This is a genomic window from Mesobacillus sp., assembly GCF_047739415.1.
Lineage (GTDB): Bacteria > Bacillota > Bacilli > Bacillales > Cytobacillaceae > Mesobacillus.
In genome coordinates, this window is the sequence record NZ_JBIQOE010000298.1 from 1 (window position 1) to 57,671 (window position 57,671).

Annotated in this window: 53 protein-coding genes and 2 other annotated features (1 of these 55 running past the window's edge); of the genes, 44 read left to right on the forward strand and 9 right to left on the reverse strand. The window is 43.1% G+C overall.

All coding sequences use genetic code 11. The annotated features are described in order from the left end of the window. Positions 1-337 precede the first annotated feature (337 nt). Positions 338-835 (forward strand): preQ(1) synthase, encoded by a 498-nt coding sequence (queF, locus tag ACH0QE_RS24090; RefSeq protein WP_167832694.1) that lies wholly within the window; start codon positions 338-340, stop codon positions 833-835. Between the two features lie 310 nt (positions 836-1,145). Here the strand turns inward: queF and ACH0QE_RS24095 are convergent, their stop codons facing one another. Further along, positions 1,146-2,243 (reverse strand): M24 family metallopeptidase, encoded by a 1,098-nt coding sequence (locus ACH0QE_RS24095; RefSeq protein WP_415802993.1) that lies wholly within the window; start codon positions 2,241-2,243, stop codon positions 1,146-1,148. Positions 2,244-2,406: 163 nt separating this feature from the next. Between ACH0QE_RS24095 and ACH0QE_RS24100 the strand changes: the two genes are divergently transcribed. The 3 genes from ACH0QE_RS24100 (at position 2,407) to ACH0QE_RS24110 (ending at position 4,897) form a co-directional block, all read left to right on the forward strand. After that, positions 2,407-3,087: a metal-dependent hydrolase gene (locus ACH0QE_RS24100; RefSeq protein WP_415802994.1), complete on the forward strand. Its 681-nt coding sequence runs from the start codon at positions 2,407-2,409 to the stop codon at positions 3,085-3,087. Between the two features lie 106 nt (positions 3,088-3,193). Beyond that, entirely contained in the window at positions 3,194-3,442 is a 249-nt protein-coding gene (locus ACH0QE_RS24105) for a hypothetical protein (RefSeq protein WP_415802995.1), read from the forward strand. Positions 3,443-3,577: 135 nt separating this feature from the next. After that, positions 3,578-4,897 carry a DRTGG domain-containing protein gene (locus ACH0QE_RS24110; RefSeq protein WP_415802996.1) on the forward strand — a complete coding sequence of 440 codons (1,320 nt, stop codon included), beginning with the start codon at positions 3,578-3,580 and terminating at the stop codon, positions 4,895-4,897. A 43-nt stretch (positions 4,898-4,940) separates the two neighbouring features. Here the strand turns inward: ACH0QE_RS24110 and ACH0QE_RS24115 are convergent, their stop codons facing one another. Further along, positions 4,941-5,237, reverse strand: a complete 297-nt coding sequence (locus ACH0QE_RS24115) for a YtpI family protein (protein WP_415802997.1) — start codon at positions 5,235-5,237, stop codon at positions 4,941-4,943. A 397-nt stretch (positions 5,238-5,634) separates the two neighbouring features. Here ACH0QE_RS24115 and ACH0QE_RS24120 point away from each other — a divergent pair, with 397 nt between their 5' ends. Next, positions 5,635-6,570 carry a DHH family phosphoesterase gene (locus ACH0QE_RS24120; RefSeq protein ID WP_415802998.1) on the forward strand — a complete coding sequence of 312 codons (936 nt, stop codon included), beginning with the start codon at positions 5,635-5,637 and terminating at the stop codon, positions 6,568-6,570. 56 nt (positions 6,571-6,626) lie between these two features. Here the strand turns inward: ACH0QE_RS24120 and ACH0QE_RS24125 are convergent, their stop codons facing one another. From ACH0QE_RS24125 to ACH0QE_RS24135, 3 genes are all read right to left on the reverse strand, one after another. Then, positions 6,627-6,950 (reverse strand): hypothetical protein, encoded by a 324-nt coding sequence (locus tag ACH0QE_RS24125; protein ID WP_415802999.1) that lies wholly within the window; start codon positions 6,948-6,950, stop codon positions 6,627-6,629. Between the two features lie 554 nt (positions 6,951-7,504). Continuing rightward, positions 7,505-8,008 carry a sporulation membrane protein YtrI gene (gene ytrI, locus ACH0QE_RS24130; RefSeq protein WP_415803000.1) on the reverse strand — a complete coding sequence of 168 codons (504 nt, stop codon included), beginning with the start codon at positions 8,006-8,008 and terminating at the stop codon, positions 7,505-7,507. After that, positions 8,009-8,386, reverse strand: a complete 378-nt coding sequence (locus tag ACH0QE_RS24135) for a YtrH family sporulation protein (RefSeq protein WP_051391376.1) — start codon at positions 8,384-8,386, stop codon at positions 8,009-8,011. A 116-nt stretch (positions 8,387-8,502) separates the two neighbouring features. Between ACH0QE_RS24135 and dnaE the strand changes: the two genes are divergently transcribed. From dnaE to ACH0QE_RS24175, 8 genes are all read left to right on the forward strand, one after another. Continuing rightward, on the forward strand, positions 8,503-11,853 hold the full coding sequence (gene dnaE, locus ACH0QE_RS24140) for a DNA polymerase III subunit alpha (protein WP_415803001.1): 3,351 nt from the start codon (positions 8,503-8,505) through the stop codon (positions 11,851-11,853). A gap of 236 nt (positions 11,854-12,089) precedes the next feature. Further along, complete coding sequence (locus tag ACH0QE_RS24145; RefSeq protein ID WP_415803002.1) at positions 12,090-13,328, forward strand: NAD(P)-dependent malic enzyme; 1,239 nt, start codon at positions 12,090-12,092, stop codon at positions 13,326-13,328. Positions 13,329-13,395: 67 nt separating this feature from the next. Next, complete coding sequence (locus tag ACH0QE_RS24150; protein WP_415803050.1) at positions 13,396-13,959, forward strand: FadR/GntR family transcriptional regulator; 564 nt, start codon at positions 13,396-13,398, stop codon at positions 13,957-13,959. Between the two features lie 174 nt (positions 13,960-14,133). Further along, positions 14,134-15,012, forward strand: a complete 879-nt coding sequence (gene accD, locus ACH0QE_RS24155; RefSeq protein ID WP_415803003.1) for an acetyl-CoA carboxylase, carboxyltransferase subunit beta — start codon at positions 14,134-14,136, stop codon at positions 15,010-15,012. Then, on the forward strand, positions 14,997-15,974 hold the full coding sequence (gene accA / locus ACH0QE_RS24160) for an acetyl-CoA carboxylase carboxyl transferase subunit alpha (RefSeq protein WP_415803004.1): 978 nt from the start codon (positions 14,997-14,999) through the stop codon (positions 15,972-15,974). The genes accD and accA overlap by 16 nt, the downstream gene beginning before the upstream one ends. 351 nt (positions 15,975-16,325) lie before the next feature. Continuing rightward, on the forward strand, positions 16,326-17,285 hold the full coding sequence (gene pfkA / locus ACH0QE_RS24165) for a 6-phosphofructokinase (RefSeq protein WP_415803005.1): 960 nt from the start codon (positions 16,326-16,328) through the stop codon (positions 17,283-17,285). Between the two features lie 32 nt (positions 17,286-17,317). After that, positions 17,318-19,078: a pyruvate kinase gene (gene pyk, locus ACH0QE_RS24170; RefSeq protein WP_415803006.1), complete on the forward strand. Its 1,761-nt coding sequence runs from the start codon at positions 17,318-17,320 to the stop codon at positions 19,076-19,078. 515 nt (positions 19,079-19,593) lie between these two features. Beyond that, complete coding sequence (locus ACH0QE_RS24175) at positions 19,594-19,980, forward strand: FxsA family protein (RefSeq protein ID WP_415803007.1); 387 nt, start codon at positions 19,594-19,596, stop codon at positions 19,978-19,980. A gap of 91 nt (positions 19,981-20,071) precedes the next feature. On the opposite strand, the gene ytvI is transcribed toward ACH0QE_RS24175, so the two are convergent. Then, entirely contained in the window at positions 20,072-21,199 is a 1,128-nt protein-coding gene (gene ytvI, locus ACH0QE_RS24180) for a sporulation integral membrane protein YtvI (protein ID WP_415803008.1), read from the reverse strand. A 434-nt stretch (positions 21,200-21,633) separates the two neighbouring features. Here ytvI and ACH0QE_RS24185 point away from each other — a divergent pair, with 434 nt between their 5' ends. The 26 genes from ACH0QE_RS24185 (at position 21,634) to ACH0QE_RS24310 (ending at position 49,014) form a co-directional block, all read left to right on the forward strand. After that, positions 21,634-22,092 (forward strand): DUF441 domain-containing protein, encoded by a 459-nt coding sequence (locus ACH0QE_RS24185; RefSeq protein WP_415803010.1) that lies wholly within the window; start codon positions 21,634-21,636, stop codon positions 22,090-22,092. A 368-nt stretch (positions 22,093-22,460) separates the two neighbouring features. Continuing rightward, positions 22,461-23,576 (forward strand): citrate synthase, encoded by a 1,116-nt coding sequence (citZ, locus tag ACH0QE_RS24190; protein ID WP_041966467.1) that lies wholly within the window; start codon positions 22,461-22,463, stop codon positions 23,574-23,576. Between the two features lie 196 nt (positions 23,577-23,772). Next, positions 23,773-25,041 carry an NADP-dependent isocitrate dehydrogenase gene (gene icd / locus ACH0QE_RS24195; protein ID WP_415803011.1) on the forward strand — a complete coding sequence of 423 codons (1,269 nt, stop codon included), beginning with the start codon at positions 23,773-23,775 and terminating at the stop codon, positions 25,039-25,041. Between the two features lie 90 nt (positions 25,042-25,131). Continuing rightward, positions 25,132-26,070 (forward strand): malate dehydrogenase, encoded by a 939-nt coding sequence (mdh, locus tag ACH0QE_RS24200; RefSeq protein WP_102263835.1) that lies wholly within the window; start codon positions 25,132-25,134, stop codon positions 26,068-26,070. Positions 26,071-26,206: 136 nt separating this feature from the next. Beyond that, positions 26,207-26,683: a MaoC/PaaZ C-terminal domain-containing protein gene (locus tag ACH0QE_RS24205; protein WP_102263834.1), complete on the forward strand. Its 477-nt coding sequence runs from the start codon at positions 26,207-26,209 to the stop codon at positions 26,681-26,683. Positions 26,684-27,003: 320 nt separating this feature from the next. Beyond that, on the forward strand, positions 27,004-27,720 hold the full coding sequence (locus ACH0QE_RS24210; protein WP_415803012.1) for a winged helix-turn-helix domain-containing protein: 717 nt from the start codon (positions 27,004-27,006) through the stop codon (positions 27,718-27,720). Continuing rightward, positions 27,717-29,483, forward strand: coding sequence for a two-component system histidine kinase PnpS (pnpS, locus tag ACH0QE_RS24215; RefSeq protein WP_415803013.1), 1,767 nt, complete (start codon positions 27,717-27,719; stop codon positions 29,481-29,483). Before ACH0QE_RS24210 ends, pnpS begins: the two co-directional genes overlap by 4 nt. A gap of 514 nt (positions 29,484-29,997) precedes the next feature. Continuing rightward, positions 29,998-30,966, forward strand: coding sequence for an FtsH protease activity modulator HflK (hflK, locus tag ACH0QE_RS24220; protein ID WP_415803014.1), 969 nt, complete (start codon positions 29,998-30,000; stop codon positions 30,964-30,966). Next, positions 30,959-31,888, forward strand: a complete 930-nt coding sequence (gene hflC / locus ACH0QE_RS24225; protein WP_415803051.1) for a protease modulator HflC — start codon at positions 30,959-30,961, stop codon at positions 31,886-31,888. The genes hflK and hflC overlap by 8 nt, the downstream gene beginning before the upstream one ends. Positions 31,889-32,039: 151 nt before the next feature. Further along, positions 32,040-34,670 carry a DNA polymerase I gene (polA, locus tag ACH0QE_RS24230; protein ID WP_415803015.1) on the forward strand — a complete coding sequence of 877 codons (2,631 nt, stop codon included), beginning with the start codon at positions 32,040-32,042 and terminating at the stop codon, positions 34,668-34,670. A 39-nt stretch (positions 34,671-34,709) separates the two neighbouring features. Next, entirely contained in the window at positions 34,710-35,540 is an 831-nt protein-coding gene (gene mutM, locus ACH0QE_RS24235) for a DNA-formamidopyrimidine glycosylase (RefSeq protein ID WP_415803016.1), read from the forward strand. A 73-nt stretch (positions 35,541-35,613) separates the two neighbouring features. Next, positions 35,614-36,246 carry a sporulation membrane protein YtaF gene (gene ytaF, locus ACH0QE_RS24240; RefSeq protein WP_415803017.1) on the forward strand — a complete coding sequence of 211 codons (633 nt, stop codon included), beginning with the start codon at positions 35,614-35,616 and terminating at the stop codon, positions 36,244-36,246. Between the two features lie 26 nt (positions 36,247-36,272). Further along, positions 36,273-36,881 carry a dephospho-CoA kinase gene (gene coaE / locus ACH0QE_RS24245; RefSeq protein ID WP_415803018.1) on the forward strand — a complete coding sequence of 203 codons (609 nt, stop codon included), beginning with the start codon at positions 36,273-36,275 and terminating at the stop codon, positions 36,879-36,881. Between the two features lie 309 nt (positions 36,882-37,190). Next, positions 37,191-38,222 (forward strand): glyceraldehyde-3-phosphate dehydrogenase, encoded by a 1,032-nt coding sequence (locus tag ACH0QE_RS24250; RefSeq protein ID WP_415803019.1) that lies wholly within the window; start codon positions 37,191-37,193, stop codon positions 38,220-38,222. Between the two features lie 399 nt (positions 38,223-38,621). Then, positions 38,622-39,002, forward strand: coding sequence for an adenosylmethionine decarboxylase (gene speD / locus ACH0QE_RS24255; RefSeq protein ID WP_041967626.1), 381 nt, complete (start codon positions 38,622-38,624; stop codon positions 39,000-39,002). 104 nt (positions 39,003-39,106) lie between these two features. Beyond that, positions 39,107-39,511: a hypothetical protein gene (locus tag ACH0QE_RS24260; protein WP_415803020.1), complete on the forward strand. Its 405-nt coding sequence runs from the start codon at positions 39,107-39,109 to the stop codon at positions 39,509-39,511. Positions 39,512-39,620: 109 nt separating this feature from the next. Next, positions 39,621-40,082: a transcriptional regulator NrdR gene (gene nrdR, locus ACH0QE_RS24265; protein WP_041967634.1), complete on the forward strand. Its 462-nt coding sequence runs from the start codon at positions 39,621-39,623 to the stop codon at positions 40,080-40,082. Positions 40,083-40,239: 157 nt separating this feature from the next. Beyond that, complete coding sequence (locus ACH0QE_RS24270) at positions 40,240-41,655, forward strand: replication initiation and membrane attachment family protein (protein WP_415803021.1); 1,416 nt, start codon at positions 40,240-40,242, stop codon at positions 41,653-41,655. A gap of 5 nt (positions 41,656-41,660) precedes the next feature. After that, complete coding sequence (gene dnaI, locus ACH0QE_RS24275) at positions 41,661-42,593, forward strand: primosomal protein DnaI (RefSeq protein WP_415803022.1); 933 nt, start codon at positions 41,661-41,663, stop codon at positions 42,591-42,593. Between the two features lie 134 nt (positions 42,594-42,727). Then, complete coding sequence (ytxC, locus tag ACH0QE_RS24280) at positions 42,728-43,603, forward strand: putative sporulation protein YtxC (RefSeq protein WP_415803023.1); 876 nt, start codon at positions 42,728-42,730, stop codon at positions 43,601-43,603. Positions 43,604-43,965: 362 nt separating this feature from the next. Continuing rightward, a complete protein-coding gene (thrS, locus tag ACH0QE_RS24285) occupies positions 43,966-45,897 on the forward strand; it encodes a threonine--tRNA ligase (protein WP_415803024.1) in 1,932 nt (643 codons plus the stop codon). A gap of 740 nt (positions 45,898-46,637) precedes the next feature. Then, positions 46,638-46,764 (forward strand) — a sequence feature (ribosomal protein L20 leader region). Positions 46,765-46,894: 130 nt separating this feature from the next. After that, a complete protein-coding gene (gene infC, locus ACH0QE_RS24290; protein WP_158651580.1) occupies positions 46,895-47,398 on the forward strand; it encodes a translation initiation factor IF-3 in 504 nt (167 codons plus the stop codon). Between the two features lie 16 nt (positions 47,399-47,414). Further along, positions 47,415-47,615, forward strand: a complete 201-nt coding sequence (gene rpmI / locus ACH0QE_RS24295; protein ID WP_023627047.1) for a 50S ribosomal protein L35 — start codon at positions 47,415-47,417, stop codon at positions 47,613-47,615. Positions 47,616-47,652: 37 nt separating this feature from the next. Next, positions 47,653-48,012: a 50S ribosomal protein L20 gene (gene rplT / locus ACH0QE_RS24300; RefSeq protein WP_102263819.1), complete on the forward strand. Its 360-nt coding sequence runs from the start codon at positions 47,653-47,655 to the stop codon at positions 48,010-48,012. A gap of 95 nt (positions 48,013-48,107) precedes the next feature. Continuing rightward, complete coding sequence (locus ACH0QE_RS24305; RefSeq protein ID WP_415803025.1) at positions 48,108-48,383, forward strand: DUF1294 domain-containing protein; 276 nt, start codon at positions 48,108-48,110, stop codon at positions 48,381-48,383. Between the two features lie 58 nt (positions 48,384-48,441). After that, positions 48,442-49,014 carry a TVP38/TMEM64 family protein gene (locus tag ACH0QE_RS24310; protein WP_415803026.1) on the forward strand — a complete coding sequence of 191 codons (573 nt, stop codon included), beginning with the start codon at positions 48,442-48,444 and terminating at the stop codon, positions 49,012-49,014. Between the two features lie 37 nt (positions 49,015-49,051). Here the strand turns inward: ACH0QE_RS24310 and ACH0QE_RS24315 are convergent, their stop codons facing one another. Further along, on the reverse strand, positions 49,052-49,453 hold the full coding sequence (locus ACH0QE_RS24315; protein WP_415803027.1) for a sigma-w pathway protein ysdB: 402 nt from the start codon (positions 49,451-49,453) through the stop codon (positions 49,052-49,054). Positions 49,454-50,260: 807 nt separating this feature from the next. Between ACH0QE_RS24315 and ACH0QE_RS24320 the strand changes: the two genes are divergently transcribed. Continuing rightward, entirely contained in the window at positions 50,261-50,752 is a 492-nt protein-coding gene (locus ACH0QE_RS24320) for a dUTP diphosphatase (protein WP_415803028.1), read from the forward strand. Positions 50,753-50,827: 75 nt separating this feature from the next. Further along, on the forward strand, positions 50,828-51,913 hold the full coding sequence (locus ACH0QE_RS24325) for a M42 family metallopeptidase (protein WP_415803029.1): 1,086 nt from the start codon (positions 50,828-50,830) through the stop codon (positions 51,911-51,913). Positions 51,914-52,205: 292 nt separating this feature from the next. Here the strand turns inward: ACH0QE_RS24325 and sspI are convergent, their stop codons facing one another. After that, entirely contained in the window at positions 52,206-52,421 is a 216-nt protein-coding gene (gene sspI / locus ACH0QE_RS24330) for a small acid-soluble spore protein SspI (RefSeq protein ID WP_167832737.1), read from the reverse strand. Between the two features lie 124 nt (positions 52,422-52,545). Here sspI and ACH0QE_RS24335 point away from each other — a divergent pair, with 124 nt between their 5' ends. The 3 genes from ACH0QE_RS24335 to pheT all read left to right on the forward strand — a co-directional run bounded on the left by ACH0QE_RS24335 (position 52,546) and on the right by pheT (position 57,137). Further along, positions 52,546-53,301, forward strand: a complete 756-nt coding sequence (locus ACH0QE_RS24335) for a TrmH family RNA methyltransferase (protein WP_415803030.1) — start codon at positions 52,546-52,548, stop codon at positions 53,299-53,301. 61 nt (positions 53,302-53,362) lie between these two features. Then, positions 53,363-53,609 (forward strand) — a binding site (T-box leader). A gap of 56 nt (positions 53,610-53,665) precedes the next feature. Further along, a complete protein-coding gene (gene pheS, locus ACH0QE_RS24340) occupies positions 53,666-54,703 on the forward strand; it encodes a phenylalanine--tRNA ligase subunit alpha (RefSeq protein WP_415803031.1) in 1,038 nt (345 codons plus the stop codon). Between the two features lie 19 nt (positions 54,704-54,722). Then, on the forward strand, positions 54,723-57,137 hold the full coding sequence (gene pheT / locus ACH0QE_RS24345; RefSeq protein ID WP_415803032.1) for a phenylalanine--tRNA ligase subunit beta: 2,415 nt from the start codon (positions 54,723-54,725) through the stop codon (positions 57,135-57,137). Positions 57,138-57,421: 284 nt separating this feature from the next. Here the strand turns inward: pheT and rnhC are convergent, their stop codons facing one another. Continuing rightward, positions 57,422-57,671, reverse strand: partial view of a ribonuclease HIII gene (gene rnhC, locus ACH0QE_RS24350; protein WP_415803033.1) — the final stretch only. It continues 674 nt past the right edge of the window; 250 of the gene's 924 nt are visible here — the last part of the coding sequence; its start codon lies beyond the right edge, outside the window; its stop codon occupies positions 57,422-57,424.

Consider the following 57,671-nt stretch of genomic DNA (forward strand, 5'->3'; position numbering starts at 1 on the left):
ATATATTATGTGTTACTTACATGAATAATATATCAGGTAGGTGAACATATGTAAATAACCTCATGAACATATGTAAAAATAAAATATGGAAATACATGAATTTGTCATATTTCTTATCAAAATTTTCTTTTGACTTTGAAATGGTATTTCATTATAGTTGCTATATAAAAATGAATAATTCATCCTGCATTCGCGGGAGAGGTTCATAGCGGACACCCTCTATAAAAAACTATGGCTTTGATTAATTCAACCATATCTCAGAGGATATGGTTTTTTATTTGAAAAGCAGGGTTCCTGGCCTCAAATAGCGGCTGCAGATATATAGGAGGCATTTAAAATGGCTGGAAGAAAAGATGAGGAAATGAAAGATTTGACATTGCTTGGCAATCAAGGAACAAAATACTTGTTTGAGTACAGCCCTGAAATCCTTGAAACTTTTGAAAACAAGCATCCGTACAGGGATTATTTTGTAAAATTCAACACACCGGAATTCACGAGTCTTTGCCCGATCACAGGCCAGCCTGATTTTGCTTCGATTTACATCAGCTACATTCCTGATAAATTAATGGTCGAAAGCAAAGCGCTGAAATTATATTTATTCAGCTTCAGGAACCACGGTGATTTTCACGAAGATTGCATGAACATCATCATGAATGACCTGATCAAGCTGATGGATCCAAGGTATATTGAGGTTTGGGGCAAATTTACGCCAAGAGGCGGTATCTCGATCGATCCTTACACCAACTACGGCAAGCCCGGAACGAAGTATGAAGAAATGGCAAACTACCGGATGATGAATCACGATATGTATCCTGAAAAAGTGGATAATCGCTAAATATAAAAAGAGCAGACGCAGGTGCTGCTCTTTTTTAACTGGAAAAAATCATGGATATTTTCCATTTCGCTATAAAAATCGGGATATCGCTATAAAAAAGAAAAAGTCGCTATAAAAAATTAGAAGTCGCTATAAAAAGCAAAAACTCGCTATAAAAAAGTGAAACTCGCTATATAAAGTATAAAAACTCGCTATATAAAAATAAAAGTCGCTATAAAAATATTGAAACGTTATTTGCGCTATGGAAATTAGCCTTTTCAGCCGAAAATAAACCGCCTGATCACGTAATTCAGGCGGTTTTGGTTTCATTTTACGATACAAATACCAATTCTTTAGGGAATTTCGTTAAAATTTCGATTCCGTCCTCTGTAATGACGACATCGTCTTCGATTCTCACGCCGGCTACGCCCGGTACATAAATTCCTGGCTCAGCAGTGAACACCATTCCTTTTTCCATTAATAAAGGATTCGTGCTTGTTAATGAAGGATACTCGTGGACACTGACTCCGAGTCCGTGTCCGAGGCGGTGAGGGAAGTAGTCCCCGTATCCAGCTTCTTCAATCACATTGCGTGCTGCAAGGTCGACCTCTGAGCAGGCAACACCAGCTCGTGCAGTATCCAGGGCTTTCAGCTGTGCTTTTAAAACGGTGTTATAAATTTCTTCCTGCTTTTTGTTGATCTCACCGTAAGCAACGGTCCTTGTGATATCAGAACAATAGCCATCCATCACAACGCCAAGATCGAACAAGACGAGGTCGCCTTTCTTGATCTTTGTAAGCCCAGGTGTACCATGTGGAGCTGCTGCATTTTTACCAGTAAGGACCATCGTTGAAAACGACATTTCCGTTACGCCTTTTTTCTTCAATTCATATTCAATCGCTGCAAGGACGTCTAGCTCGGTTTTGCCTTCCTGGATTTCATTTACTCCTGTTTGGATGGCAAAATCAGCTAGCTCACACGCTACTCTCAGCTTTTGCAATTCTTCTTCCGTTTTGATCATTCGCATCTGGCGAAGTTTTTCTTCCGCCGAAACGAATTCAGAACCGCCAAAAAGGCCAGCCATTTTTTCATAGCGCTCTACATTAAGTTGTTCCTTCTCGATAGCGGTTTTCTTGATAGAAGGGACGCGCTTTTTAATGGCGGTGTAAGCTAGCTCCATTGAATCATCCGTATCGCTGTAGCCAATGATTTCAAGTTCCCATCCCGCGTTTTTCGCATTTTCCTTATCCATCGCCGGACATATCATGAAGGGCTCAGCATCCTGGAAAACAGCAACCGCCAGCAGTCTTTCGTGAGGATCGCTTAAAAATCCGCTCAAGTAAAATACATTGTCAGGGGAAGTAACAAAAGTAACATCGACACCATTGTCCTTCATCCATCCTGATAATGCAGCCAATCTTTCAGTCATAGAAATTCCTCCTCTTATATGTACATCACACTATGAGAGTAGCAATTCACAGTTGAAAAGTAAAACTTTTATAGTAGAGACTTAGTGGGTATATAGAAAAAGGAAGCAGGAGATAGGGAAGTAACGTTGAAATATCTAATGAATGATTGAAAGGAGCGATAATATGAAAGTATCTTATCACGGCCATTCTGTTGTTAAAATCGAAACAAATGGGAAGAACATCCTGATTGACCCATTCATCACCGGCAATGACCTTACTGATTTGAGGGTGGAGGATGTGAAGCCGGATGTCATCATCTTGACCCATGCGCACGGAGACCATCTGGGAGATACAGTGGAACTGGCTAAAAAACATGAATCACTTGTAATCGCCAACTTCGAAGTTGCTACATACTTAAGCTGGAAAGGCCTGAACACACACGGCATGTCTATTGGCGGCGCTTATGAATTTGATTTTGGCAAAGTGAAAATGACACCGGCATTCCATGGTACTGGTATGATTACTGAAAACAATGAAATCATTTATGGTGGAATGCCAGCCGGAATCCTGTTCATGGCAGAAGGAAAGACCGTTTTCCATGCGGGCGATACTGGATTGTTCTCTGATATGAAGCTGATTGGTGAAAGGCATCCAATCGACCTTGCATTCCTGCCAATTGGCGATAATTTTACGATGGGACCGGAAGACGCCGCATTGGCAGCAGAATTCCTGAATGCAAAGGAAGTCGTGCCGATTCACTTTAATACATTCCCGCCAATCAAGCAGAATCCACATGCTTTTGTAAAAATGCTTAAGAAAAATAAAGGCCGCGTACTCGAAGCAGGAGAGACAATTGAATTATAGAAGTAATTAAGCTGCACAAAAAGTTGTGCAGCTTTTTCTATTTCACATGCTTTTTTTAGCTATGGAAGCATAGATATAAAATAAGACAACCTATAGGAGGGGGAAAATGAAGAAAAACCGCTACTTGCTATACTTGTTGTTATGCGGCGTGATGCTTTACATAGCGATGCCAGAGCTTAACTTCCAGGTCGGGGGCAAAGAAGCTTTGTTCGCCGGTTCATGGTTATTCCTCGCATTGCTCGTCTTTGCAGGAAATCTGGCAGCCTTTTTATACACTCCAAAAAAGCGCGCCCGGACAGCCAGCAGAAAAATGGAAGCCAACCCGAAAAGAAAATCACGCGTATATACTGGCTGAGAGGATCAGCCAGTTTTTCTTTTTGCGATAAAAAACTCCCACACCCTAATTAAATTGAATCCAACCCTTTAAAACCTTATAATGGTAATGGATAGAACTACTTTGTACGGAAAATTATTAAAAAGGGTGAAAGTCTTGGCAACTAAGCATGAACAAATACTTCAATATATAGATGAATTGCCAATAGGAGAAAAGATATCGGTACGCCAAATCGCCAAGGCGCTGAACGTAAGCGAAGGAACTGCATATAGAGCCATCAAGGATGCTGAGAATAAAGGGTATGTCAGCACGATTGAACGTGTAGGCACCATCAGGATTGAACGGAAAAAGAAAGAAAACATTGAAAAACTTACTTTTGCCGAAGTTGTCAATATCGTCGATGGACAGGTACTGGGCGGCCGCGCCGGACTTCATAAAACATTGAATAAATTCGTCATCGGTGCAATGAAGCTTGAAGCGATGATGCGGTATACAGGGGCGGGCAACCTGCTAATTGTCGGGAACCGCGACAAAGCGCATGAGCAAGCGCTTAGGGCAGGGGCAGCTGTTTTAGTGACGGGTGGCTTCGATGCCGAAGACCATGTAAAAAAGCTGGCAGATGAACTGCAGCTGCCGATCATTTCAAGCAGTTATGATACTTTTACAGTAGCGACAATGATCAACCGTGCGATATACGACCAATTGATCAAAAAAGAAATCATCCTTGTCGAGGATATCCTGACGACGGTTTCTGAAACCATTTTTCTCAAAGCGGATGACCGTGTATCTGATTGGTACCGGCACAAGGATGAATCACTGCACAGCCGCTTCCCGGTAGTGGACCAGAATATGAAAGTAATCGGGATGATCACATCAAAGGACGTTATGGGTCATGAACAGGATACATTGATCGAGAAAATCATGACAAAGAATCCAATGACCGTAAGCGGTTCAACGAGTGTCGCTTCATCTGCCCACATGATGGTGTGGGAAGGCATTGAAGTCCTCCCGGTTGTGGATGATGCCAACAGGCTTCAGGGCATAGTCAGCAGGCAGGATGTATTGAAGGCTCTTCAAATGATCCAGCGCCAGCCGCAGGTAGGGGAGACGCTGGATGATACGGTAACAAACCAGCTTGTCCTGGCAAAAGGGAAAACAAAGGATGAAGACATTTTCCGCTGCCAGGTGACTCCGCAGATGACGAACCATCTTGGGACGATTTCATATGGCGTGTTTACGACAATCGTCACAGAAGCCGCGAACCGTGTGCTGCGAGGATATAAAAAAGGCGATCTGGTTGTCGAGAATATGACGATCTATTTTATGAAGCCAGTGCAGATTGACAGTGTAATAGAAATTTACCCAAAAGTTCTCGAGGTAGGAAGAAAGTTCGGTAAGGTCGATATCGAAGCCTTCAATGATGGAGTCCTCGTCGGGAAAGCCATGATGATGTGCCAGCTTATTGACAGGCACTAAAATAAATAAAGCCGATCCTTAACCGGATCGGCTTTATTGTGCTTTAATTTTCCTGGGCTTCCTTGGCAGCATGCGGAAGGTAGAATTTATACGCTTTAATCCCGCCCCAGACGCTCAATGAACCAATGATAATGAATATAGCACCCACAATGTATGTGACAGTAGTCTGGAAAAGGAACAGTTGATTGATACCAAATAGTGCGACGAACAATCCCAGGGCGATGCTGGACTTGGCTGAAAGCCATTTTCGCTCAGCGGGCCGTTTGCTGCGGACATATTTGACTTTGTAAAAGATATAAAAGACGAATGAAAGAACAATTAATAGTACAAAAATAGGCATTACATTTCCTCCACATTCAGAATCACTCCTATTTTACCGTTAATTTTAAAAGAATGCCATACAGTTTGCGTTGCATTGGTCCAATACATTGGTTGAAATGCTAAGAAGGAAAGTGTGGATGGAGTTTATTCGCAATCATTTATTGTTTATTCGTGAAAAAGTAAATTCATTTTCAAAAATAATAATTTTATTCGCAAAAAAATAGATTTATTCGCAAAAAAATAGTTTTATTCGCAAAACCATAAGTTTTATTCGCAAAATTCACCCGTTTATTCGCAAACTGGAAAAAAACGCGCTTTTTTTCCAGATAAACACTCCCCGCAAAATGTCTTCCTGCTTTTCTTTTCCAAAAAATATGTTCATAATTAAGATATGAAAAAGGTGAAGGAGCATTTTAATGAAAGAGCAAATACTTGAAGCTATAGAAAATTATGAAACGATCATTATCCATCGCCATGTGAGACCGGATCCTGATGCTTACGGTTCACAGGGAGGGCTGGCTGAAATCCTGAAGGCTTCGTTTCCTGAAAAGAATATTTACACTGTCGGCGCAGAGGAGCCATCGCTTAATTACCTGAGAAGGTTAGATTCAATCTCTGACGATACTTTTAAAGGGGCGTTGGTCATTGTATGTGACACAGCGAATGCTGAGCGGATTTGTGATGAGCGTTATCGTTTAGGGGAGCAGCTGGTGAAAATTGACCATCACCCGAATGAAGATCCTTATGGAGACCTGCAATGGGTAGATACTTCTGCGAGCTCTACCAGTGAAATGGTCTATGAGTTTTACCTTACCTTCAAGGAAAAGGGCCTGCGGATCTCTGACGAGGCAGCCAGATTGCTGTACGCCGGAATTGTGGGCGATACTGGCCGATTCCTGTATCCAAGCACGACCAATAAAACATTTGCCTATGCGGGGGAATTGATCCACTATAACTTCTCGCGTACCGAGCTTTATGACAGAATGTATGAACTGGCACCGAATGTGGTGAAGTTGAACGGGTACATTCTCCAGAACTTCGAACTGCTGGAAAATGGTGCGGCCAAGGTCGTGATGAAGAGGGAACTGCTTGATCAGTATTCAGTCAAGCCTTCTGAAGCATCCTTGCTTGTGAGTGAATTGGGGAATGTCAAAGGAATCAAGGCGTGGGTGTTCTTCATTGAGGAAGAAGATCAAATCCGGGTACGCCTCCGTTCCAAAGGACCTGTAATCAACACGATCGCCAGGAATTACAATGGAGGAGGCCATCCACTGGCCGCGGGTGCATCCATCTATTCATGGGATGATGTCGACAAAGTTCTTGCTGACCTCATTCGAGCCTGCAAGGAATAGCTCGAAAGACAGAGCAAGGTGCGTTTCCTAGTTGGAACGCACCTTGCTACTATCATTTATCTATTATTAAAATACACTTGTAATGCATCTGCGATTTCTTTATCCGAACCATCTGTCTTGACCTTGTAGTGGTCACCATCAAGGGATGCTGTAAAATCACTGATTCCTTGCTGTTTTAAGAAGTCATCAATGTCAGAAAGATTCTCACCTTGATTTTTAAGGCTTTTTTGACCAACAAAATCACCATTCACAAATACATCATACTGGTCCTCATTTAATTTCACCTGGTTTTCCTGGTCACGGTTATTCATGGCGTACGCAGGGAATACACCTCCGCCAACACCACTGCCGCTATTGCCAGCTCCGTTGTTAAAACTCATCTTACATCCCTCCAGTCTATATCTTCGAATTTCTTTTTATATTTCCCGGTTTTATCAGGCGTGACACAAACTGATAACAACTGGAGGGAATTACCTTTATTTACTGGCCGGATCAGGACAGCTCCTTTGAGATAACTCTAAAGCTGTAAAAATAAAGCGAGAATCGTGACAGCTTTCGTGCTGAATCCATCAAAGCTGTCAAAATAAAGCCGGAATCGTGACAGCTTTTATGTGGCATGCCTCAAAGCTGTCAAGAAAACGCAGTTATTGTGACAGGTTACAGGGGTAAGAGCCCAAAGCTGTCAAGAAAACATGGTTATTGTGACAGGTTACAGGGGTGAGAGCCCAAAGCTGTCAAGAAAATGCAGTTATTGTGACAGGTTACAGGGTTAAGAGCCCAAAGCTGTCAAGAAAACGCAGTTATTGTGACAGGTTACAGGGGTAAGAGCCCAAAGCTGTCAAGAAAATCCGGAATCATGACAGCTTTCATGCAAAAGCCTCTGAAGCTGTCAAAAAGAAGCTGTACTCGCAAGGATTCCGATTCTCTCTCCGGTTCAATCAAGGCTAATCTCCACCTGGATGCTGACGGAAGTATATATGACCATTGATTTGATTTTCAGTTTATAACGCTTGTCATTCACTTTGATGGATTTGTTTTCAATCACTCTGGTGATCAAATCCCTGCTTTTAAAAACCGAATCCAGATCCTTGGCAAGGAGCATGTTCAACTGTCCCTTGGTCTCCTCCTCGATCTCGTAGATGCTTAGCGTATCAAGCTGTTTATATTTTTTATCGTTGACGATCTTCACCTTGATCTCCTGGACAGTCAAGTTCTCCTGGTTCTTTTTGTTTAATTCTTCATAATCCTCCATCCAGATTTTGATATCGCTTTGCAGGTCGGCGATCTCATCTTTCTGTTGCTCAATTTTTTTCGCGTGTTTTTCCATCCATGCACCATTAAAGTATAAAAATAATACCCAGCTAACTATGGCACCAACTGCTACACCTGAAAAAAATCTCTGCCATTCAGGCCTGCGATAATAAGGGGGGATTCTCATTTATACATGCTCCTGCGTAAGCCAGTTGATCAGAAGTGCACCAGTCTGCGCACCACCCATGGCTGTTAGGATCAAAAGGAATTGCTTGAAGATATCCTTTGTTTCACCGTTCAAAAGCCCCCGTTCAAAGCTGTAGACAGTATCAAAGGTACCGCCGATCGCAGCAATGATAGCCCATATCCGGATGGAACTTGAGAACCGGGCAATTTCCGTCATTAAAGGCTGTCCTGTCAAAAAAGCGGCCAATCCGCCAATCAACGAGCCGCCAAGCAATACACCAAGCGCGATAAAATAGGCTTCGAATAGATGGGAAGCAAATGGCTGATTCAAATAAAACACCCTCTGTAAATGGTAGATTTTTTCCTCGTAATTCATCATATGGACAATCTGCATTTAATATGTTTAAACTTCCTTGAACAAATGAGAACATATTTTCTTTTTTTTCCTTAAAAGCCTATAATGAAAGAAGATGAACCATTAAGGGTGTGAGAGAAATGCCATTTATTCACCTTCATGTCTATAGTGCATACAGCCTGCTCACGAGTACGGCGACAGTAGAGCAGCTAGTCCGCGATGCCAGGGCAAAAGGATTTTCCGCACTCGCACTGACGGATCGCAATGTAATGTACGGAAGTGTCGCATTTTATAAAGAATGCCTAAGGAACTCGGTCAAACCATTGCTCGGCCTGACTGTTGACGTAGTCAGCCCCACTCTGGAACATGAATCCTTCCCGCTTGTGCTACTCGCCAAAAATAATGAAGGATTCCAGAACCTGATTAAGATTTCCAGTGCTGTACAGACGAAATCACCTGAGGGAATACCGGTGAAATGGCTGAAACATTACGCTTCTGGCCTATTTGCCATAACTCCGGGAACCCTGGGAGAAATAGAATATTATTTAACAAACGGTGAAAGAGAGCAAGCACTAAAGACAGTGGATCTATACAAGCAGATCTTTGGCAGGGATAACTTTTACCTATCTTTACAGGACCAGGGCCTACCCGGGCAAAAGGAATTAGTTGGACAGCTGGCAAGTTTGGGCAGTGAAACCAACACTCCGCTGACTGCTTCCAACCAGGTGCATTATCTGGAAAAAGAAGATTCATTTTCTCAGGAGTGCCTGCTGGCGATCAAGAATGGTGAGAAACTCCAGGATGAAGCCCGTGAAAAGCTAGGCAGCAGCGAATTTTACTTAAAGCCAGCAAAAGAAATGGGCGAGCTGTTCTCAGAGTATCCTGAAGCATTGGAGAATACCCTGAAGATAGCGGAGAACTGCAATGTCATGCTTGACTTTGAAACAAGGCATCTGCCAAAGTTCCCTGTCGATCCGGGAAAAAATGCAGATGAAATGCTCGAAGAAATGTGCTTTCAGGGACTTGAAGAACGATACGGAAATCCCTCCCAAAAGCATATAGACAGACTGAAATATGAGTTATCAATCATTAAAAAAATGAACTTCAGCGATTACTTCTTGATTGTTTGGGATTTCATAAAATACTCGAGGGAAAAAGGAATCCTCATCGGACCCGGACGTGGTTCGGCGGCTGGCTCAATTGTGTCTTATGTATTGTACATTACCGATGCCGACCCGATTGAACATAATCTACTGTTTGAAAGGTTCTTGAATCCAGAACGAATTTCAATGCCTGATATCGATATCGACTTCCCTGATAATCGCAGGGATGAGGTGATCGAATATGTCGCCTCCAAATATGGAGAGCTTCATGTAGCACAGATTGCCACTTTTGGGACGCTCGCTGCGAAGGCAGCAGTAAGGGATGTTGGCCGCGTTTTCGGCTTGAACGCAAAGGAGCTCGACCGACTGTCAAGGCTTGTGCCATCGAGACTTGGCATCACCCTAAAAGACGCCATCAAGGAATCTGCCGGGTTAAGAGATTTTATTGAAGAAACCTCTAAGAATAAGAGAATCCTTGAAACGGCAATCAAGCTTGAAGGTTTGCCGCGGCATACTTCGACTCACGCTGCGGGAGTCGTGATCAGCGAACAGCCACTTACAAATGTGGTGCCGATTCAATCCGGTCAGTCCAAGGTTTTCCTTACCCAATATTCTATGGACCACCTTGAGGAAATAGGTCTATTGAAGATGGATTTCCTAGGATTAAGGAATCTGACTTTAATAGATTCAATCCTTCACTCCATCCAGCAAAAAACAAGGCGCAAGCTGGACACTCATGATATACCGGTTGAAGATAAAGAAACATTCGAGATGCTTGGTAGGGGAGAGACGACAGGTATTTTCCAGCTGGAATCCGATGGGATGAGAAAAGTACTGATGAAGCTGGAACCAACAAGGTTTGAAGATATTGTCGCAGTCAATGCCCTTTATCGTCCAGGTCCGATGGAAAATATCCCGTTGTTCATTGACCGCAAGCACGGAAGACAGCCTATAGACTATTACCATAAGGACCTCGAACCGATTCTCCGGGACACATACGGGGTTATCGTCTATCAGGAGCAAATCATGCAGATTGCATCACAGATGGCAGGATTTTCGTTAGGTGAAGCGGATTTGCTGAGGAGAGCCGTTTCAAAGAAGAAGAAGGAAGTTCTTGACCAGGAACGTGAACATTTTGTGAATGGGGCTTTAAAGAAAGGCTATGACACTCAAACAGCGAATCTTATTTATGATTTGATTGTCCGTTTTGCAAACTACGGCTTTAATCGTAGCCATGCGGTGGCATACAGCATGATTGCCTACCAGCTGGCGTACCTCAAAGCTCATTATCCGCTTTATTTTATGGCTGCGCTGCTTACTTCGGCAATTGGAAATGATCTGAAAATCGCACAGTATGCAAGAGAGCTGCAGCAAATGGAAATCAAACTTCTTCCTCCCTCGATCAACAAAAGTGCTTTCAGCTTCCAGCCAGAAGGCGATGGTGTCAGGTATAGCCTCGCAGGGATTAAAGGTGTAGGAATTGCCTCTCTCAAGGAAATATTCCAGGCGAGACGAAACCAGCCATTTAAAGATATATTCGACTTTTGTATCCGTGTGCCTCATAAGGCTGCCTCTAGAAAGGTGCTCGAAGCATTGATTTATTCAGGAGCTTTCGATGAATTCGGCCAGGACCGCGCTGTTCTTTTAGCGACGATTGATGTCGCGATTGAACACGCACAGCTTGTGGCTCCCGATGACTCCGGACAGATTGATATGTTCGCTGAAGCAGAGTTTTCCCTGAAGCCAAAGTATACCCAGGTCGACCCGATGCGGATCGAGGACAAGCTCAGCCTCGAAAAGGATGTGCTCGGAGTCTATTTATCCAAGCATCCGGCTTCAATTTACGAAAAAGAATTCAAGGCAGCAGGTGTTAAAAAGATTGCCTCGAAATCTCCGGGAAGCAAAGTGCGGCTTGGCGTCTATATCACTGAGGAAAAGAAAATCCGGACGAAAAAAGGTGAAGCAATGTCCTTCCTCACTATTAGCGATGCAAGCGGGGAAACAGACGCTGTCGTTTTCCCATCTGTATATAAGCAATATGGACATGTGTTAGGCCAGGGAAGAATGGCGCTGCTGGAAGGAAAGTTCGATGAACGTGAGGGCAAGAGCCAATTTATCGTGCAACAAGTGCTCGACCTTGAAAGAGAAGCAGAAAAAAAACCAGTTCTATATTTGCGGATTGCTAAAGGAACAAACAATGCTGGCAAGATGAATGAACTCAAAGCTTTATTGAAAAAACATCATGGTGCTGTACCGGTAATAGTGTATAACGAAGAAACCGAGAAATCACTTCTGCTGCCGGGCGAGTTCAGCATTAATGCAGAACATGGAAGTATGGGAGAATTGAAGAAGGTGTTGGGTGACAATAATGTCGTCCTGAAAAATTAGTCCTTTACAAGTATAATAGATGTGTTATATTGGAAAAGGATATGTGTGGTCAGACCACTGTAGTAGGCAAACTTTTTTTATAACCAGGTATTTCTTCGCAAATAATTGTCGTTTCTGGAAGAAATTCTGTCTTCCTCATTCCCGCCGTCAATCAAGTTGTATCACAGCCGGAAATGAGCAAGACTAAAGCGCTAATCTATGGCGAAGAAAGCCTATAACTAAGGAGTGGACCTGAGTTGACTTTACGTGAAGAAGCTTTGCACATGCACCGTGTAAACAAAGGGAAATTAGAGTCAAAATCAAAAGTACCTGTAAGGAATGCAAGAGATTTGAGTCTTGCTTATTCTCCGGGTGTGGCGGAGCCTTGCAAGGAAATATATGATAAGCCTGAAACCGTTTATGACTATACAATGAAAGGCAATATGGTAGCCGTTGTCTCTGATGGCACAGCAGTTTTGGGCCTTGGAAATATCGGTCCCGAAGCCGCGCTTCCAGTAATGGAAGGAAAAGCTGTCCTTTTCAAGAGCTTTGCTGGCGTCGATGCCTTTCCGATCTGCTTGAATACAACGGATGTTGATAAAATTGTCGAGACTGTAAAACTCCTTGAGCCGACATTCGGTGGAGTCAACCTGGAGGACATTGCTGCGCCAAACTGTTTCGCTGTGGAAGAACGTTTGAAGAAGGAAACGAATATTCCGGTATTCCATGATGATCAGCACGGAACTGCCATTGTAACAGTGGCTGGTCTAGTGAACGCTCTTAAAATTGTCGGCAAAAAAATGAACGAAATTAAAGTGGTCGCAAACGGAGCAGGAGCTGCGGGAATTGCGATCATTAAGCTTCTATATTCGTACGGAGTCCGGGACATCATCATGTGTGATACAAAGGGTGCGATCTATGAAGGACGCCCTAACGGGATGAATGCAATCAAGGATGAAGTTGCTAAATTCACAAACCGTGACAACGTGGAAGGATCTCTTTCAGATGCGATCAAGGGCGCGGATGTGTTTATCGGAGTATCCGTCGCTGGAGCGTTGACTTCTGAAATGGTTCAAACGATGAATAACGATCCGATTATTTTTGCGATGGCAAATCCGGTGCCGGAAATCATGCCAGAGGAAGCAAAGGCAGCAGGGGCGGCAGTAATTGGTACAGGCCGATCCGACTTCCCTAACCAGGTGAACAATGTACTTGCATTCCCTGGAATCTTCCGCGGTGCATTAGATGCCAGGGCTACCCATATCAATGAAAAGATGAAGGTGGCTGCTGTAGACGCAATCGCTAGCCTGATCGAGGAATCAGAGCTGTCAAGTGATTACGTCATTCCAGGCCCATTTGACCCGCGTGTAGCTCCTGCTGTTGCAGCGGCTGTAGCGAATGCAGCGATGGAAACGGGAGTTGCGCGCATTAAAGTGGATCCAGATGAAGTCAAAGAGCGCACGAAGCGTCTAGCATTGATTGGAAAAGGTGAGTGATCTCTTAGTGGCACAGCCTGAAAAAAACACAAAAGTATATGTGGAAATCGTCAGGCAGCTAAGGGAAATGATTAATAAAGACGGCTTAAAGCCAGGAGATAAAATCCCATCCGAACGTGAACTTTCGGAGCGCCTGAATGCAGGGCGCTCCTCCGTTCGCGAGGCCTTGCGTGCCCTCGAGCTTCTCGGTTTGATAGAGACGAAAAGGGGAGAAGGCACGTTTATCAGGGACTTCCGCGGCAACCAGCTTGTCCAATTATTAAGCACCTTTATCCTGCAGGATGAAAAAGCTAAAGATGATGTGGTAGAAACAAAAAATATGATTGAAGTCGATTGTCTTTATCTTGCGGCAGAAAAGTTTAAGGAAGACGAAATCAAAAGATTAAAGGTCTGGATAGATGACCATAATTTTGAGGACGAGGAATTTTTCAGGAAAATTGCCGAACTTGCTGACAATCACCTTTTTTATCGAATTTGGTATATATTGAATGATTATTATGATGCACTTCAGTTGAAAGTATCGCCGGCTGAAAAAGCTGATTATCATAAACTGGTAGACTCGCTTGAAACAAAAAGAGGAGACCTGATCCTCGAAAGGTATCGCATGCTGCGGAAAATGTCGACGGAATGACGACATGAAGTAACATCTTTTGTAGAAAGGATGTTATATACTTGTGGACATGCCTATGATGCCTGGAGGGCAGCCTCTCTTTCTTTTTTGAAATAGTGGTCTGGCCACTTAGTTCTTTTTTACTAAATTTAGGATATTACAAAATAACTAGCATTATTCGGAGGGGGTTATAACTTGCTTAAGGAACTTTTTACGAAAACGAAAAAGAAAAAGTACGCGACAATTCCTTCTGAAGCAGCGAAGCAGGATGTTCCTGAAGGAATCATGACGAAATGCCCGAACTGCAAGAAAATCATGTATACAAAAGAACTGAATAAAAATTGTAAGGTGTGTTTCCAGTGCGGTTACCACCATCAAATGAATTCAGCAGAGCGAATCGGCAGCTTCCTCGATGCGGGAAGTTTCCGCGAACTGGACCGAGAGATGGTTTCAGGCAATCCATTAGGATTTCCCGGATATGAGGAAAAGCTTGAAAAGGACCGGGACAAAACAGGTTTAAACGAAGCGGTAGTTACCGGCTTAGGCAGTGTGAATGGATTTGATGTCGCTATAGCGATCATGGATGCGACTTTCAGGATGGGAAGCATGGGTTCCGTCGTAGGTGAAAAGATTACGAGGGCGATTGAAAAAGCCGATGAATTATCTTTACCATTTATCATTTTTACCGCTTCGGGCGGTGCCAGGATGCAGGAAGGTGTCCTCAGTTTGATGCAAATGGCGAAAACAAGCGTCGCATTGAAAAGATTCAGTGATAATGGCGGTTTGATCATCTCCATTATGACTCACCCGACAACAGGTGGAGTGTCCGCGAGTTTTGCCTCGCTTGGCGACTACAATCTAGCAGAACCTGGAGCTTTGATTGGCTTCGCAGGCCGCAGGATTATTGAACAGACAATCCGCGAAGAATTGCCGGAAGACTTCCAGACATCTGAATTCTTGCTGAAGCATGGACAGCTTGATGCTGTAATCTCGCGAGTTGACTTGAAGGAAAAAATCGCTGGAATACTTGAAATCCATCAGCCAGGAGGGACTTTCGAATGGCAGGAGAACTAGAATTTGAAAAACCGGTATTGGAATTAAGGAAGAAAATTAGTGAGCTAAAGGAATTCACCAAGAGTACGGATGTAGATCTCACTACTGAAATAGATAAACTTGAAGCAAGGCTTCAAAAGCTTGAATCTGAAATATACGAAAACATGAAACCGTGGGACAGGGTTCAGATAGCCCGCCATCCAAATCGCCCTACAACGCTTGAATATATCTCTTTGCTGTTCACTGACTTCTTCGAATGTCATGGTGACAGGACATATGGAGATGATGAAGCAATTGTTGGCGGTATTGCCAAGTTCCACGGCTATCCTGTTACAGTCATTGGCCATCAACGCGGAAAAGACACGAAGGAGAATATCCGCAGGAACTTTGGCATGCCACACCCTGAAGGCTACCGAAAGGCTTTGCGTCTGATGAAGCAAGCAGAAAAATTCAGGCGTCCAATCATTTGCTTTATCGATACGAAAGGGGCTTACCCTGGGAAAGCGGCAGAAGAACGTGGCCAGAGTGAGGCAATTGCCCGAAATCTATTCGAGATGGCAGGACTCACCGTACCGGTAATCTGTGTGGTCATTGGTGAAGGCGGAAGCGGCGGAGCCCTGGCACTTGGAGTCGGCAATTACATTCATATGCTTGAGAACTCCACGTACTCTGTAATCTCGCCTGAAGGAGCAGCGGCCATTCTGTGGAAAGATTCTACTTTGGCGAAAAAAGCAGCCGAAACGATGAAGATTACGGCACCAGACCTTAAAGGGCTGGGAATCATAGATGAAATCATTCCCGAAGTAAAGGGCGGAGCACATAAAGATCTAAAACAACAGGCAAAGTATATGGATAAAATTTTAAAAGACTCGATGTCCGAATTGCTTGTTCTTGATGAAGAGACACTCCTGGACCAGCGCTATGAAAAATATAAACGAATTGGAGAGTTTTCGTTTCCAACTGAATTTATAGGGGTAAAATAAAACGTGCGAAACAGCACGTTTTATTTTTTGTGTTGTAAAAACACGCTGTCTTGTGCAATGAAGTAAACCTGTTTACCGTTTTTTGTAAAGTTTTATATTCGTATAAACTGCCATCATAGGGTTTATAGAGAGCACGAGACGTAATAAAAGACCCTTTAAAACTTATTGAAGCGCTTGCAATTACGTGATAATTCCGTCTTATTGTCAATATTGAGGATTCAGTTGAGATAAGGTATTCTACGTGGTATTTTAGAAATATTCCCGGGTATTCTGTTTATAATAAGACAAGCTACTATCAGAATACTACAGCGTTTTGTTTTTGGTACAGTACATATTGAATGAGGTGAAAAGATGAAAAGAATTGGTGTTTTGACGAGCGGCGGGGATTCGCCCGGCATGAATGCCGCAGTACGTGCGGTTGTTAGAAAAGCGATCTATCATGATGTAGAGGTTTATGGTGTATTTGGCGGATATGCAGGCTTGATGAGCGGAAATATTAAAAAGCTTGAGCTTGGTTCAGTTGGTGATATCATCCACCGAGGTGGAACGTTCCTTTATTCTGCGCGCAGCGAAGAATTTAAGACAAAGGAAGGCCAGCAAAAAGGAATTGAGCAATTGAATAAGCTTGGGATTGACGGTCTCGTTGTCATTGGAGGAGATGGTTCTTACAGAGGCGCAAAGGCGTTGACTGAACAAGGATTTCCTTGTGTTGGTGTACCTGGAACCATCGATAATGATATTCCAGGAACTGAGTTCACAATCGGATTTGATACGGCGCTTAATACTGTCATCGACGCAATCGATAAAATCCGTGATACTGCTTCTTCACATGAAAGAACATTTGTTGTCGAAGTAATGGGACGCAACGCTGGCGACCTGGCGTTATGGTCTGGTCTGGCAGGCGGTGCGGAAACTATCCTGATTCCTGAGGATCCACATGATATGAAGGACATAGCAGGCCGCCTTAAAAAAGGCCATGAACGTGGTAAAAAACACAGTATTATTGTTGTAGCAGAAGGTGTCATGAACGGTTATGATTTCGCGAAGCAATTACAGGAAGAGACTGACTTTGATACACGTGTTACGGTCCTTGGCCATGTTCAGCGCGGCGGAACGCCTACAGCATTCGACCGCGTACTTGCAAGCAGGCTGGGAGCACGGGCAGTGGAGCTTTTATTGGAAGGCAAAGGCGGACGTGCTGTAGGAATGGAAAAGAATCAATTAGTTGATTACGATATCATCGAGGCTTTGGCAAAAGAGCATACTGTTGACTTGAACTTATATAAATTATCGAAAGAGCTTTCTATTTAATCTCTTTACAGTAAACCAGGAGGTTGCAAGCTATGCGCAAAACAAAAATTGTTTGTACAATTGGTCCCGCAAGTGAAAGTGTAGACAAATTAGTTCAATTGATTGAAGCAGGTATGAATGTGTCCCGTCTTAATTTCTCACACGGAAATCACGAGGAACACGCAGCACGTATCAAGAATATCAGAGAGGCCGCTGAGAAAACAGGGAAGAAGGTAGGTATCCTTCTTGATACAAAAGGCCCTGAAATTCGTACGAATGATATGGAAAACGGAGCGATCGAGCTTACGACAGGCCAGGAATGCATCGTTTCCATGACAGAGGTTCTAGGTACGCCTGAAAAGTTCTCTGTTACTTATGACCAGTTGATTGATGATGTACATCCAGGAGCGAAAATCCTTCTTGATGACGGATTGATCGGTCTGGAAGTTATCAGCATTGACAAGTCTAACAATGAGATTAAAACTAGGGTTCTGAATAGCGGAACGCTTAAGAATAAAAAAGGTGTGAACGTACCAGGTGTTTCTGTTAACCTGCCAGGAATCACAGAAAAAGACGCCAAAGATATCCTATTCGGTGTTGAGCAAGGTGTAGATTTTATCGCAGCATCTTTTGTGCGCCGCGCGACAGATGTGTTGGAAATCCGCCAGCTTCTTGAAGAAAACAACGGTTCCCATATCCAGATCATCCCTAAGATCGAAAACCAGGAAGGCGTCGACAACATCAATGAAATTCTTGAAGTTTCTGATGGCCTGATGGTTGCACGTGGAGACCTTGGTGTTGAAATTCCGGCAGAAGAAGTGCCGCTTGTACAAAAGGATTTAATCAAAAAGTGCAACACACTAGGCAAACCTGTCATTACTGCAACACAAATGCTTGATTCCATGCAGCGTAATCCGCGTCCGACACGCGCAGAAGCAAGTGACGTAGCAAATGCGATTTTTGATGGTACAGATGCAATCATGCTTTCTGGTGAAACAGCTGCAGGACAATATCCTGTAGAAGCTGTACAGACAATGCATAATATCGCATCACGTGCAGAACAAGCACTTGATCATAAAGAACTTTTATCTGCTCGCAGTAAAGATACAGAGCACAATATTACAGATGCTATCGGACAATCGGTTGCACATACAGCGTTGAATCTTGAAGTGAACGCAATCATCACACCGACTGAAAGCGGCCATACAGCACGTATGATTTCTAAATACCGTCCGAAGGCTCCAATCATTGCAGCAACATCAAATGACCATGTTCTTCGCCGTCTGGCTCTAGTATGGGGAGTATATCCACAGCTTGGCCAGAAAGCTGAAACAACAGACGAAATGCTCGCAATCGCAGTAGAAGAAAGTGTGAACAGTGGTCTTGTTTCCCACGGTGACCTTGTTGTCATCACAGCCGGCGTACCGGTTGGAGAAGCAGGCACAACTAACTTGATGAAGATCCATGTAGTAGGAGATATCCTTGCAAAAGCTCAAGGTATCGGACGCAAATCTGCATACGGTAGAGTAGTCGTTGCAAAGGATGCACAAGAAGCAATCAGTAAGGTAAAACAAGGAAGCATCCTTGTAACAATCGGCTCAGACCGCGAAATGGTCCCAGCGCTTGAGAAATGCAGTGCCTTGATCACAGAAGAAGGCGGTTTGACAAGCCATGCGGCAGTAGTCGGATTGAACCTTGGAATCCCTGTTATCGTAGGCGTAGAAAACGCAATGAAGCTATTTGAAGATGGCCAGGAGATTACAGTTGACTCAGCAAGAGGCGTCATCTACAAAGGACATGCCAGCGTTTTATAAACCGAGATAGGCTCCAAATTTAGCGTGAAATCAACTTTGATTTCACGCTTTTATTTATGAAGATTAATGAAATCATCTTGTGGGCAGACAAAAGCGAATCTAAACATGACTGAAATGTCCGTCCGAAGTTACACAACGGGTTGTGAGGGGCTCAAGGCTGTAAGTGACACATTAAGCTCAGACAGCTTTCACAGGAAACTAGGAAAAGCTGTCAGAAGAAGAGTCAACTACAGACAGGTTTGAGAGAAAAACGAGAAAAGCTGTCAAAAGAAGGGCCAACTTCAGACAGGTTTCACAGAAAACGATGAAAAGCTGTCAAAAGTAGAACCAAGTTCAGACAATGCAGCGTGTAAACTTGCTCGAAATGTCCGAATTCGATCAATGCAAGTTCAGTCATGTTTTATATCTTCAATCGTTCTTCTCATTACAAATCTCCAGCAATCATAATATTGTATTCTCACCAGCTCGGCACGTATAATAGAAGGACACGCTATTCCAAAACATTGAGGTGGAGAATGAAATATATTTTTTTGTTTTTAGTTATTGTTCCGGCTGCTGAGATTGCTATCCTGCTTCTTTCAGGTCAAACAATCGGCATATGGCCGACGATCCTGCTCATCATCCTTACTGGTTTCCTAGGGGCTTTTTTGGCGAAGCAGCAGGGTTTAGAAACGATAAGACGAACTCAGGACCAGTTAAGAAGAGGCATGATGCCTGGAGATGTCATCCTGGATGGGGTGAGCATTCTTGTCGGCGGTACCCTTCTGCTGACACCGGGTTTCATAACAGATACTCTAGGGTTTTTACTACTGGCACCACCGACCAGGAAGTTTTTCAAGGCATTAATGCTGAAACTATTCCGTAACTGGATTGATAAAGGAACGATTAAAGTTATTCGTTGACATAGAAAACGCCAACCACATCGGTTGGCGTTTTTTTAGTATTAGCTGTCTTCATTTGTCTCAAATTTCATCATTCAGCATAACGACAACCTTATTTTAAGATAACCTCGTCTTTGCCTTTAATGAATGTCCAAATATCCCGGAATACATTCGCTCGTTGCAGTGTATTGAAGATCACCAGGATGACTGGACCGACAATCAGTCCCAGAAAGCCGATGGTTTTGAAGCCGACGAACAGAGCGATCAAGGTTGCGAGCGGGTCAAGTCCAATGCTTGATGAAAGGATTTTTGGCTCCATGATCTGCCTTTGGACCAATACGACAACATATAAGACGCCTAAGCCAATTGCGGTACTCATCTCACCGGCAATCGCTTCATAGATGATCCACGGGACAAAGACAGCCCCCGTACCGAGATATGGAATGATGTCAACTATACCGGTAACCAGCGCAATCGTGATGGCATAATCAATACGAAGGATCAGCAAACCAATCAGGATAATGACGGTAGTGATCGAAACCAGTGTAGCTTGGGCTCTGACAAAACCGAATAATGCTTTTTTTAAATCGTCAAAAACAGTCTTGCTGCTCGTTCTTGCGCGATTAGGTAAAAACCTGGTACCCATCGCCGATAATCTATACCAGTCTTTACTTATGAAGAAAGTCCCTAATAATGAGAAAATAAGAACAGTTGCTGCATTCGGAAACCAGGACAGAATGTTGGGGATTTTTTCAAAGAAATCCTTGATAAAATTTCCTGTCGTTGTCCCGATGGTGGCGCCGACGTTTTGGATATTATCCATAATGGTATCCTGCTGCCCCGATTCAAGGCTTTGGAACATGCCTGTTAGCTGATTGTAAAGTGGAATAAGTTGAGCAGCAAATAAATGTTCAATATAATCAATCAAAGTAACCAGATGTTCAGGAACAACTTTCGCTAAATATTCAGCTCCTGAAGCGATCTCGACAACAAGCAATGTGATCAGTCCTGCGAACACCAACATGATCAACACAAGGGAAATGAGTACCGCCAGGGACCTGGGCATTTTTGCCCGCGTCTGGAAAAAGTTGACGAGCGGATTCATCATAAAGGCAATCAGGAAGCCAATGATGAATGGGTAAGTCACCTTGGATACGAAAAATAGTGCAAGCGCTCCGGCCACAACGATACCAATGACGGAAATAAAACGCAATGTCCTATGTAGATATACTAGATTCAAACAGGTTCCTCCTTTTGGAATGGCCAACTGGATGCCAATACTGTTTGTATATCTTAAAAGCTTGATGCCAGTCCTGAAAGTTTCCTAAAATATACGGTTTATCATTTTAAAAGATTCGATTTAATTTTAAAAAATCCTTTAAAATACAAAATATCTAGAAGAAAGGCTAATGTAAAATGCTGACTTTCGAACAAAATAAGATGAGCATTCTTATTACCGTCCGAGGTGATTTTTGAAATGGAATTCGTAAAAAGGCTTTTAAAATATAAATAATGAATTTTGCAAAAAGTAGTTTATTCAAAAGAGAAATTGTGCATTTAAACAATCATCTAAAGCGTATAATCAGTAGGTACTGCCATCTTTAATCCTACCTGTTTGGTGTAATATTTTTAATTATGTTACAATAGTTTTAACTGTGGAAGGATGACAAATTTATGCTTGAGCCTATGCTTTTTTTACTAACTTTATTGGCGATTGCTTTTCTGGCGAAAAACCAATCGTTAATTATTGCGGTCCTGGTCCTGCTTGTCATGAAGATTGCCGGGATTGAAGCCAAAACATTTTCGCTGCTCCAGGGTAAGGGTATTAACTGGGGAGTAACGGTTATCACTATTGCTGTCCTAGCGCCCATTGCCAGCGGCGATATTGGCTTCAAAGATTTAGGTGGTGCTTTCAAGTCACCCTATGCATGGATTGCCCTGATATCAGGGATGGCAGTTGCTCTGCTTGCAAAAGGCGGAGTTACCTTGCTGGCGGAAGATCCCCATATAACAACCGCACTTGTCCTGGGAACAATTTTGGCCGTATCATTATTCAAAGGAGTAGCAGTAGGTCCTTTGATTGGTGCCGGTATCGCATTTGCGGCTATGAAAATCTTTGAATTATTTAAATAGCCTTTTTGTAAAATAATATTTTATATTGATTTAAGTTGTTTTCATTCACAAATGTCAGATAATTGTTTATAATAGGACTTGTAACTGCTTCCATCCCCCTACATAGGCCTGGGGATGGAGAAAGTATCCACGGTTTTTTTATTTAACAAAATGTAAGCATTTTCTTTTTGCCGGTTGCCTGAGCAAGCGCTCGATACCCATCGTAAATAGGGCATTTCGGCTGGAATCGGTCTGTCGCCGGCGTATGGTCCGGCTTTTCGTATAAAGTGTCAGAAATTTCTTTTTTCTGATATCGCTGTTTTTGACAGCAATTCAACATACAGACAAAATGGGATATGGGGAAATTAACTACAAAGGAGAGATTGAGTATGACAGTAACACGTGGTCTTGAAGGGGTAGTGGCAACAACATCTTCTATCAGCTCTATTATCGATGACACGCTGACTTATGTAGGCTATGACATTGACGATCTGGCTGAAAATGCTAGTTTCGAAGAAGTGATTTACTTATTATGGCACCGCAAGCTTCCTACAGCGGCAGAATTGGACGAATTGAAGAAGCAGCTTGCAGAGAATGCAGCTTTGCCGAAAGAAGTGCTTGAGCATTTCAAGATGTACCCGATTGATAAAGTCCATCCGATGGCTGCAGTTCGCTCGGCTGTATCTCTTTTAGGGTTATATGATGATGAATCAGATGTAATGGAAAAAGAAGCGAATTACCGCAAAGCCATCCGCCTCCAGGCTAAGATGCCAGCTATCGTTACTGCTTTCGCAAGAGTAAGGAAAGGTCTTGAGCCAATCGCTCCAAGAGAAGACCTTAACTTCGCGGCAAACTTCCTTTACATGCTGACTGGGGAAGAGCCAGATGAAATAGCAGTAGAAGCAATGAATAAGGCGCTAGTTCTTCACGCTGACCATGAGCTTAACGCTTCAACATTCACTGCGCGTGTCTGCGTTGCGACACTATCTGATGTGTACTCTGGTGTAACAGCTGCAATCGGTGCATTGAAAGGCCCTCTTCATGGCGGAGCAAATGAAGCAGTTATGAAAATGCTGACTGAAATCGGCACGCTTGAAAATGTTGAGCCGGCAATCCGCGGAAAGCTTGCGAACAAAGAAAAGATCATGGGCTTCGGACACCGTGTATACCGTCTTGGAGACCCTCGTGCGAAACATTTGAGAGAAATGTCCAAGAGGCTGACAGGACTGACTGGTGAACCTCACTGGTACGAAATGTCCACTAAGATTGAAGAAATCGTTACAGGCGAAAAGAACCTTCCGCCGAATGTTGACTTCTACTCAGCATCTGTATACCACAGCCTTGGCATCGACCATGACCTGTTCACGCCGATCTTTGCTGTAAGCCGTGTTTCTGGTTGGCTTGCACATATCCTTGAACAGTATGACAACAACCGCCTGATCCGCCCTCGTGCAGATTATACAGGTCCTGGCAAGCAAGAGTACGTTGCCATCGAAATGAGATAATTATAAGAGATAAAGGAACAATATTTTACTTTTTAGTGAAAAATTGTTCTAATAGGAGAGTGAAGGAAGCTGGTTATCCAAAGAATTATTTTTTAAATCGATGGATACACGGCTTCCAAAAAGAAGGTTAGTGGCAATTTCGCCTGCTAACCTTTGATTCTGTTAATGAATTAGGATTTTGGAGGGAGAGAATAATATGCAAGGTGAAAAAATCACAGTTAAAGATGGAGTTTTAAACGTACCAAACAATCCAATCGTTCCTTTTATCGAAGGTGACGGTACAGGTCCAGACATCTGGGCATCTTCTGTCCGAGTTCTTGATGCTGCTGTTGAAAAAGCATACAAGGGCGAGCGCAAGATTGTCTGGAAAGAAGTTCTTGCTGGAGAAAAGGCATTCAATCAAACTGGTGAGTGGCTTCCAAGCGAAACTTTAGAATTGATCAATGAATACTTAATCGCGATTAAAGGGCCTTTAACAACACCAATCGGTGGCGGAATTCGCTCTCTGAATGTTGCATTGCGTCAAGAACTAGACCTATTCGTCTGCTTGCGCCCTGTTCGCTGGTTCGAAGGTGTTCCTTCTCCTGTAAAGCGTCCACAGGACACTGACATGGTAATTTTCCGTGAAAACACTGAAGATATCTATGCTGGTATCGAGTATGCAAGCGGATCTGATGAAGCTAAGAAACTTCTTGAATTCCTGCAAAATGAAATGGGTGTAAACAAAATCCGTTTCCCAGAAACTTCAGGTCTTGGTATCAAGCCTGTTTCCAAAGAAGGAACAGAGCGCCTTGTACGTTCAGCGATCAATTACGCCATTACAGAAGGCCGTAAGTCAGTAACGCTTGTACATAAGGGCAATATCATGAAATTCACAGAAGGCGCGTTCAAAAACTGGGGTTATGAACTTGCTGAAAAGGAATTCGGTGATAAGGTATTCACTTGGGCTCAGTATGACAAGATCAAAGATGAGCAAGGAACGGATGCTGCTAACAAAGCTCAATCTGATGCTGAGGCTGCTGGCAAGATCATCGTAAAAGATGCAATTGCAGATATTTTCCTTCAGCAAATTCTTACACGTCCGAAAGAGTTCGATGTTGTTGCAACAATGAACCTGAACGGCGACTACATTTCTGATGCACTTGCAGCACAGGTAGGCGGTATCGGTATCGCTCCTGGAGCAAACATCAACTATGAAACTGGCCACGCTATTTTCGAAGCGACACATGGTACTGCTCCGAAATATGCTGGTTTGGATAAAGTTAACCCATCTTCTGTTATCCTTTCAGGCGTGCTTATGCTTGAGCACCTCGGCTGGACTGAAGCAGCTAACCTGATCGTCAAGTCAGTGGAAAAATCAATCGCATCAAAGGTTGTAACATATGACTTCGCTCGTTTGATGGATGGTGCTACAGAAGTAAAGACTTCTGAGTTCGGTGATGAACTAATCAAGAACATGGGCTAAAAATGTGCGGAAGGCTATCCTTTTTAAGGATAGCCTTTACATAAATAACATATATTTTTAAAAATATATTCGTTCTGAGGAGGAAGCCTTATGTCATTGAAACGCAAAAAGATTTCAGTCATTGGTGGAGGATTCACAGGAGCAACAACAGCATTCTTGCTAGCACAGAAGGAACTTGGGGATGTAGTATTAGTCGATATCCCGCAAATGGAAAACCCTACAAAGGGTAAGGCGCTTGATATGCTTGAAGCGAGCCCAGTCCAAGGCTTTGACGCGAACATTACTGGTACTTCCAGCTATGAAGACACGAAAGACTCAGACATCGTTGTTGTAACAGCTGGTATTGCGCGCAAACCTGGTATGAGCCGTGATGACCTTGTCCAGACGAACCAAAAAATCATGAAAAGTGTAGCCCAGGAAATCGCCAAGCACTCTCCTGATAGTTTTATCGTTGTATTGACTAATCCAGTTGATGCGATGACTTACACTATTTTCAAAGAGTCCGGCTTTCCTAAAAATCGCGTAATCGGCCAATCGGGCGTATTGGATACTGCTCGTTTCCGTACATTTGTAGCTCAGGAATTAAATCTGTCTGTAAAAGACGTTACAGGTTTCGTTCTAGGAGGCCACGGCGATGACATGGTTCCACTTGTGCGTTATTCATATGCAGGGGGCATTCCTCTTGAAACACTTATTCCAAAAGAACGCCTTGATGCCATCGTCGAACGCACTCGTAAAGGCGGCGGCGAAATCGTCAACCTACTTGGGAATGGCAGCGCTTACTATGCTCCAGCAGCTTCCCTGGTTGAAATGTGTGAAGCGATCTTGAAGGATCAGCGACGCGTATTGCCTTCTATTGCATATCTAGAAGGAGAGTATGGATACGAAGGAATTTATCTTGGAGTTCCAACAATCCTCGGCGCTGGCGGTATCGAGAAAGTAATCGAGCTTGAATTGACAGCAGAAGAAAAAGCAGCACTTGATAAGTCTGCAGAAGCTGTCCGCAATGTTATGGCAGTACTGGCTTAAACGTTAAAAGATTACTAGTAAATAAAAAAATCGGGGAATATTCCCCGATTTTTTTCACAAATTATCAAGTATATGAATTTGGGACAAGAGATGGGAATGGACATTCCTGAACTTCTATTGCAAAGGGGTAAATGCTATGCTGCTTGGAAGAAAACGTAAGCTTGGCAGGAAAATAGAAGAAATCACTGTCGGAGAAAAATTAACATTAACAGAAAAAATCGAAGATAAAGACCTTCTCTTATATTTGGGATTGACGAATGATGCCAATCCTTTGTATATCCAGCATGATTACGCGTCACAGACGCCTTATGAAAAACCGATTGTTCCCGCAATCATGCTGAATGGGATCATCACTTCAGCTGTTTCAAAATACCTTCCAGGACCAGGGAGCCATATTCTGAAGCAGGATATTGAGTATGTGAAACCTGTTTACCATTATGGTACAGTCCAATTCTTTTTTGAAGTAACCGAAGTAATCAGGAGTAAGCATAATGTTGAAATTTCGGTTACAGGAAAAAATGAAGAAGATGAGACAGTTGTGAAGGGTCTGCTGCTCGTCTGTCCTCCATATCCAGTCCAGCGTATGGAAGGAAAAGCATTAGAAAACTTTTAATTTTTTTCGGGATGTACATAATTGTGCATCCCTTTTAGTTTTAAATTTGATTTTACCGGTTGGGTTGATATTATAATGTAAATAGAGCTATTGGATGAAGGCTGTTTTCGTAAGACTGTTGTTAAAATCCTAAAGCCGATTTTAACGTGATTAAAAGCCAATTTGTAGGTCGGTATTAAGTTTGTAAGCTCTTTTCTCATGATAAGCTTTAAATTTGTAGAGAAACATTGGTCATTCAATCAAATTTTGTAGTCACTAGCGACAAAGTTTGAGAAAAGAGCCTGGATGAAACAGGGGTAATAACTTTTTTGGAGGCTCATATGAACAAAAAGGTCTTGGTTGTGGATGATGAACAATCTATTGTGACACTGCTGAAGTATAATCTCGAACAGGCAGGCTATTCTGTGGTAACTGGAATGGACGGGGAGGAAGGGATCCGCCTTGCAGCTGAGGAAAGGCCCGATTTGATGGTTTTGGATTTGATGCTTCCGAAGCTTGATGGCATGGAAGTATGCAAGCTGCTCAGGCAGCAGAAAATCAATGTGCCGATTCTGATGCTAACGGCAAAGGATGATGAATTTGACAAAGTGCTTGGTCTGGAGCTGGGCGCTGATGATTACATGACTAAGCCGTTCAGTCCGCGTGAGGTTGTAGCAAGGGTAAAAGCCATTCTCAGAAGAACGCAGACACAGCCAGAAACTGTGGAGGAAAAGCCTGAGGAAGAGGGACAAATAAAAATTGGCGATGTTAGGATCATCCCGGATTTCTACGAAGCTTATTTTATGGGAGACTTGCTTGAATTAACTCCGAAAGAATTCGAGTTGCTTCTTTACCTGGCAAAGAATAAAGGCAGAGTGCTGACTCGTGACCAGCTGCTCAGCGCTGTTTGGAATTATGACTTTGCAGGTGATACAAGAATTGTAGATGTACATATTAGCCACTTACGGGAAAAAATCGAACAGAATACGAAAAAGCCTTCATATATCAAAACAATACGAGGCCTAGGCTATAAGCTGGAGGAACCAAAGGGAGAATGACTAAGTACCGGACACGTCTCTTGTTTGCCCTCATTACCCTGATCATCATCGTGTTGGTAGGCCTGGGTCTGCTTTTAGGGCAATTATTCAAGAATTACTATATTAATTCATTCAATGAACGGCTGAAAATTGAAATGAATCTTTTAACCTCCAATATCGAACAGAATGGTGGACTCGCATCTCTGGATACTGAAGAAATTTCGCGGATGAGCGGGCTGCTTAACGCAAGGATCACCATTGTTGATCTTGAGGGAGACATCCACTATGACACAGGTGAACTATCAAGCACGAAAATCAACAGGCACAGGGATATTATTGGCGACATCGTTGAAGATACTCCTGAGGAGCAGAGTGACCTGGAAGTAGGTGGAGGTTTTGACCTGCATTATTATTGGAAGCCGCTCATTCATGATGGCGAAAAAGAAGGCTATGTTTTTTTAACAACAAAGATTGATGAGCTGCAGAAAGCTTATCGTCAAATCTGGTGGATTCTTACCGTTAGCCTCGGCTTGGCACTAATGGTCATCATCCTTCTTGGCACAAGGATCACCAACCGCTATACGAAACCGATCGAGTCGGCGACAAATGTGGCGATCGAACTGGCAAAAGGGAACTATCGGGCCAGGACTTATGAGGATCATATAGACGAAACGGGTATGCTGAGTTCATCCATCAATATCCTGGCAAGAAACCTTCAGGAACTGATGAAGCTGAAAGAATCCCAGCAGGACAGATTGACCACACTGATTGAAAATATGGGCAGCGGTCTGATCCTGATTGACAGCAGGGGCTTTATCAACTTGATTAATAAGCCTTACAAGGAAATTTTTAATGTGGAGGCTTCTGAATACCTCTACAAACTTTACTATGAAGTAATTGACCATGAGGAAATTACCCAGATGGTCGAAGAGATTTTCATGACTGAACAAAAAGTAAGGAAGCAAGTTGTTTTGCCATTGGAGATCGAACGACGCCATTTTGAAGTTTATGGAGTGCCGATTATCGGGACAAACAATGTCTGGAAGGGAATCCTTCTCGTTTTCCATGATATTACCGAACTGAAGAAACTGGAACAGATGAGGAAGGACTTTGTGGCAAATGTCTCGCATGAACTAAAGACACCGATTACCTCTATAAAAGGTTTTTCAGAAACTCTGCTGGATGGTGCGATGCATGATAAGGCAACACTTGAAGCATTCCTGGAAATCATTTTAAAGGAAAGTGACCGTCTTCAGGTACTGATCCAGGAATTGCTCGACCTTTCGAAAATTGAGCAGCATGGTTTCCGGCTGACTAAAGGAAGAGTGGATCTCGTAAAAGAAGCAAATGAAGTTATTGAGATTTTAAAAAGAAAAGCAGCACAAAAGGATATTATGCTGAAGCTCAGTCAGCATAGCGAAGAGGCTGTCATTGAAGGAGATCCAGACAGGCTCAAGCAGGTGCTGATCAACCTTGTCAGCAATGCAATAACCTACACTCCAAATGGCGGCAGTGTAGAGATTTCTTTAACTGACCAGGATAATTCCATTTCGGTTGAGGTCAAAGATTCCGGTATAGGGATCGAGAAGAGCGAAATAACGAGGATTTTCGAACGATTTTACCGGGTGGACAAGGCAAGAAGCCGGAACTCCGGCGGAACAGGGTTAGGCCTTGCCATCGTCAAACACATTGTTGAAGCACATAAAGGGCATATCGAAGTCGACAGCCAGATAGGCAAAGGGACAACTTTTACGATCAAGCTCTTTAAAAAGCTGCCTCAATAGGGAAATACAATCAAGAGTCAAATGAGTACAATAACTAATTAGCAGGTCCAATTCGTAACTGAATTGGGCTTTTTCATTATGATGCTCGCGGAAAGTGAAGCTATTGGATCTAAATCAACAGTCAGATTTAAAAAAGTCCCAAATTTACATTCACTTAACAAAAGGTTTATTTTTCCTTAACACTGCCTTGCTACAATCATTAGTGAAAACCCCTTCATCCAAGGAGCTAGAAAAAGGCACAAGCTGACCCCGCTTGTGCTTTTTTCATTTTTCAGGAAATTATTTAGTAGTGGATAACTACATGTAGAATTCTTGATCCAGCTCCAGCGCCTAGCCTCTCGAGTCGCTTGTTGGGGCTGAACGAAGCGCTTGCGCTTTTTTGTTCTTTACTTGACAAAAATACAAAATCCACCATTGTGTCGAAACTGTTTTTCAATTAACATTCTTTTGAAACTTTTACGGTTTATAAACGTAAAAACAAACATAGACAAAAGCATAGGAAGAGGAGAATGAGATGGTAAGCTTAAAAAAAATCTACGTGACGAGCGGGATTGTCGTCTTGGCCATTATTTTAGGTCTTTCGGCTTTCACGACGTGGTATACGGTCGATGAATCTGAGCAGGCGGTCATTTTGACGTTTGGAAAAGTAGAGGAAGGGATTAGCGAACCGGGCTTGCACTTTAAGCTGCCTTGGCCAATCCAGAGTGTCGAGAAATTATCGAAAGAAACTTTCAGCCTACAGTTTGGTTATGAAGAGAAGGATGGGGAAATCAAAGAATTTCCTGATGAAACCAAAATGATTACAGGTGATGAAAACATCGTCCTTGCCGACCTGGTAGTTCAATGGAAGATAACTGACCCGGAAAAATATTTATTTAACGCGGATAAACCAAGAGAAATTCTATATGATGCGACCTCAGCGTCTGTAAGGAGCATTATCGGAAGTTCAGAAATTGATGAAGCATTGACTTCGGGAAAAGCTGAAATCGAAGCGGAGGTCCGTGATTTATTATCATCACTGATTGAAAAGTACGATATGGGTGTATCCGTCCTTGGGGTAAAGCTCCAGGATGTTGAATTGCCAAATGAAGAAGTGCGCAAAGCTTTTACTGATGTTACGGATGCGCGTGAAACAATGAATACGAAAATAAATGAAGCAAAGAAATACCGTAACCAGAAGTTGAACGAAGCTCAGGGGGAAAAGGATGCGCTTATTTCAAGAGCGGAAGGGGAAAAAGCTGCGAGGATCGAACGTGCTAGAGGTGACGTGGCGGTATTCAATAAGCTGCTTGTTGAATACAAAACCAATCCGGACATCACAAGACAGCGTTTAATTTTGGAAACGCTTGAGCAAGTCCTGCCGGGAACGGAGATATACATCATGAATGATGATGGCAATACAATGAAGTATTTCCCGATTCGCCCGCTTGAAGCAGATAAACCTAAGTCAGAGCAGGAAGGCAGTGAAAAGAATAATGGCTGATCAAAACGTGATTGATATCAATGAACGAAATGGTGGTTCCTGGCGGAAGTATACGAAATTAGGGATCTTCCTGGTCATCCTTATTGCCCTGCTTGTCTTCATTTTTACTAATCTATTTATCGTGAAACAAGGCGAGTATAAAGTGGTAAGGCAATTTGGAGAAGTTGTTAGGATCATCAAAGAACCCGGTTTGAATTACAAAGTCCCGTTTATTCAGAGTGTCACGACATTGCCTAAATACCAGATGACCTATGATGTTTCACAGGCAGAAATCAACACGAAGGACAAGAAGAGAATGCTGATCGATAATTATGCGATCTGGAGAATTGAAGACCCTAAAAAAATGATTTCCAATGCGAGAACGCTTGAGGGTGCGGAATCGAGAATGGAGGAATTCATCTATTCGGTTGTCCGTTCTGAGCTTGGTAAGCTGAATTATGACGAAATCATCAATGATGAAAAGTCATCCCGTGGTTCATTGAATGACAGGGTGACTGAAAAAGTCAATGAGCTGCTCGCTGGCGGTAATTATGGAGTCGTTGTGACAGATGTCCGAATGAAGAGGACCGACTTGCCGGAAGAAAATGAAATGTCTGTTTTTACGAGAATGATCTCAGAGCGTGAGTCTAAGGCGCAGGAATACCTTTCCATGGGGGATGCCCAGAAAAACAGAGTCATCGCCCAAACGGACAGAGAAGTGAAAGAACTTCTGGCAAAGGCATCTGCAGACGCTGAGACGATCCGAGGCGAAGGGGAAGGGGAAGCGGCTAAAGTATACAACCAAACGTTCTCCAAAGACCCGGAATTCTATACGATGTTCCGCACACTGGAATCTTATAAAAAGACAATCAATGGCGAAACCGTCATTGTCCTTCCATCTGATTCACCGTATGCAAGAATGCTGATGGGCTACACAAATTAATAGAGCCAACCAAAAGGCCGTTATTTTTCTTTCTATCATCTCTCATGATAAAATAGGAAGGAATCTAACGGTCTTTTTTCTATATAGAGTCATACAAACATATTTTTGTGAACGGGGCCACATATCCGTGTCTACAAGGAGGAGGAATGACATGTCTAAAAAGCTTGTTTTGATAGATGGTAACAGTATTGCATACCGTGCTTTTTTTGCACTGCCGCTGTTGAATAATGAAAAAGGGATACATACAAATGCTGTTTATGGCTTTACAATGATGCTGATGAAAATTCTCGAGGATGAGAAGCCTACACATATTCTTGTAGCGTTTGACGCAGGAAAAACGACCTTCAGGCATCAAACCTTCAGTGAGTACAAGGGTGGAAGGCAAAAAACACCGCCTGAACTTTCTGAGCAGTTTCCGTTCATTCGTGAATTGCTGACGGCTTATGGCATAAAGCAATATGAGCTGGTGAACTATGAAGCCGATGACATTATCGGTACATTAAGCTTGCAGGCTGAAAAAGAAGGCTTCGAAACAAAGGTCATTTCAGGGGATAAGGACTTAACCCAGTTGAGTTCCGACAAGACGACAGTCAATATCACAAGAAAAGGGATCACTGATATTGAAGAATATACACCTGAGCATATCAAGGAGAAATATGGTCTCACTGCGGAACAGATCATTGATATGAAAGGCTTGATGGGTGATGCATCCGACAATATTCCAGGTGTTCCAGGCGTAGGGGAAAAAACGGCAATCAAGCTGTTGAAGGAATATGGCACGCTTGAAAAACTGATTGAATCGATTGATCAAGTCAGTGGGAAAAAGCTAAAGGAAAAGCTTGAGGAATTCAAGGATCAGGCTGTGATGAGCAAGGAACTCGCAACTATTACGCGTGAAGCACCTGTTGGAGTAGAATTGAGTGAGCTTGAGTATGAAGGCGCAGAGAACGAAAAGCTTGTGAAAATGTTCAAGGAACTCGGTTTCAATTCCCTGCTGGACAAGCTGGGAGCAGTTGCGGAAGCAGAAAATGTAGAACTTGAAGACATTGAATTCAAGCAGCTGGATCAGATTGAGCAAGATATTTTTGCAAAGGAAAACGGCTTTTACGTCGAGGTACTTGAAGATAACTACCACTATGCCGATATTATCGGTTTTGCGATCGTGAATGAAAATGGCAGCTTCTACCTGCCTGTAAAACTCGCGCTGGAATCAGAAGAGTTCAAGAAATGGGCCGAGGATGAAACAAGCAAAAAGACTGTCTATGATGCGAAACGTTCCGAGGTTTCATTGCGCCATCACGGCATCCATCTGAAAGGCGCTGACTTCGATGTGTCACTTGCATCCTATATCATCAACCCTTCCGAGTCACCGGATGACCTGGCAGCCATTGCAAAACAGCATGGCTTCACGAGCGTGCAGGCTGACGAAGCTGTTTATGGAAAGGGAGCTAAACGGAAAATCCCTGAGGAAAGTATCCTTGGAGAACATCTGGTGCGCAAGGCAGATGTGCTTGTGTCATTAAAAGAAAAGCTTGAGCAGGAGCTATGGGACAATGACCAGCATGATCTGTTCAGCAGCCTGGAAATGCCGCTATCATTGGTTCTTGCGGATATGGAATATCAGGGTGTTAAGCTTGATATGAATCGCCTGGATAAAATGGGCGAAGAAATCAAAGGCCGTCTAGTCGATATTGAAACAAGGATTTTTGAGATGGCAGGAGAACAGTTCAATATCAATTCTCCAAAACAATTGGGGGTCATCCTTTTCGAAAAACTGGGATTGCCGGCCGTGAAAAAAACGAAGACAGGTTATTCTACTTCAGCGGACGTCCTTGAAAAATTGGCGCCGAAACATAAAATCATTGAAGAAATTCTTAACTACCGCCAACTAGGAAAGCTGCAATCAACATATATTGAAGGTTTGCAAAAAGTCGTCAATAAAGAGACTGAAAAAGTCCATACAAGATTCAACCAGGCGCTAACATCGACAGGAAGGTTGAGCTCGACGGATCCGAACCTGCAGAACATCCCGATCAGGCTTGAAGAAGGCCGGAAGATCAGGCAGGCTTTTGTTCCGTCTGAAAAAGGCTGGGTCATCTTCGCTGCCGACTATTCGCAAATCGAACTGCGTGTCCTCGCCCATATTGCGGGTGATGAGAAGCTGATTGATGCTTTCCAGAATGACATGGATATCCATACAAAAACGGCAATGGAAGTGTTTAATGTAGGGAAAGATGAAATCACCTCCAATATGCGCCGACATGCAAAAGCAGTCAACTTCGGGATTGTGTACGGAATCAGCGATTATGGATTATCCCAGAGCCTGAATATCACAAGGAAGGAAGCTGGCGAATTCATTGAACGCTACCTTGAAAGCTATCCTGGTGTCAAAGAATATATGGATGAAATCGTTAAGGATGCAAAAGCGAAGGGGTATGTCCAGACATTATTGCATCGCCGCAGATACATCCCGGAAATTACGGCACGAAACTTCAACCTAAGGAGTTTTGCGGAAAGGACGGCGATGAATACTCCGATCCAGGGAAGTGCCGCAGATATTATCAAGAAGGCAATGATTGATATGGCAGAGAGACTCCGCGAAGAGGGCATAAAGACAAGACTGCTGCTTCAGGTACACGATGAATTGATTTTTGAAGCACCTGAGGATGAAATTGAGTTATTAAAAAAGATTGTGCCAGAAGTCATGGAAAATGCCATTGAATTGAAGGTGCCGCTAAAGGTGGACTTCTCATATGGCCCGACTTGGTATGACGCAAAGTAGAAGTTGCAACAGGATTTTTACAGAGAAAGGCGGGATAAAATGCCTGAACTACCAGAAGTCGAAACCGTCAGACGGACGTTAGAAGTCCTGACGGTAGGCAAAGAGATTAAACATGTCTCCGTTTTTTGGCCAAAAATGATTAAGCGTCCGAATGAGGTCGAACAGTTCAACGATGCACTGAAAGGCCAGATGATAAAAGAGGTTGGCCGGAGAGGGAAATTCCTGATTCTTTACACGGAATATTTCGCGCTCGTTTCCCACTTAAGGATGGAAGGGAAATATGGAGTATTCAATACTGATGAACCTGTGGATAAGCACACGCACGTCATTTTCCATTTTACCGATGGAACAGAATTGCGCTATAAGGATGTCAGGAAATTCGGCACGATGCATCTTTATGAAAAAGGGAAAGAGTTTGAAACCCAGCCTCTCGCTGATTTAGGGCCTGAACCTTTTTCAGAAGATTTTACGGTGGAATGGCTGTCAGAAAAGCTAAAAAAAACCAATCGAAAAATAAAACCTGCATTGCTGGACCAAAAGATCCTTGTTGGCCTCGGGAATATCTATGTAGATGAAGCGCTTTTCCGTGCAAAAATCCATCCCGAAAGGATTGCTAACTCTTTGACTTCAAAAGAGGAGGCTGTGCTCTACAAGGAAATAGTCAGCACTCTGTCTGAAGCTGTTGAAAAAGGAGGCAGCACGATCCGTTCCTACGTGAATTCACAAGGACAGATTGGCATGTTCCAGCTCCAGCTCTTTGCATATGGCCGTAAAAACGAACCATGCAAGGATTGCGGAACACCATTGGAAAAAACCGTCGTTGGCGGACGGGGAACGCATTACTGCCCGTCGTGCCAGAAACTTAATTAACATAATGAACTCTCACCATATCTAGGCTCCTTCCATATACTAACGTAGCGATTGACAGGAAGGAGCTCAGTTTATGGCACAAACAATCTCCCTGCTTTTACTTGCATTCGCTGTCAGCCTTGACAGTTTCAGTGTAGGGTTAACGTATGGATTGCGAAAAATGAAAATCCCGATTAAATCGATTGCCGTTATTGCGGTGTGTTCTGCTGTCGTCCTGATGGCAGCAATGATGATCGGGCATTTTCTTGAGAGCTTTTTTTCACCAGGAGTGGCAGAGACACTGGGGGGCGCTGTCTTGATCGTGTTAGGCGGATGGGTCTTATTCCAATTTTTCCGCGAAGACAAAACAGAATTGCTCTGTCACGAAAAAATCATCCTTAATCTTGAAATCAAATCACTAGGTATCGTCATCAATATTTTGAAAAAGCCAATGACAGCGGATTTTGACCGATCAGGTACAATCAATGGAATTGAAGCTGTCATGCTCGGTCTTGCCCTGTCGCTTGACGCATTTGGTGCAGGGGTAGGAGCAGCGTTTTTAGGATTCTCTCCAGGATACCTGGCCTTGACAGTTGCCTGCATGAGTTCATTATTTGTGTATGCAGGGATGAGAATGGGGAGTTATTTTTCGGAGAGCGGCTGGATGCAAAAATTTTCTTTTGTACCAGGAATCTTATTGATCATAATCGGGCTGATGAAGCTTTAACAGGCCCTTGAAAGGATAAAGTGAGGATGTCATTAGTTATCGGATTGACAGGAGGTATAGCAAGCGGAAAAAGCACGATATCAGCAATGTTCACCGGCATGGGCATCACCGTCATCGACGCAGATATCGAAGCCAGGCTTGCTGTTGAGCCAGGAGAGAAAGCATACAATGATATTGTCAGCCATTTTGGCACAGAAATTTTAGAAGAAGACCGTACGATAAACCGCCCTAGGTTGGGAGAAATCATCTTTAACAATGAAGAAAAGCGTTTGCTGCTTAATTCAATCGTCCATCCAGCAGTAAGAGAGCGGATGGCACAAAAGAGAGCGAAAGCTGAAGAGGCAAATGAAAGAGCCGTCGTCATGGACATTCCGCTTCTGTTTGAAAGCAAGCTGACAGGATTGGTCGAGAAAATCATCGTGGTATATGTGGATGAGCAAACCCAGTTGGATAGACTGATGAAGCGCAACAGATTCTCGGAAGAAGAAGCCTATTCCAGGATCAAATCACAAATGCCGCTGAAGGATAAAGTCAGTTTGGCAGACGCAGTAATTGATAACAGCGGCAGCATCGAGCAATCGAGGCAGCAGTTGTTGGATATTTTAAGTGAATGGGAAATCTTAAGAGCCGAGTAGGCTCTTTTTTTGTGGCTTGAACCGACTCATTTCTGGTTATGTGAGTTGTAAATCCGGTTTCGAATGATTGATTCCTGGTTATACTCAATTTAATGTTTTAAGTTTTTAATCCAAGTTTCATAAGATATAATCCTGGCCAGGCTAAGATTGTTGGCGTCTCTAAACTTACCGTTAAATGATCATTATTATCAGAATTATTTTATATTTTAAATGTGTGCATTTATTTATCACAAATAAAATTTAATATGTTATACTAATACCATACAAAGGGGTTATTAAGTATAACACTAATTCGGAAGGGGCCGTACAATGAAGGCGAGAATTGCGATTAACGGTTTTGGGAGAATTGGAAGAATGGTGTTCAGAAGAGCCATTCTTGAAGAAAATCTTGAGGTTGTAGCGATTAATGCGAGCTACCCAGCTGAAACACTGGCGCATTTAATAAAATATGATTCTAATCATGGACAATTTGCTGGTGAAGTCATTCCAGCTGATGATCATCTTGTTGTCAACGGTAAGACAGTTAAACTATTAAGCAATCGAAATCCTGCTGAGCTTCCATGGAAGGAAATGAAGATTGATATTGTTATAGAAGCTACAGGAAAGTTCAATTCCCGTGAAAAGGCTGCACTTCATCTTGATGCTGGTGCAAAGAAGGTCATTTTGACAGCACCTGGTACGAATGAGGATATCACTATTGTTATGGGAGTAAATGAAAGCGCATTAAATCTTGATGAACATGATATCATTTCGAATGCATCATGCACAACAAACTGCCTTGCACCGGTTGCGAAAGTGCTGGATGATACTTTCGGTATCGAAAATGGCTTGATGACGACTGTGCATGCTTATACAAATGACCAGAATAATATTGATAACCCGCACAAGGATTTGCGCAGGGCACGTTCTTGCGGCCAATCCATCATTCCAACCTCAACTGGGGCAGCAAAGGCACTTTCACTTGTGCTTCCTCAGCTTAAAGGAAAGCTGCATGGTATGGCGCTAAGGGTACCGACTCCAAACGTCTCGCTAGTTGACCTTGTTGTCGACCTGAAGCGTGAGGTAACAGTAGACGAAATCAACGATGCCTTCTATTCAGCATCAAAAGGTAAGCTCAAGGGCGTCCTTGATATCACAACAGATCCACTTGTTTCAATCGACTTTAATACGAATGAACATTCTGCAATCATTGATGGCCTGTCTACAATGGTCATCGGTGCTAATAAAGTAAAGGTTCTTGCATGGTATGACAATGAGTGGGGTTACTCAAGCAGGGTTGTAGACCTGACAAAGCATGTTGCCCACGCAATGTCCAATTCTGCAACTGTGAAGGTAGGATAATTCTAAAGAGGTAAAAAAGCTTGCTCATCGGCAAGCTTTTTATTTTTGGCTGTTTTTTATTTTTATCTAATGTTACAGCTAGTTTTTGCTGTTGTTTAATGGAGATCAAGCTGTAAAACCAAAAGAGATTTTTAGGTGTATGCCCCTTGAAAAAGCAATGGGAGAGCCATCTATCAGACTACAAAAATCAAAGCTTAAAATTCATGAAAAAAATTTGATTTCATGTGTTGCAAAAAAAATATAAACAAAGTATACTAGTCATCGTGAACTTCTTAATAACGGTACCAATTGGCTACTTAAAGGGTTAGGACCTCTCTGGACTAACTTTCCCCCGTGGTAGTTAAGATACCATTGAAGCTAAGGATTTCATTCTAATATTGTTAGAGGGGGAAATTGAATATGGAAACAATGGGTCGTCATGTAATTTCTGAACTTTGGGGTTGCGATTTTGAAAAATTGAATGATATGGATTTTATTGAACAAACTTTTGTTGGAGCAGCATTGAAATCAGGTGCTGAAATCCGCGAAGTGGCTTTCCACAAATTTGCGCCACAAGGTGTTAGCGGAGTTGTCATTATTTCTGAATCTCATTTAACTATTCATAGCTTCCCGGAACACGGATACGCTAGCATCGATGTTTACACTTGCGGTGATCTGGATCCTAACATTGCAGCTGACTATATTGCAGAAGCTCTTGGCGCACAAACTCGTGAGAATATCGAAATTCCACGTGGCATGGGCCCTGTGCATGTGAAGCAAGCACAAGCTAAAGCTCTATAATTGAAAATATGAAAATTCACAAGAGGTGTAGCGATACACCTCTTTTTATTTTGCCGTAAAATACGGTAGAATGATAATAGAAATAACTTGCAGGAGGATTTTTGATGTCTTTATTAAAATCCATAACAGGACGGTACGAAAAATTTAGCGGAACAAGTGAAAACAATAGGGATGAGCAGCTGAAGACCCGTTATTATAAAACGAACTTTAACCAGATGTTCCAGACGGTCGAAGACTTGCTGAAGGCTGACTCTTCGCTCAAGATAACGAGTGTATCCAAAGAACATGGAGAAATATCAGCCGAGTTGAACGGGAAGCTGCCCGCCTTTTTAACAGCGACAGTTATCACAACAAAGCCATTTGAGACTGCAGTCGACTTACATATCTCTACTGAAAAGTTTTCATTGTCAGGCATCAACCCGGCTTTGAAGCAGGAGCTGGTGAAGATTTATGAGAAACTGGACCGCGCACACCCTTTTGTTGGTTCAGGCAAGTATGGAAATCAATAGTTCCTCTTGTCCCGTTCCCATCTTTTTTATAAGATAATACTTAGGAAAATGCTTATGGACGTATTGGTGGAACTCATTCTATATTTCAAAATATTCGGAGCTGATCGAAATGAAATGTCCAACTTGCCAAAATAACTCTACCCGGGTTCTTGATTCAAGACCGGTTGACGATAGCCGTTCAATTCGACGCAGACGTGAATGCGAAGCTTGCGGATTTCGCTTTACCACCTTCGAGAAGGTTGAAGAAATTCCTTTGATTGTCGTGAAAAAAGAAGGTACTCGTGAAGAGTTCAATCGGGAAAAACTCCTCCGCGGATTAATAAAGGCTTGTGAAAAGCGCCCCGTCGCTTTGAAAGAGCTAGAGGATTTGGTTTCCGAAGTAGAAAAAGAACTTCGAAGCCATGGAGTTTCTGAAGTTAAGAGCGAAGCCGTTGGGGAAATGGTGATGGACAGGCTGGCGAAGATTGATGAAGTCGCCTATGTCCGGTTCGCGTCTGTTTACCGTCAGTTTAAAGATATCAATGTCTTTATTGATGAATTGAAAGAGTTGTTAAAAAGAGAACAATCATAACAATTGGGGTCCGGTTGACTCCTGGTAAAATCCTGATGAGCTGAAGGGAACTTCAGCTCTTTTTAAGGCTCTTTTTGAATTCAATCTAGAGGGTAGAATTCTATGAAGAGAGTTTAAACATGAAATGCAGCTATGGATTCAGAATGGAGGGAAAGGGATGGCTCAGCATTGGCAAGAGACTTTGCCTGTAGACCAATATATTGTTGCATCTGGTGGTTTATTGCATGACTACGATCGCAAGGTGCTCACTTTCTTATACCAGCCTTTGATTGGGCCAGCTTGCTTAAGCCTTTATATGACCTTATGGGCTGAACTGGAAGAGAACCGGCTTTGGTCACAGCCTGTCACACATCATAACTTGATGACGATCATGGATATGAACCTGAAGGATATTTACCAGGCTCGCCAAAAGCTTGAAGGTATGGGGTTGCTGAAGACCTATGTAAAAAACAGCGAGGAAGGTCGTTCATTTATTTATGAATTGCAGCCGCCCTTGACTCCTGAACAATTTTTCCTTGATGGCATGTTGAATGTCTATTTGTATCGAAAAGTCGGCAAGAACCAGTTTTTGCGCCTTAAACGATTTTTCAGCGATAAATCTGCTGGATCTGAGCCCGGATATGAGGAGATTACGAAGGCATTCCAGGACGTATTCTTGTCCGTGCCTACCCAGGCGCTCATGCACAATGCGGATTCAGCTGCCGACCTTGAGGCGGAGGAAGGGAATTCCTTTATTGGCAGAGGAGAAACTTCCAAAATACAGATCAACCCAGCGGAGTTCAACTTCGATTTGCTATTTGGAGGGCTACAGGAATCACTCATACCTAAAAAAGCATTCACATCGAAGGTTAAGGAAGCAATCAGCAATCTTGCCTTCCTATATGGGATAGATGCTTTGAAGATGAAGAACATCGTCTTGAGTGCAGTAAATCCAGAAAACGAAATAGATATAGAGGAACTTCGGAAAGCAGCTCGTGACTGGTACCAATTTGAACACCAGGACCAGCTTCCGGCACTTATGGACCGGACCCAGCCCTTCCAGCATAAAGCAGGAATCGAGAAGCCGAAAACGCAGGAAGAAGAACTGGTGGTATATTTTGAAATAACATCCCCACGTCAGCTATTGATCGATCTCTCAGGCGGTGCGGAGCCATCCAAAGGAGACTTGCAGATCATCGAAGAGGTGATGTTCAAGCAAAAACTGCTTCCGGGAGTCGTGAATGTTTTAGTTCAATATGTTATGCTCAAGACGGATATGAAGCTGACAAAGGGTTATATCGAAAAGATTGCCAGCCATTGGTCGAGGAAAAAAATATCGACAGTCAGGGATGCAATGCAGCTGGCTAAAAGCGAGCACAGGCAGTATCTTGAATGGGCAGAAGGGAAGAAAGCCCCTTCTTCATCATCTGGAAAAAGAAAGCCGGTTCGTAAAGAGGTTCTGCCGGATTGGTTTGGGAAAAAGGCCGAGGGTGAGCCTCAACAGCAAACAGAAGCTGAAGATGTAGACCCTGATTTTGAAATAGAAAAGAAAAAGTTAGAAGAAGAATTGAAGAAATTCAAATCTGGGAGGTGATTCATTTGCAAAACATTAATGAAACATTGAAGAAGCTGGCGAATAACCAGAATTTCCAAGAGCGCTATGAAGCTATTAAGAGGCAGGTCATGCAGGATAAGCATATCAAGGAATTCCTCGATGAGAATGCAGATTATATCACCCGGGAAATGCTCGATGGCAGTATGTCAAAGCTTTATGAGTTCTCCAACCAGAGCAAGAGCTGTGAAGATTGTGAGAGTCTCGCAGGCTGCAAGAACATGATCAAGGGTTATGAGCCAGAGCTTTTCATAAAAGGAAACTTCATTGACATAAAATATGACCGGTGCAAGAAGAAGGTCATGCATGATGAGCAGCAAAAGAATGCACGCCTGATCAATAGCATTTTTGTGCCTAAGGAAATCTTGAAGGCATCTTTCGGGGATATCGAGTTGGATGACGCCGGAAGGTTCAAGGCAATCAAGATGGCAAAAGACTTTGTTGAGAATTATGAGCCGGGCAAGAAGCAAAAGGGTTTATTCCTTCACGGACCGTTCGGGACAGGTAAATCCTATTTGCTTGGCGCGGTCGCGAATGAACTTGCACAGAAACAGATTAGTTCATTGATTGTCTATGTACCTGAATTTTTCAGGGAAATGAAAAATGCGATAGGTGATCATACTGTCAATGACAAGCTGGAAGCAATCAAAAAGGCGAATGTACTCATGCTTGATGACATCGGCGCAGAAACGATGAGCAGCTGGGCGAGGGATGAAATCCTCGGGACGATCCTGCAGTTCCGCATGCTTGAGAACCTTCCAACCTTCTTTACCTCGAACTTCGACCTTAAAGGACTGGAGCATCATTTGACGCACAGCCAGCGGGGAGAAGAAGAACAATTGAAGGCAGCGAGAATCATGGAACGGATTAAATATCTTGCCGAGCCGGTAAAAGTAGAAGGCAAGAATCGCAGAATATAAAAAATGTGCCGCAGCTAATCAAGCTGTGGCACATTTTTTTACATTTATAACTAGCTAACGACCATATAGACACTTCTAAATTGTCCAAGTCCCCCATATATATAATCAGGGATTATTTAAGAGGGGGGATATGGTTGATTGAAATCATCTTCCAAAAAAAGCAGGATGCCTGGAATTTGTATCAACATTTAGTTGCCAGGCTGGCTTCATGGCAGGAAACGAATTCAATTCTTCTTAATGAAGATCGAAATAGAGTGCTTATACCAGAAGAATTTTATAAAAATGAAAAATTGCCGTTGCTCAAAAAAAGTGTTTATGACTTTATATTAACGGTGAAACGCGATGACTGGTTAAGAACCATCCTGGCAGAATCTTATTATTTTAAAGACAGTGAAGAACAGGATCAAATCCTGGATATCATTTACTCGGTCATTGAAGGTAACCGTAAAGAACTTGCTCCTTTCATGGAATGTGTCGAAGAACAAGGGATGATTAAGGGTTCGATCAATGAAATCTTTAATGAAAGAGTCTCATTTTCTTTTGATTCCTTTGTCATGTTCAGGTTGAAGGCATATAGTGAGCAGCTCTCCAAATGGGTAGAGATTGCAATTGATGAGTATAAGATGGAACAGGAGTACCAGGTTTTCCTGCATACACTGAGGAATTTTCTTGTAGACAGGAAACCGCAGATGTCCCATTTATATCTGGTGATTGACGAGAATATGGTCTTTTATAATCAGCAATTTACAGAAATGAAACGAAGTGAGTTGTTTAGGACGATTGACCGTAAGCTGCTTGTCAACCACCCAGTCTATGTGGATTCCGGAACGATTGCCCCACTGCTGTCGATTGCGCCTGAGACCATTTACTTGTACACGGACGATCCTCACCAGCCGTTAGTGAGGACGATCATCAATCTTTTTGAAGAACGTGTGAAAGTCAGTCCAGTTTCCACTTTTCATGATGAAAAAGTGAATTTTTTAAAAGAGGATCGTGAAAATATACAATAGCCCACTTGATTTTCAAAACATTACAAACTATAATTACGTACATACTAAATCAATAGTAAATGTAATGATGAGGACATGGGCATTCTTGAAAGGTTTCCAGAGAGGGAAGGCACGGCTGAAAACTTCCTAACACTAAAGAATAAGCTTACCACCTCTGAACTCCAGCTGTGAACGCCCATAAGGCAAGTATTGGCTGGCGGCAGAAGCCGTTACCGCAACCAGAGCCATTTCTGCGATATTTTTGCGCAAGAGTGGGAATTGGGTGGAACCACGTGTGATCAAACTCGTCCCTGTTTCAGGGACGGTTTTTTTTATTTTTCGCGCAAAAAAATTGCGCAATATTTCAAAGGGAGGAAAAGCCAATGGCAGACAAGTTAAAAATATCGTTTCCAGATGGAGCAGTGAAGGAGTTTCCGGCAGGCACAACGACTGAAGATATCGCCAGCTCAATCAGCCCGGGCCTAAAGAAGAAAGCCATTGCCGGTATGGTCAATGGACAGCCGTATGATCTCAAGAGAGCGATCGAGGAGGATGCAGCGATTGAAATCGTCACTCCCGACCATCCTGAGGCTCTTGAAATCCTGCGCCACAGTTCCGCACATTTAATGGCACAGGCAATCAAACGCCTGTATAAAGATGTTAACCTAGGAGTGGGCCCGGTAATTGAAGGCGGCTTCTATTATGATATCGATATGGAACATTCTTTGTCTCCGGAAGATTTGCCGGAAATTGAGAAGGAAATGAAGAAAATCATCAATGAGAACATTGAGATCGTCCGTAAAGAAGTAAGCCGTGAGGATGCAGTCAAATTTTTCAAAGAGCTTGGAGATCCATATAAGCTTGAATTGATTGAAGCGATCCCGGCGGATGAGAAGGTCACTCTTTATGAACAGGGAGACTTTGTCGACCTTTGCCGTGGAGTACACGTACCATCAACTGGCAAACTAAAGGAATTCAAATTGTTGAGCATTGCTGGTGCATACTGGCGCGGCGATAGCGACAACAAGATGCTCCAGCGTATTTACGGTACAGCCTTCTTCAAGAAGGAAGACCTGAAAGAGCACTTGAGGCTTCTGGAAGAAGCGAAGGAACGCGACCACCGCAAGCTGGGCAAGGAACTTAACTTATTTACAAACTCACAGAAGGTTGGACAGGGACTTCCGCTTTGGCTTCCAAAAGGTGCGACAATCCGCCGCATCATCGAGCGCTATATCGTCGATAAAGAAGTAAGCCTAGGTTATGACCATGTCTATACTCCGGTAATGGGCAGTGTCGACCTTTATAAAACTTCCGGACACTGGGACCACTATCAGGAAAATATGTTCCCCGTCATGGAAATGGAAAATGAGCAGCTCGTTTTAAGACCAATGAACTGTCCGCACCATATGATGGTGTACAAAAACAGCATTCATAGCTACAGGGAACTTCCAATCAGGATTGCCGAACTTGGAACAATGCACCGATATGAAATGTCAGGCGCATTGGCTGGTTTGCAGCGTGTCCGCGGTATGACTCTGAACGATGCTCACCTCTTTGTCCGCCCTGATCAGATTAAGGAAGAGTTCAAACGTGTAGTAGAGCTTGTGCTTGGAGTTTACAAGGATTTTGACATGAATGATTACTCGTTCCGTTTATCCTACAGAGACCCTGAGGATAAAGAGAAATATTTCGATGATGACCAGATGTGGGAAAAGGCTCAGGCTATGTTAAAAGAAGCGATGGATGAAATGGGTCTCGAGTATTTCGAGGCTGAAGGCGAAGCGGCATTCTACGGACCGAAGCTTGATGTCCAGGTCAAGACAGCCCTTGGCAAAGAGGAAACTCTTTCAACAGTACAGCTTGACTTCTTGCTTCCAGAGCGCTTTGACCTGACTTATATCGGCGAAGACGGCAAGCACCATCGTCCAGTCGTTATCCACCGTGGTGTCGTATCGACTATGGAACGCTTTGTAGCCTTCCTGATTGAAGAGTATAAAGGGGCATTCCCGACTTGGCTGGCTCCAGTCCAGGCACAGATCATCCCGGTATCTCCAGCTGTCCACTATGACTATGCAAAAGAAATCAAGGAAAAGCTTAAGGCAGAAGGCTTCCGTGTTGAAATCGATGGCCGCGACGAAAAAATCGGCTATAAAATCCGCGAAGCGCAAATGCAAAAGGTTCCTTATATGCTCGTAGTCGGTGACAATGAAGTAGCAGAAAAAGCAGTCAACGTCCGTAAATATGGCGAACAGAAATCCGAAACAATTGCATTCGATGAATTCCTGGAGTCATTCAGGAAAGAGGCGAAGAAATAAGAAAAACACAAGCGCCTTGATCAGCTCCGACAGGCTCTGGAGGCCCGACCAGTGAAGTTGTTCTTTGACTTCATTGGGCGGCCCGAAATGAAATGTATAGCCGACTGCCCAACTCCGACAAGCGTTGGAGGGCCTGATAGTGAAGTCGCTCTTTGACTTCATTGGCAGGACCGAAACGTCTCGAGGAGTTAGGAGCCGCAGATAGACAAGCGTCTCGAGGGGCTAGGCGCTGAAGCTAGACATAAAAATAGAGGGGCCTTGTGGCTCCTCTATTTTTATTCAATCGGTTTGGAGCAAGTTGGACACAGGTTTTTTGAATAGCTTCGCTGAATCCTCTGGCCGCAGTTCCGGCATGATTTAAGGTTAACAGGCGTATTGTCAATATCATTGGAAAAACCATAGCCAGTCCTGAAAAACTTCAATGCAGTGCCTGCGAGTAATCCGGTGATCACACCTGTGATGATGATCGCGACCTACATATGTACACCAGCTTTCTTGTCTATTTCTACCTGAATTATAGCAAGAAATAAGGAATTAAGCTGTGACATCTTATTATGTAGGTGGAATTCGTTGTTTTTGGTAATACTTTTTGAAGATAATTTTACAATGCCTGAAAAAAAAAGTATTGCAGCCTTTATATCTATCTGATACAATACTTTTTGTTGCAGTAAACGAAAGTGATTCGTTTGACACATTAATTTCTTTATGCTATATTAGCAAGAGTGAACTGAATACAAGTTTTAGGAAAGAAGAGGCACCCGCTTCTCACCTGGTTGACGCATTTCAGCAGTTGGCAGGTAATACGTAAACGTCTAATTATTTTGTTTCCGTAAGTGTGGGTGTCGTCGCCTGCACTTTTTTTATTGCAAAATAAAAACGGACTATATCGTATGTCATTGTGTGAGCAAGATGAGGCTCCGGCCTGGCAATGTACTTCTTCTCCTTGACAATGTATTCGATAAAACCCTGGAGGTGGCTAATTATTAGCAAAGATGCGATGTTACTAAACGAGGGAATTCGTGCTCGCGAAATTCGTTTGATCGATCAAAATGGCGAGCAATTAGGAATTAAATCCAAAGCTGAGGCTCTTGAGATCGCAGCGCGCGTAAATCTTGATCTTGTCCTTGTTGCTCCGAACGCGAAGCCTCCTGTAGGCCGAATCATGGACTACGGAAAATTCAAGTTTGAACAGCAAAAGAAAGAAAAAGAAGCACGTAAGAACCAAAAAATCATCACAACTAAAGAAGTCCGTCTTAGTCCGTCAATTGATGAGCATGACTTTAACACGAAGTTGCGCAATGCTATCAAGTTCCTGGAAAAAGGCGATAAGGTTAAAGCATCAATCCGTTTTAAAGGCCGTGCTATAACTCATAAGGAAATCGGTCAGCGTGTTCTTGATCGCTTCTCTGAAGCTTGCAAAGAAGTAGCGACAATCGAATCACATCCAAAAATGGATGGCCGAAGCATGTTCCTGGTACTAGCACCTAAAACTGAAAAGTAACGAGGAGGAAGTCCCTATGCCAAAAATGAAAACTCACCGCGGCACTGCCAAGCGTTTCAAGAAAACTGGAACTGGCAAGCTTAAGCGTTCACACGCTTACACTAGCCACTTATTTGCTAACAAGTCAACAAAAGCTAAGCGTAAGCTTCGCAAATCTGCAATCGTTTCTAAAGGCGATTTCAAACGTATTCGTCACATGCTTGACAACATTAAGTAAATTCGAGCGATCTCGATTTATATAGGAGGGAAATTACATGCCACGTGTAAAAGGCGGTACAGTTACGCGCAAGCGTCGTAAAAAAGTCATTAAATTAGCAAAAGGTTATTTCGGTTCTAAACATACATTATACAAGGTTGCTAACCAGCAGGTTATGAAATCTCTAATGTATGCATTCCGCGACCGTCGCCAGAAGAAGCGCGACTTCCGCAAACTTTGGATTGCTCGTATCAACGCAGCAGCTCGCATGAACGGCCTTTCTTACAGCCGTATGATGCACGGCCTTAAGCTTGCAGGTATCGAAGTAAACCGCAAGATGCTTGCTGAACTTGCAGTAAGCGATGCAGCAGCATTCGCTCAATTGGCTGAAACAGCTAAGCAACAATTCAACAAGTAATTAAATCGATAAGATGAACCATTCTCATATTGAGGGTGGTTTTTTCTTTTTATAAGATATAATGAAGTCATAGAACTCAAAGAGGACGTGGAGATGTGGGGACATGGAGTTTGGCTGGCTTGATAACAGTCATGAACCTTGCGGGCTTTTTTATCATGGGAATGGACAAAAAGCGGGCAAGAAACAATCATTATCGGATAAGCGAAAAAACACTGTGGAATGTTGCTTTTCTTGGAGGAGCAATCGGTGCAACAGCTGGTATGAAGCATTACAGGCATAAAACGAAGCATGCCCAGTTTAAATATGGATTGCCGCTGCTTGCTATTATTGAGATTGGTATATTTACATATTTATTTAAGCTATTGGCATAACAGCTTGTATGATTCTATAAGCTAGTAGCAACAAAGACTAAGCAGGCAGGTGACAAGAATGGACGATGCGTGGTCAATGCTGCTGATCATTGTCGAATCTGGAGGCTGGTATGCACCAGTATTGTTTATCTTGTTTCATATTTTCCGACAATTTGTTTTCATACCTCCTGCGGTGGTCTGTATTGCTGGAGGATTAATGTTCGGGATCATACCTGGAATTGTATATTCGCTGCTCGGCTTATCGGGAGCAAGTATATTGTTTTACTTTTTAATGAGACAGATTCCCGAGATGATGAACAAGCTGAGCAGGCTGAAGAAAAGGCTGGTTGGACGCTTCAGGGATTTGACTGTCGCCCAGGTCGCGCTGTTGAGACTAGTGCCGGTGATTCATTACCAGCTGCTGAGCTTTTGTCTTTACGAGCGAAAAAGTAGTTTTAAAGACTTTATGCTTGCATCATTTCTTGCGAATGTTCCATTCGTCATCTTTTATACGATATTCGGGGAATATGTCGGAGACTTTGACTCATTAACAGGGCTATTCCTGATGATTATATCTTTGCTGTTTGCCTATTTGTTGCGTGAGAAAATTACGTTCATTAAATGGCGTGAATTTTTTGATAGAACAACATAAGAAAAAGCGTCCGGAATATATCGGACGCTTTTACATTTTAAATCTCATCATCCTGGTCATGATTTGCCATGAATTCCTTAATCGGGCTTTTCCAGTCAATTTTGGCCACCGGATAGCTCTCACGAATTTTCCGTTCAATGAATTGGAAATCCTCAAGGACAAGCCCTTTCAAAGCCGACGTTTTTTTAGGCCAAATGAAAATGGAAACAACCTCAAAAGCAGATGGTGTTGTGCCTAAATACTTTTCACCCTCAAATAAAACACCCTTATATGTCAATAAGAAATTCTTGCGGACATTGTCTGGATCATCCAATAAGAAAAAGCGCTTCTGATCATGAGCAAGCTCCAGCTTCCGTTTCGGGTGGAATAAATACTTCACCGCGCTGTATATTAGAAAAATGAATAAAAGTAATAAAATAAGACGTAAAAGCAGAATCATGACTGCCCCTCCAATGCGAACTTTCCTTATTTACGGATGAGATTCTAAATAGTTTCAACAAATTTATAATTGATTTATACTTTTTTTAAGGCATGATTCAAACTTAAGTGGAAAGGGAAGCGTGTGGAACAAAATCAACAGCCGATTTTAAAGAGTTTTTCATTTAAAACCTATTGGAATTCCAACAATGGCTGAAAAGATTGGAATTATGACAAGTTTGATGTGAGCACGAGAAAAGCTGCCAAGAAAAGGCTGGAATTGTGACAGGTTTGATGGAAACACGAGCAAAGCTGTCAAGAAAAGGCCGGAATTGTGACAGGTTGGAAGGGAAAATGAGAAAAGCTGTCAAGAAAAGGCCGGAATTGTGACAGGTTTGATGGGAACATGAGCAAAGCTGTCAAGAAAAGGCTGGAATTGTGACAGGTTGGAAGGGAACACGAGAAAAGCTGTCAAGAAAAGGCCGGAATTGAGACAGGTTTGATGGGAACATGAGCAAAGCTGTCAAGAAAAGGCTGGAATTGTGACAGGCTTGACTGGAGCACGAGAAAAGCTGCCAAGAAAAGGCTGGAATTGTGACAGGTTTGATGGGAACATGAGCAAAGCTGTCAAGAAAAGGCTGGAATTGTGACAGGCTTGACTGGAACACGAGCAAAGCTGTCAAGAAAAGGCTGGAATTGTGACAGGTTGGAAGCGAATCACAGAAAGCTGTCAAAATACCCGAGGAATTAAGACAGCTTTTAAGAAATACCACGGAAAGCTGTCAAAATCAAAGCTGCTTAAGTCTAAAATTACAGATGGAGTTGAAAAATGAATACAACCACCATTTTTAAAATGCAAAAAGCACTCGATAGTCATATTGAATCGCAACACGGGCTCGAGAATGAAGATTTATTTGATCGAAAGGTCCTCGCGTTGCTTGTTGAAATCGGCGAGCTTGCGAATGAGACGAGGTGCTTCAAGTTTTGGAGTGTGAAGCCATCCTCCGAAAGAGATGTCATCCTAGAGGAGTTTGTGGATGGTGTCCATTTTATCCTGTCGCTGGGGATTGAATGTGGTTTTGAAGATATTGAGTCAATCACACCAAACAGAACCGCCGAAACGGACATCAGCAATCAGTTTCTTTCAATATACGAGTCAGTACAAAAGTTCAGGAACAGCCGCAGCGAAGATGATTACGTTCATTTATTTGAAAGCTATATGGAGCTTGCGCTGCTGCTTGGAATGAAGGACGATCAAATTGAACAGGCATATATTAAGAAAAATGAAGTAAATTATGATAGGCAGCGTAAAGGTTATTAGGCAGAATTTTTTGTACAATACCCCGCATGTCTAGTATAATAGGTTTCGAAACTACATATTAAGGGAGTCGAAATAATGGCGAATTTAGATAAAACATTAACAATGCTAAAAGATTTAACCGATGCCAAAGGCATTCCCGGCAATGAGCGTGAGCCAAGAGAAGTAATGAAGAAATACATAACTCCATTCGCTGATGAAGTATCTACTGACGGCCTTGGCAGTTTGGTTGCCAAGAAAGTCGGCAATGAGAATGGACCGAAGATCATGGTTGCCGGCCATCTTGATGAAGTTGGTTTCATGGTTACAAGCATCGATGACAAAGGATTCATCCGCTTCCAGACAGTTGGCGGCTGGTGGAGCCAGGTCATGCTTGCACAGCGTGTCACAATTGTTACACGCAAAGGTGAAATCACTGGGGTAATCGGCTCTAAGCCGCCTCACATCCTTCCTGCGGAAGCGCGCAAAAAGCCAGTTGATATCAAGGATATGTTCATTGATATCGGAGCTTCAAGCCGTGACGAAGCGAAGGAATGGGGAGTCACTCCTGGTGATATGGTCGTTCCTTACTTCGAATTCACTGTCATGAACAATGAGAAAATGCTTCTTGCTAAAGCATGGGATAACCGCATTGGCTGTGCGATTGCCATCGATGTCCTGAAGGGCCTTAAAGATGCTGAGCATCCGAACGTCGTATATGGTGTTGGAACAGTTCAGGAAGAAGTAGGCCTTCGCGGCGCGAAAACTTCCGCTCAAATGATTCAGCCCGACATAGCTTTTGGTGTTGATGTAGGGATTGCCGGAGACACTCCAGGCGTTACCGAGAAAGAAGCGCTTAGCAAAATGGGTGACGGACCACAGATCATCATCTATGATGCATCAATGGTGTCCCACAAAGGACTTCGTGACTTTATTACAGACCTGGCTGATGAATTGAACATTCCATATCAGTTCGATGCAGTAGCAGGCGGAGGAACGGACTCAGGGGCCATCCATCTGACACACCGCGGTGTACCAGCGCTGTCCATCACAATTGCGACACGCTACATCCACTCACACGCAGCGATGCTTCACCGTGACGACTACGAAAACGCAGTAAAGCTAATCGTAGAAGTCATCAAGCGTCTTGATAAGGAAACAGTTGAAAAGATTACTTTTGAATAAAACTTAGGATATGATTGTCCAGAAAACAGTAAAGACTGGTTTTCTGGACAATTTTTTTGTCTTCATTAAACGTTTTGTCTACAACTTTTTATTTAATCACTACGGTTTGGACCATCATCACTACAAAATCATCAATAATCACTACAAAAAGAGCCATAATCACTACGGAATTAGCCATAATCACTACGAAATCGACATTAATCACTACTTTATCCATTTTGATGGAAAAAAGGGGATTCAATTTGCACCAAAATAAAAGAACTCCTCAAAATGAGGAGCCCTTCTTCCAAATTTATTGCTTTCCTTTCAAACCATCTTCCAATGCGTTCAGCATTTCCTGCTTTTCGTCCTCGGAGGCGTTCTGCCAGATTACTTCGAACAAAACTCCAAGTCCTGGAAGCATTTTTTCCTCACCATTTTGGATTGCGTCGACGATTGTATCTTTAAGCTCGTCCTGAGAATTTCCTGCTACATTTGAAATGACAGCATTCCTAAGGTTTAAGTTCATCCTTTGCTTAAACTCCTTTCAAATTACCAAGATGGTTATAGGATTAACAATTTTGGTTTTATTATGTATCTGTTTTGAGCTATAATAGTAAAATTGAACAAGCCATATTAAAGGAGAGCCAGAGTTGAAGTACATTCAATCTGATAAAAATCCGCAAGTGAAGCAGTGGAAGAAATTACTGACGCGAAAAGAACGCGACAAGTCCGGTATGTTCCTTGTCGAGGGCTACCACTTAGTTGAAGAAGCACTAACGAAAAAAGAAGATGTAGAAGAAATCATTTTGAGCGAAAAAACCGAATTGCCGCATGGCCTGGATTACGGTTCGATTCCTGTTACGGTTGTTACGGATGAAATCAGCAAGCAGCTTGCTGACACGGAGACAACTCAGGGCATATTTGCTGTATGCCGGCAGCCAAAGAACATACAAACAAATGGTAAAACCTATTTACTTATTGATTCAGTCCAGGATCCCGGGAACCTTGGCACCATGATTCGGACAGCTGATGCTGCCGGGATTGATGCTGTCATTGTTGGGAAAGGCAGTGTGGACATGTATAATCCTAAGGTTTTGCGCTCTGCGCAGGGCAGTCACTTCCATATGCCAGTTTTAAGTGGCGACCTTTCCGAGTGGATTAACAAGCTTCAAGCTGAGAACATCCCGGTCTATGGAACTGCTCTTGAAAATGGAGTTGTTTTTACAGAGGCTGAAAAAGGGGAAGCCTTCGCCCTGCTCGTAGGAAATGAAGGAAGCGGTGTAAATAAAGAGCTTCTGGCAAAAACAACCCAAAACCTTTATATCCCGATATTCGGCAAAAGCGAGTCGCTGAATGTCGCTGTTGCGGCAGGTATTTTGCTATATTATTTAAAAACAGCAAAATAGGCTCCAAAACCATTTGATACTGCGCCAAGATTATAATATAATAAACAGCAAAAATAATATTTCAAAAACGATGACGGAGAAAAGTAGCTTGAAGATGGCCATCCAGGGAGAAAATGCCGATGACTGGAAGCATTTTTATGGAACAGGCAAGCGAAGTTCACCTCCAGAGTTGGCATCGGGACCGCTTTTTAAAAAGGCGTAAAGATGCATCGGCACAAAGCCGTTATCTCAATGAAGCGAACACGTAATACATATTGTATTGCCTGTTAAAAAGGGTGGTACCGCGAAACCAAGACCTCGTCCCTTTATCCGGGATGAGGTCTTTTTGTGTTCAAAAAAGAAGAATATGAAGGAGGATTTACCAATGCAGGATCGTTTAAAAGAACTGCAGGCTGAGGCTCTTGAAAAAGTCGCCGCAGCAGCTGACCTTAAAGAATTGAATGATGTTCGTGTTTCCTATCTTGGGAAAAAAGGTCCAATCACAGAAGTGCTAAAAGGAATGGGCAAATTATCCGCTGAAGAAAGACCAAAAATGGGTGCCCTGGCAAATGAAGTCCGTGATGCGATTTCAGGCCAGATCGAGATTAAGCAGAAGGAACTTGAGGAAGCAGCAGTCCAAAAACAATTGGCAGCTGAGCAAATCGACGTGACTCTTCCTGGAAGACCAGTTAGAACCGGCAGTCACCACCCGCTTACGAGCATCATTGAAGAAATCGAAGATCTTTTCATCGGCATGGGTTACACAGTAGAGGAAGGCCCGGAAGTCGAAAAAGACTACTATAACTTTGAAGCGTTAAACCTTCCGAAGGGACACCCGGCGCGTGATATGCAGGATTCTTTCTACATCACAGAAGAAACATTGATGCGTACACATACATCTCCTGTGCAGGCAAGGACGATGGAAAAACACCAGGGCAAGGGTCCTGTAAAAATCATCTGCCCGGGCAAGGTTTATCGACGTGATAACGACGATGCAACTCACTCACATCAGTTCATGCAGATTGAAGGGCTTGTCGTTGATGAGAATGTAAGAATGAGTGACCTGAAAGGAACACTTGAAGTTTTTGCAAAGAAAATGTTCGGCGAGGATCGTGAAATTCGTCTGCGCCCAAGCTTCTTCCCTTTCACTGAGCCATCAGTCGAAATGGATATTTCTTGTAAAATCTGCGGCGGATCAGGCTGCAGCGTATGTAAGGGAACAGGCTGGATTGAAATCCTTGGTGCAGGGATGGTTCACCCAAATGTTCTTGAAATGGCAGGCTATGATTCGAAGAAATACACCGGTTTTGCATTTGGAATGGGACCTGAGCGTATCGCGATGCTCAAGTATGGAGTCGATGACATCCGTCATTTCTATACGAACGATGTCCGTTTCTTGAAGCAATTTTCAGTTGAAGAATAAGGATTAGGAGGGTAAAACCATGTTGGTATCATATAAATGGCTGCAGGAATATATCGATTTGGAAGGCGTATCTGCTGAAGAACTTGCCGAAAAAATCACTAAAAGCGGCATCGAGGTAGAAGGCGTAGAAAAATTAAATGAAGGCTTAAAAGGCGTAGTTGTCGGCCATGTGCTTGAATGCGAAAAGCATCCGAATGCAGAAAAACTGAACAAAACATTAGTCGACCTTGGTAATGGTGAAACTGTTCAAATTATCTGTGGCGCGCCAAATGTCGGCAAAGGCCAAAAAGTTGCGGTTGCGACAGTTGGAGCAGTTCTTCCTGGAAACTTCAAGATTAAAAAAGCGAAGCTTCGAGGTGAAGAATCCCACGGGATGATCTGCTCACTCCAGGAGCTTGGAATCGAAGGAAAGCTGGCACCAAAGGAATATGCTGAGGGAATCTACAATTTCACTCCGGATACAGAAATCGGCCAGGACGCTTTAGAAGCTTTAAACAGAGATGACGAGATCCTTGAACTTGGATTGACGCCAAACCGTGCAGATGCGATGAGCATGCTTGGTGTTGCGTACGAGGTTGGAGCGATTCTTGGCAAGGATATCAAACTGCCGAACCCACAGCCTAAAACATCAACAGAGCAAGCTAGTGACTATATCAATGTAACAGTTGAGGCAAAAGAAGATAATCCTCTATACGTTGCAAAGGTGATCAAAAATGTAAAAGTTGGTCCATCACCAGTTTGGCTGCAAACAAGGCTGATGGCTGCTGGCATCCGTCCTCACAATAACGTAGTTGATATCACGAACTTCATTTTATTGGAGTATGGCCAGCCGCTTCACGCTTTCGATTACGATAAATTGGGATCAAAAGAAATCCTTGTCCGACGCGCGAAGGATGGCGAAGTGATTGAAACGCTGGATGATGTCAAGCGTACTTTGACACCAGATCATCTTGTTATCACGAACGGAACAGAGCCAGTAGCGCTTGCAGGCGTTATGGGCGGAGCGAATTCAGAGGTTGGCAGCGATACAACAACTGTCCTGCTGGAGTCCGCTTATTTTACAGGTGGAGTTATCCGTAAGGCTTCGAAGGACCATGGCCTGCGCAGTGAAGCAAGCTCACGCTACGAAAAAGGTGTGGATCCTGAAAGAGTTCGCCCGGCTGCAGAACGTGCGGCTGAACTGATGATCGAACTTGCAGGTGGAGAAGTTCTTGGCGGAGTAGTGGAAGCAGATGCTTTGGATGTAAAGCCGGCAGTTGTTTCAACAACCCTTGGAAAAATCAACAAAGTTTTGGGAACAGACCTTGAAGTGAAGCAGGTTGAGGACATTTTTGCCCGCCTGAAGTTCGAAACCTCTGTAGATAATGACGCGATCACAGTAACTGTACCTACTCGCCGTGGGGACATTACAATTGAAGAAGATTTGATTGAAGAGGTTGGCCGTCTTTATGGCTATGACAACCTGCCAACAACTCTTCCTGTAGGAGAGTCAACACCAGGACATCTTTCTGACTACCAGAAAAAGCGTCGTATTGTCCGCCGTTACATGGAAGGTGCAGGTCTTTACCAGGCAGTCACATATTCCCTTACAAGCGCGGAGAAAGCAACACAGTACGCATTGGATAAGCGCGAGCCTGTTGAACTGGCAATGCCAATGAGCGAAGATCGCAGCCTATTGCGCTTAAGCATCGTACCTCAGCTGCTTGAAGTATTGAAATACAATATTGCTCGCCAGACTGACAGTTTCGCTGTTTATGAAACTGGGGCAGTCTTCCTGAAAAACAGCAAAGAAGACCTTCCTGAAGAACGCGAACACCTTGCCGCAGCCATTACTGGCCTATGGGAAAGCCATCCTTGGCAGGGTGAGAAGAAGCCTGTTGACTTCTTCGTCCTTAAAGGAATCGTTGAAGGATTATTTACTAAGCTGGGCCTTGAAAGCCAGTTAGATTTCGTGAAGGCTGAGCTTGATGGTCTGCACCCTGGACGTACGGCTGAAATTTTGCTGAATGGCAATGTTATAGGCTTCATCGGCCAGGTTCACCCAACAATGCAAAAATCACTCGACTTGAAAGAAACTTATGTTTTCGAGTTATCGTTAAAAGCATTATTGGAAGCAGAAACAGCGCCGTTGCAGTACACAGCAATCCCGCGCTTCCCGTCAATCTCAAGAGATATTGCTCTTGTTGTTGACAAAGCAACTGCTGCCGGTGACCTTGAGAAGATCATCACTGAAGCTGGTGGATCATTATTAAAAGAAGTGAATGTTTTTGACCTATACGAAGGTGAAAAAATGGAAGAAGGCAAGAAATCACTTGCGTTCTCACTGAAATACTTCGATCCGGAAAAGACACTGACAGACGAAGACATAGCAAAAGCACATAATAAAGTACTTGCAGCTCTTGAAGAGAAAGCAGGAGCAGTACTAAGAGGATAAATCATAAAAAAGGCAGCCCCCGGGCTGCCTTTTAATGTTAAATTCAACTATTCAGCTTAAAATGGGAGAGACCGTGAAAGAATGCAGGTAGATTCCGGCGGAGATGGCTGAGATACCTCTATTACACGGTTGGAAACCGCGAAATAGTGTTGCTAGGGTGCCGGTTCAAATGGAATTCCGCGATAATGACGGAGATTCCCGCGAAATTCTCTACGAATTCCGCGAAAAGTTGCTATCATTCCGCGAACTGGAAAAAACAGCTCATTTTTACCAGCAAAATTGACCTAAACCCTCGCAATCTTTTTCGCTTTTTCAGTATTGGCAAAATGAAGCTTAACAAACTCTGGCAATACATCCATACCTTTATCGAGGATCAGCCTCGCAGCCGCTTTATCAACAGCAGCGCCAGCACCTTTTGGAATCGTGAAACCTGCGCGTTTACTGAGGTTCTCGAAATGGCGGACAAAGGCGTACCGTGCGATCATCGACGCTGCAGCCACACCCAGGTGAATTCCTTCTGCTTTTGTGCTGAAC

Bases quoted from the DNA above. Each gene is read 5' to 3' on its own strand.
- ACH0QE_RS24260 (WP_415803020.1), top strand. From the start codon at position 39,107: ATGTCTTTATTAAAATCCATAACAGGACGGTACGAAAAATTTAGCGGA.
- infC (WP_158651580.1), top strand. From the start codon at position 46,895: ATGTTACTAAACGAGGGAATTCGTGCTCGCGAAATTCGTTTGATCGAT.
- nrdR (WP_041967634.1), top strand. From the start codon at position 39,621: ATGAAATGTCCAACTTGCCAAAATAACTCTACCCGGGTTCTTGATTCA.
- ACH0QE_RS24150 (WP_415803050.1), top strand. From the start codon at position 13,396: ATGATTAATAAAGACGGCTTAAAGCCAGGAGATAAAATCCCATCCGAA.
- ACH0QE_RS24320 (WP_415803028.1), top strand. From the start codon at position 50,261: ATGAATACAACCACCATTTTTAAAATGCAAAAAGCACTCGATAGTCAT.
- ACH0QE_RS24205 (WP_102263834.1), top strand. From the start codon at position 26,207: ATGCTGCTTGGAAGAAAACGTAAGCTTGGCAGGAAAATAGAAGAAATC.
- pheT (WP_415803032.1), top strand. From the start codon at position 54,723: ATGTTGGTATCATATAAATGGCTGCAGGAATATATCGATTTGGAAGGC.
- ACH0QE_RS24175 (WP_415803007.1), top strand. From the start codon at position 19,594: ATGAAATATATTTTTTTGTTTTTAGTTATTGTTCCGGCTGCTGAGATT.
- thrS (WP_415803024.1), top strand. From the start codon at position 43,966: ATGGCAGACAAGTTAAAAATATCGTTTCCAGATGGAGCAGTGAAGGAG.
- ACH0QE_RS24135 (WP_051391376.1), bottom strand. From the start codon at position 8,386: ATGATGAATTACGAGGAAAAAATCTACCATTTACAGAGGGTGTTTTAT.
- ACH0QE_RS24315 (WP_415803027.1), bottom strand. From the start codon at position 49,453: ATGATTCTGCTTTTACGTCTTATTTTATTACTTTTATTCATTTTTCTA.
- pnpS (WP_415803013.1), top strand. From the start codon at position 27,717: ATGACTAAGTACCGGACACGTCTCTTGTTTGCCCTCATTACCCTGATC.
- pyk (WP_415803006.1), top strand. From the start codon at position 17,318: ATGCGCAAAACAAAAATTGTTTGTACAATTGGTCCCGCAAGTGAAAGT.
- speD (WP_041967626.1), top strand. From the start codon at position 38,622: ATGGAAACAATGGGTCGTCATGTAATTTCTGAACTTTGGGGTTGCGAT.
- ACH0QE_RS24325 (WP_415803029.1), top strand. From the start codon at position 50,828: ATGGCGAATTTAGATAAAACATTAACAATGCTAAAAGATTTAACCGAT.
- queF (WP_167832694.1), top strand. From the start codon at position 338: ATGGCTGGAAGAAAAGATGAGGAAATGAAAGATTTGACATTGCTTGGC.
- mutM (WP_415803016.1), top strand. From the start codon at position 34,710: ATGCCTGAACTACCAGAAGTCGAAACCGTCAGACGGACGTTAGAAGTC.
- coaE (WP_415803018.1), top strand. From the start codon at position 36,273: ATGTCATTAGTTATCGGATTGACAGGAGGTATAGCAAGCGGAAAAAGC.
- rpmI (WP_023627047.1), top strand. From the start codon at position 47,415: ATGCCAAAAATGAAAACTCACCGCGGCACTGCCAAGCGTTTCAAGAAA.
- ACH0QE_RS24270 (WP_415803021.1), top strand. From the start codon at position 40,240: ATGGCTCAGCATTGGCAAGAGACTTTGCCTGTAGACCAATATATTGTT.
- hflK (WP_415803014.1), top strand. From the start codon at position 29,998: ATGGTAAGCTTAAAAAAAATCTACGTGACGAGCGGGATTGTCGTCTTG.
- ACH0QE_RS24185 (WP_415803010.1), top strand. From the start codon at position 21,634: ATGCTTGAGCCTATGCTTTTTTTACTAACTTTATTGGCGATTGCTTTT.
- ytrI (WP_415803000.1), bottom strand. From the start codon at position 8,008: ATGAGAATCCCCCCTTATTATCGCAGGCCTGAATGGCAGAGATTTTTT.
- ACH0QE_RS24105 (WP_415802995.1), top strand. From the start codon at position 3,194: ATGAAGAAAAACCGCTACTTGCTATACTTGTTGTTATGCGGCGTGATG.
- citZ (WP_041966467.1), top strand. From the start codon at position 22,461: ATGACAGTAACACGTGGTCTTGAAGGGGTAGTGGCAACAACATCTTCT.
- ACH0QE_RS24095 (WP_415802993.1), bottom strand. From the start codon at position 2,243: ATGACTGAAAGATTGGCTGCATTATCAGGATGGATGAAGGACAATGGT.
- rplT (WP_102263819.1), top strand. From the start codon at position 47,653: ATGCCACGTGTAAAAGGCGGTACAGTTACGCGCAAGCGTCGTAAAAAA.
- ACH0QE_RS24100 (WP_415802994.1), top strand. From the start codon at position 2,407: ATGAAAGTATCTTATCACGGCCATTCTGTTGTTAAAATCGAAACAAAT.
- ACH0QE_RS24210 (WP_415803012.1), top strand. From the start codon at position 27,004: ATGAACAAAAAGGTCTTGGTTGTGGATGATGAACAATCTATTGTGACA.
- hflC (WP_415803051.1), top strand. From the start codon at position 30,959: ATGGCTGATCAAAACGTGATTGATATCAATGAACGAAATGGTGGTTCC.
- ACH0QE_RS24120 (WP_415802998.1), top strand. From the start codon at position 5,635: ATGAAAGAGCAAATACTTGAAGCTATAGAAAATTATGAAACGATCATT.
- polA (WP_415803015.1), top strand. From the start codon at position 32,040: ATGTCTAAAAAGCTTGTTTTGATAGATGGTAACAGTATTGCATACCGT.
- dnaE (WP_415803001.1), top strand. From the start codon at position 8,503: ATGCCATTTATTCACCTTCATGTCTATAGTGCATACAGCCTGCTCACG.
- pheS (WP_415803031.1), top strand. From the start codon at position 53,666: ATGCAGGATCGTTTAAAAGAACTGCAGGCTGAGGCTCTTGAAAAAGTC.
- ACH0QE_RS24310 (WP_415803026.1), top strand. From the start codon at position 48,442: ATGGACGATGCGTGGTCAATGCTGCTGATCATTGTCGAATCTGGAGGC.
- ACH0QE_RS24125 (WP_415802999.1), bottom strand. From the start codon at position 6,950: ATGAGTTTTAACAACGGAGCTGGCAATAGCGGCAGTGGTGTTGGCGGA.
- ACH0QE_RS24250 (WP_415803019.1), top strand. From the start codon at position 37,191: ATGAAGGCGAGAATTGCGATTAACGGTTTTGGGAGAATTGGAAGAATG.
- ACH0QE_RS24115 (WP_415802997.1), bottom strand. From the start codon at position 5,237: ATGCCTATTTTTGTACTATTAATTGTTCTTTCATTCGTCTTTTATATC.
- icd (WP_415803011.1), top strand. From the start codon at position 23,773: ATGCAAGGTGAAAAAATCACAGTTAAAGATGGAGTTTTAAACGTACCA.
- accA (WP_415803004.1), top strand. From the start codon at position 14,997: ATGGCAGGAGAACTAGAATTTGAAAAACCGGTATTGGAATTAAGGAAG.
- pfkA (WP_415803005.1), top strand. From the start codon at position 16,326: ATGAAAAGAATTGGTGTTTTGACGAGCGGCGGGGATTCGCCCGGCATG.
- ytaF (WP_415803017.1), top strand. From the start codon at position 35,614: ATGGCACAAACAATCTCCCTGCTTTTACTTGCATTCGCTGTCAGCCTT.
- sspI (WP_167832737.1), bottom strand. From the start codon at position 52,421: ATGAACTTAAACCTTAGGAATGCTGTCATTTCAAATGTAGCAGGAAAT.
- mdh (WP_102263835.1), top strand. From the start codon at position 25,132: ATGTCATTGAAACGCAAAAAGATTTCAGTCATTGGTGGAGGATTCACA.